Below are 57,671 nucleotides of genomic sequence, written 5' to 3' on the forward strand. Positions count from 1 at the left end.
GACGATTGAAGAATACAGTCTGCCTTGCGCAAAATGCGGATATCCCATTGTTAGTCCGTCCCTCGAATGGTGTCCGCATTTATATGTGATAGGACCGCTGGCCGAACTGGAGATGGGACCGATTGCGAGGAATATTTCTGGAGCCCGTCAAGCGGCTGAAAGAATTGTTTTAAGTGTTTAAACCAAACGAAAAGGAGTTTTGATCATGAGAGTAAACATTACACTTGCTTGTACAGAAACAGGAGACCGTAATTATATTACGACGAAAAATAAGCGCAACAACCCGGACAGAATTGAATTAATGAAATACTGCCCACGCTTGAAGAAACGTACATTGCATAGAGAGACGAAGTAATTTTATTTGAAGGCCGGTTGGCGCCAATGTTGGTGTTGCCGGCTTTTTGCGTATTGTATAACTTGAACGGGGTTTGGCGGATAAAACGTTGTTTTTGGCGGATATATTTTTTTAACGGCGGATAAAAAATTTTTACGGCGGATAAATCCCAGTTAACGGCGGATATTTTACTCACGACGGCGGATATCCAGGTTCAAAAGTCTATCATATATGTTTTTTTAAAAGGTTTTGCAGTATTTTTATAAAATTCTCCGTTTAATCCAGCATTTGTTCCTCAAAATGAGCTCTAATAATCGGATTGTGATGTAAATAGAACCCAGAAAAGTACCAGCAGCGGCGCTTTCCTCACCAGCACAAATGCTTTCTAGTGATGAAAATCCTATAAAAAACCACATTGTTCAACAATCCGACACATCTTTATTACAACATTGTGAAGTTTATCACAATGTTGATGTAGAGTACCCTCCAGCATGGTATATTCTAAGTGTAAGAAGCAATCATAAAATAATCTTTCACTAAAAGAAAGGGAGATGTAAGATGATTAACAATTGGTTAAGAGAAAACAAAATTGCAGCAGCACTATTAACAGTTATACGTGTTTATTGGGGATATTTATGGATCACAGCAGGCTGGGGGAAAATCACAGGAGGATTTGATTCAAAAGGATTCCTGGCTAATGCAGCCGCAAACCCGGTAATGGGACCAGATGGAGCACCTGTTTTTGGCTGGTATAACAGCTTCCTTCAAAGCTTTGCATTACCAAATGCCGATCTATTTAACTTCATGATTCCTTGGGGCGAATTCTTAGTAGGACTTGGATTAATTCTTGGATGCTTAACAACAGCAGCAGCATTCTTCGGCATTTTGATGAACTTCTCTTTCTTGCTTACAGGTACTGTATCTCATAACCCGACAGACATTCTAATGGGTGTATTCATTCTAGCAGCTGGCTACAACGCTGGAAGATTCGGACTTGACTATTATGTAATGCCTTTTATCCGCAAGCAATTAAATAAAGGTAAAGAAGAAGAGAGTGGAGCGAACGTAAACAGAGTTTAGATGCATACGATAAAGAGAGGCTGAATCAGAGTGTTGATTCAGCCTCTCTTTTTGTATTTTTTTTAAAAGTAATACCTTGCATTATAGAGTAATACCTATTATCATAAACCTATGATATTTTTTTAATAGAATACCTTGCATTATAGAGTATGTTTTTCTGATCAGATGGAGGACAAATAATGGAAATTAATAAAGAGGTTTTAAAAGGACATATCGATACGTTAATACTATCTCTCTTACAAAAGAGAGATATGTACGGATATGAACTCGCTAAATTGGTTCGCGAAAAAAGCGAGAATCAATTTGAACTTAAGGAGGGCACGCTTTACCTTTCCTTGAAACGACTTGAAAAAAATAAATGGATTTCCTCCTATTGGGGCGATGAACAAGGGCCAGGAGGAAGGAGAAAGTATTACACCCTGACATCAGAAGGTAAGGATGGGTTTGAACAAAAACGGCAGGAATGGGAGTTTATTAAGAAAATCATGGATTCATTTCTTAAAGGAGAGAACACCAATGAAGATGATTGAGGAATATGTCAATAAAGTATATCAGCATGTAAAAGGCAATGAAAAAGAGATCCAAGAATTCAAAGAAGAAATGAAAACACATTTAATAGAAGCTGTGCACGAATTGAAATTAGAAGGAAAAACAGAAGAGGAAGCTTTTCAAATTGCGATCGAGCGTTTTGGGGGAGAAAGTGAGCTTCGAACCGTTGTATCTGAATTATTTAAAATTCAAAAGATTTTTGCTGCGAGAGTTCTCTATGCAGGTATCGCGATTTTTCTCCTTTCAGCAGCTGTGTTTGGGTATTTTTTGCCGGTTGGAAACGAGCGGGTAGAAGAACATGGTAACATATCCTATGAAATTGGAGATATGGTTGAAGCGGATCCGGAAGTTTCTAATGAAACAAAGGCTAAAATAGATGCACTTTTAAATACTGCACCATACATCAAGCAGATGAGTGCTTATTTAACTAACGAAAGAGAGAATCCAGTTTATCAAACGGATCAAGGCAACGATTATACTTTTCCTATAGTTTACAGTAATTACGGAAGCGGGTCAGGAAACAGCTTTGTAGAAATAACAATCTTAGATTATCGCGTCATTGGAATCCTAGCCTTATTTTTTGGAGTCACTTGCTTCACCGTACTGTTTATCATCTGGCTGATCATCAATCTTTACCATAGAAAAAAATCTTACTAGGGCTTAGTTTTCGAGGAGGATATATATATGAAGCATCTAGTTGCTGTTGAGTGGAAAAGAGCCTTGACTTTCAATCGGGTCTTACTATGTTTAGCGATTATCTTAATACCTGCAGCTGTTCAATTCTTGAATGTGAAAACAGGTTATATGTTTTACCGTGCTGTTGATGTGCATACCGAAGTAATTGGTGGAGTGGTTGCTCTTTTATTTCCGCTATTTTTCATCATTCTATATGCAGGAAGCTATGCAAGCGAAGTGAAAGATCAGTTCATCACTTATATAAAACCTCGGATAAAGCTTGCTGACTATCTGCTGGCGAAAGGCATTGTGAATGGAATTTTATCCTTTATAGTGGCTTTTGCCATGGTATTTATATCGTTTGTGTTTATTGTGTATGTTGAGCCGTCTCTCGGAATGATCGTCTATGAAAATGGTACGGGGAGTTCTGTTGGTACATTTGAGATTTTCTTAGAATATGGCACTTTGACTTACGGTCTCATTTATTCTTTCTGGGTGGGCATTAATGCGGCCCTGTACAGTTCAGCTGCCTATGTGCTGACGTTATTGATGAAAAACCATTTTGTTGCGATTTCCCTGCCTTTTCTTTGGTATTTTGTCATGAATTTTGTAACAGCGATTCTGGCTCATCCCGAATTTTCGCCTGTCAGTACGGTATTTCCATTTAATATTATCCAGCAGCCGCTGTGGACGATTTTTGTTCCATTTACCATTCATTTAATGATCCTCTCTATCCTAATCTATTATGTGAGGAATCATTTTCAAGAAAAGGTTTATGAGTATGTTCACTAAATGGAAAACACCCATTTCCAATTATTGGTTTATAGCCTTTCCGATTATCATTCTTTATACGTTTAGCACACGGCATTCTATTACATTAAGAACGGAAAGCGAGAATGTTCAATATAACTTTTGGGATGTTGGTTTAACTGGGGTAAGTGATCTCTACTTAATTGTCTATTTTGTGTTTCCGTTATTCCTAATGAAAACGGGTCAGCAGCTGACTAATTCCTTTGACTATATGCATTTAATCCGATGGGGTTCTTTTAAAAAGTGGATCCTCCACAATGTAAAGGGTTTTTCCATATTTAATGTTTTCTTATTGCTAATATGGAATGCCGCTAGTTTTGCAGGAGCACTTGGTCTGCCTTTTTCCTTTCAGTGGAGTGAACTTTCTCGGCTAGATCTAGATGGCAATGACATTCTGTTTACACTAAGCAATCATTTATCACAGCCGCTATATGCCTTAATTTTGCAGTTTCTTTTATTCTTTTTAACCATGCTGACGATCCAGCTCTTTCTCACCATTTTATATGCAATAACAAAGAGCAAACGCACCATCTATTTTTCTATTGCCTTTTTATATGCGGTGGCGATCCTTTCCTTTAAGGTGTTTCCGATATCCTTCAAATGGATCCTTTTGCCGAATTATCTTAGTCTATTTCACGGTGCTGCCAGTTTTAATAGCATATGGATCTCCTTTATGATCATTATCTTGTTATTTGGCATTGGTTTATTAGCTTTGAATTATATTGGAAGAGATTTTCGAGCTGTCAGGCATATATTTATAACTTCATGGCCAATCCTTTTATTTGCAGTGATCGTGTGTACGGGAATGGTGTATCATGCTTCTTTATATTCCGATGAGACCCTGACGATATGGGACATTTGGATTCTTACTTTCTATGGAACGACAAATGATGCATTTCAAATTCTCTCTCTTAGTTTTTATGTGATTGCTTTTATGGGGTTTGTATATTTTGTACAGCTTATACTGCAAAAACAATTGACAGAGATGAGCCATTACTCGATAATTCGGCACAAATCCTTATTGAAATGGTTTAATGGCTGGTTCCTTATGATTATGTGGTATACGGGATTGTTTCTATTGTCTCTGGCTCTTCTTCTTTTCACTATTTCAGCAGGTTTTGATTATTCGTTTTCCTTGCATGTGGAATTGCAGCAGGATTTGCCAGTTTTACAGGTTGGCTATCATTACTTTGTGAATGGATTTCTACAAATCATTTTTTATGTAATACTGGTGTTTTTAATCACATGGCTGACAAAAGATGTTATGAAAAGCTTTGTTATCCTCTTGATTTCTATATTGTTCATGTTTCCGGGAATGAACCCCGGCGCCTTCATCCCAGTTGGCCTTAATAGCATGGGGCAATTACTGACAGAGGCATCAGTCTATATGATTTCTATTCAATTATTGATTGCTGTCGTTATTGAAGTGATCGTCCTGGTTTATGTATTGAAGAGAAGAGATTTTATGATATAAGGAGGATGTGACGAATTATGACCATCATTGATCTGAAAAATATAAGCAAATCCTATAAAGGATTAGTTTTATTTGAAAATACGAATCTCGCTATTGAAAAGGGGAAGATCTATGGATTAACAGGGCCTAATGGGTCAGGGAAATCGGTGTTATTTAAAATGATGTGCGGTTTTATTTTTCCGGATCAAGGGACTGTTACTATACGGGGAAAACAACTTGGAAAAGATAATCGTTTCCCTGAAGACTTTGGCATTATTATTGATCGGCCTGGTTATATAGGCAATAAAACAGGCTTTGAAAACTTAAAGTACCTAGCCATGATTAATAGAAAAATCTCTGATGAGCAAATCAAAGAGACAATGATAAAAGTAGGACTCCAGCCTGCAGCCAAACAAAAAGTTAAAGAGTATTCACTTGGCATGAAACAAAAATTAGCTATCGCCCAAGCGATTATGGAAGACCAGGAAATTCTCTTATTAGATGAACCCTTTAATGCCCTGGATGTTGATAGTGTGGAGAATATACGCGGACTATTAAAATCTTTGAAAGACAAAGGCAAAACCATTGTATTGACTAGCCATAACCAAGAAGATATAGATCTTTTAAGTGACCACATCTACAGAGTCCGGAATTTTACTCTAGAAAAAATAAAATAATGTTGACGAGATCAGAGGAGGCTGTAATCTCTTATTGCAGCCAGTATGGTTTTATCCTTTAGTAAGATTCACAGAATCAGCGTTTCTTTCCCTATTTTTCAATAAATTCTAAAATATCCTTTTATTTACTGTTCGTTTATATTAAACTAAAAGCACAATTGAATAGTAATAACTAGGGGAGTCCAATAAGCTGGGCTGAGAGGGAAACGCTATAAAGTTTCTTGACCCTTTGGACCTGATCTGGATCATGCCAGCGTAGGGAAGTTAGTGTAATACTTGCTATGTATACTTCTGCATATTCTGAAGCTGGGTCTGTTTATTTTACAATGGACCCAGCTTCTTTTTGTGCACTTCACTGAAGGATGTCTTTGCATTTCCCGAGATCAAGTCCTTAACAATATGTTAAAGGAGAGATAAAATGATCAACCCCACTGTAAACGGTAAAATGATTTCCATTATGTCCAGCTTTCCCGGCAGCAAAAAAGTGTATGTAGAAGGAACTAGGTCTGATATCCAGGTGCCAATGAGAGAAATTGAACTTAGTGCCACCACAGGATCTTTTGGAGATGAGAAGAACGAGCCCGTGCGTATTTATGATACAAGCGGGCCGTATACGGATCAGAATTATGCAGTGGATCTGACAAAAGGACTGCCGCCCATTCGCCAGAAATGGATCGATGAACGCGGCGATATTGAAAGCTATGAAGGTCGCAGGATAAAACCAGAAGATAATGGTTACCGCAATGAAGACGACCAGCGTACCCAGCACGGTGTGTTTCCCGGGCTAAAAAGAAAGCCTCTGCGGGCAAAACGAGGAAAAAATGTTACACAACTTCATTATGCAAGGAAAGGGATCATCACACCTGAAATGGAATTCATCGCCATCCGGGAAAATATGAATCCTGAATATATCCGTGAGGAAGTCGCCCGCGGACGAGCCATCATTCCAGCAAATATTAATCACCCTGAAAGTGAACCCATGATTATTGGCCGCAACTTTCATGTGAAAATCAATGCCAATATCGGCAATTCCGCTGTATCCTCGTCGATTGAAGAAGAGATTGAAAAAATGACCTGGGCAACGCGCTGGGGTGCTGATACCATTATGGATTTATCGACCGGGAAAAATATACACAAAACACGGGAGTGGATAATCCGAAATTCTGCTGTTCCTGTAGGCACTGTTCCAATCTATCAGGCACTTGAAAAAGTAAATGGGATTGCGGAAAATCTTAGTTGGAACGTATTTCGCGATACTCTGATTGAGCAAGCCGAACAAGGGGTAGATTATTTTACAATCCATGCTGGTGTGCGGCTGCATTATGTTCCATTAACAGCTAAGCGAATGACTGGGATCGTATCGCGCGGCGGTTCCATTATGGCTCAGTGGTGCTTATATCATCATCAAGAAAGTTTTTTATATACTCACTTTGAAGAAATATGTGAAATCATGAAAACCTATGATGTGGCCTTCTCATTAGGCGATGGCCTCCGTCCCGGCTCAATCGCAGATGCAAATGATGAAGCTCAATTTGCCGAGCTTGAAACATTAGGTGAGCTGACTAAAATTGCCTGGGAGCACGATGTACAGGTAATGATTGAAGGTCCTGGACATGTTCCAATGCATTTAATTAAAGAAAACATGGATAAGCAGCTTGAAATCTGTCAAGAAGCTCCATTCTATACATTAGGTCCGCTGACAACCGATATTGCACCAGGTTATGATCATATAACCTCTGCAATCGGCGCAGCCATGATCGGATGGTATGGAACAGCCATGCTCTGCTATGTGACGCCGAAGGAGCATTTAGGACTGCCAAATAAAGATGATGTCCGGGAAGGTGTGATCACCTATAAAATTGCTGCCCATGCAGCCGATTTGGCTAAAGGCCATCCTGGTGCCCAAATAAGAGATGATGCTTTATCAAAAGCGCGCTTTGAATTTCGCTGGAAGGACCAGTTTAATCTCTCCCTTGATCCAGAACGGGCACGGCAATTTCATGATGAAACCTTGCCTGCAGAAGGTGCTAAGACAGCTCACTTCTGTTCCATGTGCGGGCCAAAATTTTGCTCAATGAGAATTTCTCAGGATATCCGAAACTATGCAAAGGAAAATAGTCTTGTTACAAAAGAAGATATAGAGCAGGGAATGAAGCAAAAAGCAGAGGAATTTAAAGAAGGCGGAAGTCAAATCTACTCATAAAAATATGTAAGCCGAGGATGTTGCAAGTCTTGCCCACTTTTTATAGGAATCGGCAGCATTCTAAAGATCATAGTCAAAGAGCTCATCATCATATGAGCTCTTTTCTTATGATATACATTGATTTAGCTGCTATAATCCCTTTAATTTTTACAACTCATTCTTATTAGCGAATACGGACATTTTCAGTTTTCTGTGTGTTTGAATAGTATGTATTTTGTTATAATGTTTAGGGTTCTATCTATACGAATACCATCACTTCTTATATACTTACTATGTTCATGATTGAACAATTTTTTAGCTGTGATTCATACTGCATCTTAGAATACACCTCAATGAGAAGTGACAACCACTTGATTAAACAAACGGAGAGGTTTTATATGTTGTTTTCTAGTAGTCTGCAAAGACAACTATCGATTATTTTTGGCATTATTATGGTTTTTTTAGTCATTATTTTAAGTTTTTTAATCGGGCAGCGTTCCATTCAGGAAGTACAAACAGAAATTGGTGATTCCTTAGCAGATATGGCCTATTTGATGGGGGACAAGCTTGATCGGTATATGTGGTCAAGAAATGGTGAAGTTGAAATCATTAGTGAGCTGCAGACCATTAAAGAGCCAGAAAATCTTAAAGAAATCGACCAATTGCTGAATCAGGTAAGAGAAAGCTTTCCGGCTTTCAGCTGGATTGGATTAACCAATGAAGAAGGGGAAGTTATTTCAGCTACAGATGATATTTTAAAAGGAATAAATATTTCAGAGAGACCAGTTTATCAGGAAGCCTTGGAGAGGCCGTTTATTGGTGATGTTCATGAAGCGGTGCTGCTGGCTGATTTACTGCCAAATCCTACTGGAGAACCCATGAAATTTGTTGATATTAGTATGCCTATTACAACCGATGGTGGTGTTTTTAATGGAGTATTGGCGGCACATTTAAGCTGGGAATGGGCTAAAGAAGTAGAAATGGCCATGTTGAATACATTAAAGGGCAGTGAGGATCTTGAAATTTTCATTGTGGGTAAAAATCATGATGTGCTCCTAGGACCGAAAGAAATGCTGGGTCATACGCTGAATTTTGAAGAGTTAAAGGAAGCTGAGCAAAATCAGGCTGCTTGGACAGTAGAAAAATGGGATGATGGCAAGGATTATTTAACAGGCATTGCTTTAACGGACGGCTATAGAGACTATGAAGGTCTGGGGTGGACTGTCATTGTCAGACAGACAGTGGACGAGGCATATGCTCCAACGAAAGAGATGTTAAGCTATTTTATTGTCTGCGGCATCATCTTGGCTGTTCTTTCTTCCCTTTTAGCTTCTTTAGTGGCCAGAAGAATGGCTGCCCCTTTGAAAGAAATATCGAGCATTGCTGACAGGCTGCGCGAAGGGGAAAAGATTGATATTCCGATCTACAGAGGCATAGAAGAAATTGAATCTCTGTCTATATCTCTGCGAAAACTTATTAAAAAGTTAACGAAAACAGAAACGGATTTAGAAGAAATGGAAAATGTTGCTTCAAGGGATCATTTAACAGGACTTGCGAACCGTAATGGGCTTGAGCGGTATTTGGATCGGGTTACGCGTGAAAATACTCCATTAACGGTATTGTATCTAGACTTAGATGGATTTAAAAAAGTAAATGATACGTTAGGTCACGATGCGGGTGATCAGCTTCTGATTGAAACAGGCAGGCGTCTCAAGCAGAATATTGAGAATGGCGAGTTCGTTGCAAGACTTGGTGGAGATGAATTTGTCCTTGTTTTGAAATCTCCGGAGGATCCAGTTCAGAGAGGGATGGACGTTGGAAATCGAATCGTGTCTATGCTTGGTGATGCCTTTATTATTGATGAACATATTGTTCATGTTGGCTGCAGTGTAGGCGGAGCGGTGTATCACCCTGAAATCAATAACATCACCTCGGTCATCCGTCTAGCTGATGAAGCATTATATAAGGTGAAAAGAACAGGGAAAAATAGAGTGTATATGTCGGAAGCGCATTAAGGGAACTCTGACAATAGAAAAGGGTGATCCGAAGGCAGGATCACCCTTTTGCTTTATTTTTTGATTCGCATCATTAACATCATAATAATAATGAATGTAAATGCAGTTAAGGCCAGGAAAGGAATGGTTACAAATCCAAACCAATCAATATACTTGGCATTGCAGGGAACGCCATTTGCACATGGTTTGATTTCAGCAAAACCAGGAACCATTTGCAGCAAATAATGGTAGATGGATATGCACCAGCCGATCACAGCCATTGGCAGGGCAATTCTTTTAACGGTATGATCCTGATAAAAAGCACCAATTCCTAAAATGAAAACAAGAGGGTACATGAAAATGCGCTGGTACCAGCATAGTTCACAAGGAATAAACCCGCGGATTTCACTAAAATAAAGACTGCCAAGTGCAGCGATCATGGAAATGACCCAGGCAAGATATAGAAATAGCTGGCTCTTCTTTTGCACCTCCATTATTTTTGATCCTCTAATGCTTCATCAATCACACTTTTGATTTTTTCATAATCAAATGGATCTTCTATCATCACTTCATTGACCATAATCGTTGGGGTTAATTGTATTTCGTATTCTTGAACAAGGGAGTTATCTTTATTTACCTCTTCCATTACAGCTTCTGTTTGCATTTCTGCTTCTAAATCCTCAGCAGTGATGTTAGTTGTTTCAGCCGCGACTTCATGTATTTTATCCATCGTCAGCCAGACCGTGTCGTGATCATTTGCCGGCTGTTCTGCAAATAATTTCTTGTGAAAATCCCAATACGATTCAGGTTCAAGCTGAAGCACGGCTTCTGCAGCAGCAGATCCCAAAGTGGATTCCTGCCCATGAAATAGAACATTGATATAACCGAATTCTACTTGTCCGCTCTCAACATAATCATCCACAAGCTGCGGGTAAATGCTTTCTCCCCATGCTTTGCAGGCTGGGCACTTAAAATCACCAAACTCAACGACTTTAACGGGTGCATCCTCTTCACCTAGTCTAGGCTGTTCTTCCAAAGATGGCTGCTGTGAAAATTCAGTGCCTGGTTCATTTTCTTTTTGGTTATTGCTGCTGAGCACAACAAACACCGCAATGGAAGCAAAGACTAAAAGAGTCAAAACGATAACAAATGTATTAGATGATTTCTTATTCTGTGACATGTATGAATCTCCTTTTCTAGTTGTAGCTTTCCTATTTTATCAAATGGCTGGTAACTATTCAAAAGGTCATTGGATGGATCCCTTTTGCAGATGAGACTTTTGAGGTACAAATACGCATACTTCACCATACAGTAGTAGCAGCGTCTTATTAGGAGGGAAGGCATGGATCATGCAGGCGAAGAATTACTCATTACAGGAGCATGGCTTCTTGGACTGGGCACACTATCAGCAGCCATAGGTCAGACACATGCCACCGTCACACGGACAAAGAAGGGCAAAGAGCTTGTCCTGAAAGGAAATGGGATCGAAGCGTTGGGCAACGCATTGCAGGGGGTAGGAAGGTCAAATGATCCCAACCCGGCAAGTTCTGAATCAACTTATTATTATATCTTGGGCTGCTGGATTGAAGCTGCAGGAAATACCACAAACTCCGTCGGAATACATGTCGAATTAAATGAGTCAGAAGAAGATGGCTGGCGAATTGACACACTGGGAAGTGCAGTGCAAGGCCTCGGTGCGGCATTTGAAGCGGTGGGAGCTTACCTGGCAGCAGACACACCTGCAAGGGAATTGGATATGATGGGAAATAGTCTGGTTTCGCTGGGCTCCATCGTTGAGGCAATTGGCACTGTTTTCTTACTTCAGGAGCAAGAAGAAGCGGGTGATCACATCCTAATGATTGGGAGCTGGATACAAGTGATTGGAGCTTTTACTTTGATTAGAGCCTTTTCATTGGAGGCCAAAAATGAGGAGGATGGGGAGAGGCGTACATTTTCTTCTTATAATAGGCGAGGTCAAATTGGTTTATGGGGAAATAAGACTTTGTGATCTAGTAATTGATAAATGGAGTCGTGGAAAGGGGAGAAACATCCTTCTGGAATCTAGAAATTAGAAAACAAAGTCTCAAAAAGGGGCCAACCAACCCTCTGTAATCCACTTTGAAAAATCTAAAATAACAAAAAAGCCCATGCTATCCCAGTAAAGGGGAAAACATGAGCAGAAAAATCATATGAGCAAAAAACCTATTAAAATATCAGACATAAAATGACCCTCTCCCGCTGCCAGCCAAGCGATAATACCCCTTGAGTACTCTTTGTACTGACCTTATAGACAGACCTCCACTCCAATTAGAAATTCCAGCTGCAGTAATTTTTTCTTCAGGGAATAAAATTTGAAACTCTTGAATGCACGTAGTATTGCATAGCCAAAATTCTCGACACATCCACATTGATTACATGCCATTTTAGAATGAGAAGGAAGCATAAACGTTCGGCATACAGGACATGGTACTCCTTTTTTGAGCGTGTCATAGGAATAGGCAGGAAAACGTGAGTAAGGAGATTTTTCTAGCTTGTAAGAGTTTAATGCAGCAGCAAGTTTATGATGCTGGGCTTTAAGTTTAGTGGAATGGTTATTAATCTTTTGGAGGAATCTCTTAATCTGTGTAGGAAAAATGAGTAGTTGCTGGGGGTTGCAGCCAAATAAATGAAATTCGGGATTAACAAATACACAATAAGGTTCTATCGGTATTTTATAGCCAATCTCACGGAAGAAATGGTTGAGCAAAAGCTCACTTCTTTTGAGCTGCTGCAATGGTGATTTTATTTCCGTCCCTGTGTTGGAGTGCCACTTTTCTCCATCGATCGAAAAATCACCTTCATAATTCTTCACCTCAAATAAGTAGATTGTCTTTTCAGAGATAAGTAGCGTATCGATTTGAAGAGCTTTGGATGATTGCACATCCAGCGTTAAATCCTTATGTACAATGAAAGAGCTTGATAGCTCCGTTTCAAGCCAATGATCAAAATATTTTTCCCGGGCATATCCTTTTTCTAAATGATGCTTTTTCTTGAGATCAGGTAAATTCATTCTGCCCTCTAATGATTGCAGAATGATCAGCTCCATTGGTTTATGGCGGTAACTGCTAATAATGTTCAACTCCTAACTTATACAAATCTACTGTAATAATTCAACTATAAGATCAAAGTTTCCACTAAGAAGATTAATTTCAAAATGTATCCTCAGAAGTTGTATGATTTTGTGAACGTAAACAACTAATCTCACAAATTCTGCGATTTTTTCTTGTTTCTATGTACTAATTTACACCCGTATTTTTGTATTTCCATACCATATTTTTTAACCCAAAAGAGTTTATACTAAAACCACAAATGTGATCAACTTCACAAAGTGATTATTTTGAAAGCGGGGAATGAAGATGGAGTCGGCAGCGGAGAATTTCATGACTGTCTGGAAGGACAGGAAAGATCAGTATGATTTCCTTCATTACATTTTTAGTCAACCTGTCAGTGCAGCTGACTTGGAAGCGTGGAATGTTAGCGGTATTTCTGAAAAAGATAATTTAAACAATGATTTGCGTGACTTTATTCATACTTTATCAACAGGGAGCTATCATGACACTGCGCAAAGTGAAGGAAAGGTGTTTTTAGAGCTTTTTTTCGGGCCTGAGCATGTTTTGGCTCCGCCTTGGGAATCGGTTTACCGCTCTAAGGAAGGTTTGCTGTTTGGAGAGTCAACATTGGCAATTCGTGAGAAGCTGCGCCAATTTGGGCTTGTATTCGAAGGAGAAAATAAAGAGCCAGAGGATCATATTGCGATTGAACTCGAATTTATGAATTACTTAATGACAGTTTCGGCTGAGGCAATACAGGAACAAGATGAATTGAAACTTAAAAAAGCTATGCTTTATCAGTTTTTACTATTAGATGAACATCTCGTGCAATGGGTCAAGCCATTTACTGAAAGAATTATTGCTGCTGCAGAAAGTAAGTTATATAGGGGCTCTGCAACACTGCTGCGGGATTTTATCATACAAGAACATCAATACTTATCAGCGGTAAGGGAGGTCTTAGAGTATGAGTGAGAATTTATTAGAGAAAATTTCGAGTCAAACCATGAAGCGCAGAACCTTCTTGAAATGGTCAGGTGCTGTAGCAGCACCAGCAGTGTTAGGAGGAGCTGCTGTAGCAAATAAGCTTGTTCCTTCTACGGCAGCAGCAGAGGGATCTGCTGAGAGTGTTAAGGTAGTTCCTACATGCGGCACGTTGAATTGTGGAGGAAAATGCCTGATTAAGGCTCATGTAAAAGATGGGACAATTACAAGGTTATCAACAGATGATGATCCGCGTGATAAGAATGCAGATTCCCTTAAGTTTCCGCAAATACGTGCCTGTGTAAGAGGGCGAGGATATCGGCGCCATGTCTATCATCCAGACAGGATTAAAACACCTTTGCGCCGGACTGGAAAAAGAGGAGAAGGCAAGTTTAAAGAAATTAGCTGGGAAGAGGCTATCAAAGAGATTGCAAGTGAATCAACTAGAATAAAAGAAAAATATGGTCCTGCATCACGTTATGGCATCTATGCAACTGGTCAGGCTGGACAAATTGGGAGCGGTGATACACTTATCCAGCGGTTGCTCGCATGTGACGGCGGTTTCCTTGGCAGATATTCAAATTACAGCTCTGGACAGCATGGTGCTGCAACACCATATACATTTGGCGTAGGTTCAGCCAGCAGCAGTCTCGACACTTTAGTAGATTCAAAGCTCATTATATTAAACGGCTTTAATCCGGCAGAGACTATTTTTGGACATTTTAATATTTATTTAAGACTGGCTAAAAAGGCTGGAGCAAAGATTTATATTATTGACCCAAGGAATACAGATACTGCTGTTGGTCTTGCTGATGACTGGTTCCCGATTAAACCAACAACGGATAATGCACTTATTGCCGGTATGGCCCATGTCATGTTTAGTGAGGATCTGCAGGATCAGGCGTTCTTGGATCAATACTGTATTGGTCATGACGAAGAACATATGCCAGAAGGTGTCCCTGCTGGCGAATCCTATAAAAGCTACATTTTGGGAGTAACGGATGGTGTAGAAAAAACACCTGAGTGGGCTGCAAAAGTGACTGGTTTGCCTGCACACAAGATTAAACAGCTGGCAAGAGAGATTGCTTCAACAAAGCCGATGGCATGGATTCAGGGGAATGGAGTTAACCGTCATATGAACGGTGAACAGCTTTCCCGGGGAGGATCTTTAGTGGCTGCGCTGACAGGTAATATTGGTGTAAAAGGCGGCTGGGCTGGTCCAGGTGCAGCTGGCATTGCCAAGTATGTTGCGTTCCCTTCAATGGAAAATCCAACAGGCTTATCCATTCCATGTTTCCGCTTTACAGATGCCATTGCAGATGGAAAAAACATGGGATCTGCAGATGGAGTTAAGGGACTGGATGAAGGCCAAACATTGCCAGCCAATATCAAGATGATTTTCAACATTGCCGGTAATGCATTGATTAATCAGCATTCAGATATTAATAAAACGATCGAGCTAATTTCAGATGAATCTCTTGTCGAGTTTATTGTCACAACGGATCTTTACATGACACCTTCTGCTAAATATTCAGACATTATACTGCCAACCTGCACATTCTTCGAACAAAGTGATTTTGTTCCGCCTTGGAGCTACGGTCAGCATATTATTATGTCACAAAAGGTAATTGAGCCGCTTTTTGATTCAAAAACAGAATACGAATGGATGACAGAGCTGGCAAGAGAGCTAGGAGTCGAACAGCAATTTACAGAAGGACGTACACAGGATGCCTGGGTGAAATGGATCATTAACGAAACACGTAAAGAGCAGCCTGATTTTCCAACATATGAGCAGCTGCAGAAAACAGGCATTCACAAATATGATTTTGATCCAGTAATTGCTTTTGAAGCGCAAATCAAAGATCCAAAAAAAAATCCATTCAAAACGCCATCAGGCAAGATTGAACTGTTTTCAAAAGACTTGTGGGACATGGATAATCCAGAAGAAATCCCAGCGACACCAAAGCATGTCTTATTAGAAGAAGGAGCAGAAGCAACCGCCAATGGCAAATATCCGCTTCAGCTGATTGGATGGCACAGCAAGCGCCGTACCCACTCGTCTTATGATACAAGTGATTGGATGGAAGAGGTAGAAGGAAATATTATGTGGATGAATCCAATCGATGCAAACAAAAGAGATATTAAAGACGGTGATCTGGTAAAGGTATTTAACGATCGGGGAGCATTGAAAATGCCTGTCAAGGTAACAAGCAGAATCCTGCCGGGAGTTATGGCAATTCCGCAGGGAGGATGGTTTACACCTGATAAAGATGGTATCGATACAAGGGGATCTATTAATGTTTTAACAACACATAAAGCTACTGCCTTAGGTCATTGCAATCCGCAGCATACAAACTTGGCACAAGCAGAAAAAGCGTAAGAAAGGAGGATGCTGAAGAATGACACAACAATTAGGATTTTATATTAATCAGGCCCGCTGTGTAGGGTGTAAAGCATGCGTTGTTGCGTGTAAAGATAAAAACGATAATCCTGTCGGCATTAATTTTCGCAGAGTTTATTCATTTGAAAGTGGTTCTTTTACAGATCATAACGATGGAACGTATGATCAAAATGTTCAAGCCTACTACCTATCAGTTTCCTGCAACCATTGTGATGACCCCGCTTGTGTTAAAGGCTGTCCAACAACCGCGATGTATAAGCGTGAAGAAGATGGTGTTGTCGTTGTTGATCATGAAAAATGTGTAGGCTGCCAATATTGCTCATGGAATTGTCCATACGGAGCACCTCAATACAATGCAGAGCTTGGAAAAATGACAAAATGCAACCTCTGCATCGATCTCCTTGAAAAAGGAGAACGCCCGGCATGTGAGGCGGCCTGTATTTATCGTGCTATAGAAGTAGGACCGATTGAAGAGCTCCGCAAGAAATACGGTGAAGTCAGCGAGCTTAAAGACCTTCCAAAAGCTTCAATGACCAATCCAAATATTGTTATTAGTCCGCATAAATTTGCTAATTAAGGAGGTTTTTCCGCATGCATGAATGGGCACTGCTTATTTTCACCGTATGTCTGCAAGCAGCAATTGGCGGAACGATAGTACTGCTGTTATTTTATAAAAAACTTTCCAATCTCGGATCAGAACAAAGCCTTCAAGTGATGAAGCTGCCGCTGATCGTGATTTCTGTCCTTTCCTTTATCGGCTTAGGAGCATCCTTCGCCCATTTGGGAGCACCTGAAAATGCGTTTAATACCATTCGACATCTAGGTTCATCTTGGATGAGCAGAGAGATTTTAGTAACTGGGATGTTTATCGGTCTAATCTGTTTGACCACAGGGCTGGCTTTCGTTCAGAAGAAAGTGCATGGATGGCTGCTTATCACCGCTGCTGTTGCAGGTCTAATCGATGTCTTTTGTATGGGTGCAATCTATTATAATACCCTTGTCAGCGGCTGGAATTCGATTAATACTTATACTTCCTTTTATGGAACGGTTTTTGTTTTAGGACCAGTCCTTACAGCAGGCCTGATTGCGCCAAGTCTAAAAGGGCAATATAATGAGCTCAGCCAGCAGCTGCTGAAATATGCATTTTATATCTCGCTTGCCGGTATTGCAATACAACTAGTAGGAGTGGCATTATTTTCGTCGGCCATGCCAGATGTTAGCCAAATCGGTGCGGGCAATGCATTAAATGCATTGGAAGATTACCAAGCCACAGTGGCTATTCGCTGGATTATAGAATTTGCCGCGGTTTTGTTCATCGGTTACCTGGCACATTCCACAAAACGTATGAAATTGAACTACTTTGCTTATGGAGCACTCGCCGTCTTGATCTTTGCAGAAGGCATGAGCCGATACGTGTTTTATGTAATGGGAGCATAGGTATAGGGAAGCTGTCACTTTGGGTGGCGGCTTTTTTTGTGGTTGGTAGTCAGAAGAGGAGATTGCTGGTATTACTTAAATAGCAGTGCTGTTTACGAAACCTTATCTGCGGATTAATTTTTCTGTGCCATAAATAACAATTCAATACATTTGTTTTAAGACTTTCAAACCATGATAAATTCATAGATTTAGAACCACTCTTCTAAATATCAAATATACCAAATTAATATCAGTCCTCCCTAGTTGACTACTTACCCCCATGGGTATAATATAAAACATAAGATAACCAAAGGAGTGATAAAGATGGGGAAAAAGATCGTAATTGTCGGTGGAGTTGCTGGAGGAGCGTCTGTTGCAGCAAGAGCTAGGAGACTGGACGAGCATGCAGAGATCATCATGTTTGAAAAAGGGCCGCATGTTTCCTTTTCAAATTGTTCCCTGCCATATCATTTAAGCGGCATTGTAGAAGATAGCCAGAAGCTCGTGTTAATGAATCCTGAAATATTTAAAAAGAGATACAATATTGAAGCGAGAGTAAGTCAAGAAGTGGTGAAAATCAACCGCAAAGAAAAAACCATTTCAGTGAAGAATTTAGCAACAGGGGAATTATACGAAGAAGCTTATGATCATTTAGTTCTTTCACCAGGAGCAAAGCCAATTCGGCCAAATCTTGATGGTGTAAACAATGCCAATGTCTTTACAGTAAGAAATGTAGTGGATATTGAAAAAATGCATCGCTTTATAAAAACTGAAAATGCTCAAAAGGCAGCTGTTATAGGTGGAGGTTTCATTGGTGTAGAAGTCGCTGAAAACTTAAAATTAGCAGGTCTAGACGTTTCTTTAGTTGAGTTTGCTGATCAAGTTATGACACCTTTTGACTATGATATGGCTCAAATTCTTCATAAAGAGCTTGTGGATCATGGTGTAGAGCTTATTTTAAATGATGGCTTAGCAAAAATCAAAGATACCTTTATAGAAACAAATTCAGGGCGAAAAATAGAAGCGGACGTTGTTGTTTTGGCTATTGGAGTTAAACCAGAAACGGCTTTAGCAGAGGATGCTGATCTAGAAATTGGCGAAACAGGTGCGATTAAAGTCAACCATCACTATCAAACAAGTGACCTAAATATTTATGCTGTTGGTGATGCTATTGAGGTACATCATCGTTTATTAAACAAACCAACCAGATTGGCCCTCGCAGGTCCAGCATTAAAGCAGGCCAGAGCAGCTGCGGACCATATGTATGCTATTCCAAATAGAAATGAAGGGGTAATTGGTTCGTCTTCGATTCACCTTTTTGACATGAATGCGGCTGCAACTGGATTGAATGCAAGGACTGCAAAAGATGCCGGTATTCCACATGACTCTGTTTATGTTATTCCGGGAGATAAAGTTGGCTTGATGCCAAATAGCAACCCTATGCATTTTAAATTGGTATATGAATATCCGACCGGCAGGATTCTAGGTGCGCAGGCGATTGGGAAAGGAAATGTCGACAAGCGAATTGATGTCATCGCAGCAATTATCAAGCTTAATGGAACAATAGAGGATTTAAAAGACCTTGAATTAACCTATTCACCGATGCTCGGGACGGCAAGGGATGTCGTAAATCATGCTGCCTTAGTAGCAGAGAATCAGCTTCATGGCCTATATAAGGAAGTTAAGGTTTCGCAGGTTCGTGATTTAGTAGAAAGTAATGCCTTTATTATTGATGCCCGTGAAAAGGGAGAATATCAGGCAGGGCATTTAAAAAATGCAGTTAACATTCCACTTAGCGAATTTAGAGACAGACTGGATGAGATTCCAACAGATCAGCCAGTGTATATTCATTGCCGTTCAGGTCAGCGCAGTTACAATATGGTCATGGCATTAAATAACTTAGGCTATGAAAATATATATAATATTTCTGGGTCTTATTTAGGCATTAATATTTATGAGTATTTTAACGATCTCGTGAGCGGAAGAGAAAAGATCGTTACGCAATATAATTTCAAGTAAGAGATTTAAGACGCCTAAAAGTATCTCCATTTATCCCTTTTAGGGTACAATAGGTGAAAAAGGGGGAAGTAAGATGGAATATGATAAATCCGTTGTAAACCGTTTAAAACGTATTGAAGGTCAGCTTAAGGGCGTTTTGCAGATGATCGAACAAAACAAGGATTGCCGTGACGTCATCACCCAATTATCAGCTTCCCGCAGTGGAATTGACAGAACGATTGGCCTTATTGTCAGCATGAACTTAGAACAATGTATTCGGGAGAACCTGGAAAAAGGGGAGAGCACAGAGGATTTAGTGAAAGAAGCAGTCAATTTATTGGTGAAAAGCAGATAAAGTTCAATACCATAAGAAAAAGTATTGGACTTTTTCTTTTTATAATAATATACGTATGCGGGTATTCGTCAGAAAAGGTACCCTTACTGGAATGGTTAAATGTCATCATTTAATTATTAAAAACAAGACTTTGAGAAAATAAGCAATGTTACTGGCGGTATGAGTGCTTGGATGTAATGAGGTAACATTACACATGAGGACAGTGAAGTCATTTAGCGCTTTACTGTCTTTGTTTTATACTCATAAAAAGGGCTCCCTTGGCATTTGATTTTTATCAGTTTTCACGGATTCTTCATACTTTCAGTGTATTGTCTTTGTATAAGAGTAAACGGAGGAAATCTTATATGGCGATAACCAGTAAATTACTGTTTTTCGGAATCATTGCAATTAGCTTTTTGGCTGGCGTCATAGCTTTTTATTTTTTAAGTGAGCAGCCGAAGGAACAAAAGAAAAAAGAAATTGATGAAGTTATAACAGCACTATTGAATTTTGTTATCTTCATGATTATAGGAAAGGTGCTGATCAATTGGCGCATTTTTATTGATGATCCATTGGCAGTGTTAGCTTATCCAAGTAATTCTTCAGCGTTTTACTTGGCAGTTCTGTTCAGTATTGCACTGCTTGTTTATAAATCAAAATATAAACAGCTTCCTTTTATCGGTTTTAGTGCTGCTTTTCTGCATATTTTCTTATCAGCAACTTTTTTATATGAGTTTATTCAACTGGTGTGGAAGAATAACTCATTGAGTCTTGGAAACATGATCATAGCTGGTTTAGTTCTTGTTTTATATTTTTATCTTCGTGAGCGGTTGAAATCTGTAAATCTTGTTTGTGCGCTCCTTATTGGCTGGTCAGCAGGAATGCTTAGTTTATCTTACTTCCAGCCATTTATCACGATTTTCGGATTTATCGTAGCCAGTTGGTTTGTCCTGGTATTTTTGGTACTCGGTTTAGCAGTTATGATTATTAGAAATCTAGTCCTGAGACGTCAATAAAGCAGTTAATTGTGTTATTGCATTTTATTTTCTCAGATTATTTATGAGGATGTTAAATAGGAGTAGGAGGGCAGGTTATGAAAAATAAAATTGTTGTTGGAGTTATTTTAGCTATGCTAGCTTGGGCTATTTACGATTTCACAACTACGAACAACACAGCCAAGCAGCTTAATGAAAGTGAGAATGAGGTTGGTCTAGAAGTTGGGGATGTAGCACCTGATTTCGAACTTGCATTGTTAAATAAAGAAGAACGTGTAAAACTATCAGATTTTCGTGGGCAGCGTGTTATGGTGAATTTTTGGGCAACCTGGTGTCCGCCATGCCGGGCAGAGATGCCGGATATGGAAAAGTTTCATCAAGATCGTGATGTAGCGATATTAGCTGTAAACATGACCGACACTGAAATGAATGATGAGCAGGTTGGGAATTTTGCTAATACGTACGAATTAACATTTCCGATTTTATTAGATGAAGAAGCGGAAATGGCTGATTTGTATAATATCCAACCCCTTCCGACTACATATATGATAGATTCGAATGGCGTTATTCAATATAAAACTTTAGGGGCTATGAATTACGAATTGATGATTCAGGAGTTTGAAAAAATGGATTAAAAGGAAAAACGTGCAAAGCTTTCGCTATTGTTAGCGTAACTTTTGCACGTTTTTTTATTGTACTTCGATTCTGCTGCCCATTTTTTAGAAGAAACTCTGCTTAGAAACTTCTCTCTTTTATAAGTAATTATTTATATAATTCAATTTGCCTCAGTCTCTGTTTTAATTGCTCCCAGTTTCTTTGAGATATTAATGTTGTGTGAGATTAAAATAGTTTCCACTCCCTTTTATCGAGCAATTTGATCCAACTGATTCTTTAAATCTTCCATACGCACAAATCGATTTTCTCTAATCAACTCTTTTCCATTCACGAGAAGCAGCATGGCGGGTGCGGTAAACACTAAAAATTCCCCAGCTACTTGCTTGACCTGATCTGCGTCCACCTTTCCCGCATGAATTTGTGGATATTCATCAAGTAACTCCTGAACCTTTGGCCATACAACATGACAAACACTGCAATTTTGTCTGGATATATAGACAAATGATTTCTGATGATTATTTATGAAGTTTCTAACCATTTCTATGGAGGTCAGTTCAGTATATCCGCTCATACTCTTTCACCTTTCTTTGTAAAATTCTTTAATTAAATTCATCATATACCACACGGGGTATATTTTCAATAAAAAGGATCGCTAATGTTTCCCACTTTTCTTTACTCATCAACATAATTTTTTTCTTATTGGCAAAACTACTCCCAATTATAAGATGAAAGGATATCACATATGAATTCTTTTATTGGAAAGATAAAAGTTGTTTTTCAGGGAAATGACGATTTTTTCTGTAAAAAACAAATAATCTGCGGCGAGTCCGTTTTTGTAATAGGTTTAGACAGCTTGGTTGAATTAGATAAAACACTTGGAGAACTGAAAGAATATAAGGCAATCGAAGAGATTGAGCAGCATGGAGAGGAGGTGGCGGATATTGAAACAGCTGAAGCCTCTCTATTAGAAGGCAAACTGCTGCTTGCCAGAACAAATAAGGATCTTGCTATTAGTCTTGTACCAGCTCCTGTTTCCTTAAATCGTTCGATTGAAAGCTCTTCAAATGAAAATGTTGTGTTAGGTTCGCCCATTTCTTTCAATGAGGATATTAAACTCAATATTGGACTGGTCAGGAAGAATATGAAATCACAGCATTTAAAGGTTAAAACCTATGAAATTGGCAAACAGTATAAGAAGGAAATAGCTCTTCTCTATCATCAGGAAACGGTTCATTCTGAACTGCTGTCCAAAATCCAAGGTCAAATTACAAAATTTATGCATCAAGCAGAACTTGATTGTATACAGGATGCCTATAAGATGCTTGGATTAAAAAAGTGGAGTTTCGTTACGCAAATCAATACAACTGAAATCCCAGATGAAGCGCTGCGGGCAATCAGAAAGGGAAGAGTGGTTCTATTTATTGATAGACTATCATTAGCTCTTATCCTGCCTGGTGTATTAAGAGATATGATTTTTTTGTATAACGACCATAATTACCCATACCCGCTTATGCTCTCTGTACGGATGCTCCGAATAATGGGTATTCTTCTTGCGTTAATTATTCCTGGATTATATGTAGCATTAGTGGCAGTAAACCCCGAAGTACTAAGAATAGAGATTGCATTGTCAGTTGCACAAAGCAGGGAGGGTGTTCCCTATCCAGCGATTATTGAGATTCTTATTATGCTTCTGATCCTAGAATTAATCTTAGAGGCAAGTATCCGGCTGCCAAACAGTATTGGTCCTACAATCACAATGGTAGGGGGCATTATTTTAGGACAGGCGGTTGTAGAAGCAAAGCTGGTCAGTAACCTGCTCATCATTATTTTAGCTGCAGCTACAATTGCCAACTCGACCATAGTAGGATTTCAAAATTCCATTTCTATAAGGATCTTTAAGTATCTTATCGTTTTCCTGGCATCCCTTTATGGGATTCTTGGTCTTTTGGTAGGCTTGTTTATGATATGTACCTATTTGTCCAGTATTGAAACATTCGGCATTCCCTATTTGCATTTTAATTTAAATAAAGGAGAAAAAAGCAGTGGATAAAAGCTGGCAGATTGTAGTGATGTACATACTGACACACTTAGGACTAATATTCTTTCTATACCCTGCAAATATCATAGAGAGTTCAAGTGAAGCTCAATGGATCCCAATAGGCATAGGCGTTATCTTGCATTTTGTAATCGTCTTAATTTACTTAAAAGGATTAAGTTACTTTCAAAATAAAAATATTATTGACATCTATTCTTCTTTTGGGAAGCTATGGACCATCCTTTTATTAATACCTACAGGCTTATACTTATTAATAATCAATATCATTACGGTCAGAGCTTATTCAGAGATCATTAATATCATTTTTCTTACAAAGACTCCGCTTTGGGCTATAATGCTCCTTATTCTGTCTATTTCCTGTTATTTGTCCATGCAGAAGCTTTCAGCCATTTTTAAGACAGGCTTTCTCTTGTCTTTTCTTTTTCTCCCATTAGTTCTATTTGTTATATGTATTTCTTTTCAGAATGTAGATTGGCGCTATGCTTTTCCTATGTGGAGCAGTGACTTCTCTTTTATCAAAAAGCAATCTTATTTTAATAGTTACTTTGCTATTGGGGGAGGGTTCCTATTTTTAGGTTTTATCCAGCCTGTGCTATCTTTTCGGAAGAAACGGATCGTTATTGGCCTGGCAGCAATAGTACCTGCCTTTTTATTATCTGTTTATGTGCCAGTGTTAACATTTGGTCAGGCTACAGCTGAGACCTTTATATTTCCCTATGTTGCTGCTGTCGATGGCATCAATATATCTTGGCTCATGTTTGATCGGATCACCATGTTTTTTCTTTTATGCCTAATCACATTTATTATGTTGTTTATTGCGCTTGTTTTATGGAAAACAGTACAAATTACAAAATATTATATTCCTATTTTATCAGAGAAATGGGCAGCGATTGGCCTGGCATTCTTCATCTATTGCATCTGCCTGCGTATCCCTGATTGGAGTGACACAGAGAGATTGTTTCAGATTAATACGCCTTTACGATTTTACGTCATTTTACTTGTTCCGCTTTCCATATTTGCTTTAGGTTTTTGGAAGAAACGTAAAGAGGGTGTGAATGGGTGAAAAGATGTTTGCTTCTTATCCTATTGCTTACTTCAATGTTCATCCTAAGCGGCTGCTGGGATAATAAAGACATTAATCATCGTGTGATGCCTGTTGTACTCGGTGTGTCACAGAAGGACGAAAACTATGAAGTGTATCTGCAGATTCCGCAGCCGGCCGGGGGACAGATTGAAACGATCGTTGTGTCTGGTACTGGTAAAACTGTAAATGAGGTTGTTGACCGCATAAGTGCAAATATGGAAAGAAGTGTGGATCTTTTGCATGTCAAAGTCGTTGTTGTGGACCGAGAGCTAGCAGAAAAAGGAGTGAAGGATCTTATTTCTGGTTTTATCCGTTCAAGGGATATATCCTCCAAAGCTTTATTCGCTGTCATTGATCAGGATCTATCTGCATTTTTTGGTGCAATGACAAGTGAACCCAAAGCTGAAGGTACCATTTTATTAGATTTCTTTGAGAAAAGTGCGGGCTGGGATCCGCAAATAGCATTAACAAGAATATGGGAAGTATATCGAAGCATCTATTCTTACACAAATGATGTTGCTGTTCCTTTGATGAAGCTTGGAAAAACAACATTGGTCGAGCATACAGGTTCTGCGATGATTAAAAATGGCGTAATGATGGGCGATATCTCAGCCCACAAAACTCTATTATATAATGCCTTCAATGGAGAAAGTACACTAGGGAAAATTGAAGTCCTGGATGATGCGAGTGTCATGATCCTAGGTGAGAAAATGAAGTTTAAAAGCAGAATGGAAGAAGATAAGCCAATTTTTTCACTGTTTTTAAAACTAAAAGTAACCATATTAGAAACGATTAATGATCCTTCTGAAAACGAGATCAAAAAGGAATTAGAACAGCTGCTGACTGAAAGATATCAAAGCCTTTTTGAGGAGATGAAAGAAAGCGGGGCAGACATTCTCGGAATAGGCCAATACTATAGGCGCGAAATTCCTCGTGATCAACTAAAAGAATGGCGCAGTGTTTATTTCCCAGAACTGAAAGTAGACTTTGATATAGAGATAGATATTCAAAACACAGGGAATCTAAAAATGCCTAAAAAATAAGAAAGAACTCGAGTAAGAAAGAAGCGATATACCCAAAAACTGCATAAATCCAACCCCGTTGCACAAAATACATATGTATTTTATATACTTAAAAAGAGGGTGCAGCCAATGTTCTATCATATTAAAGAGCTTCAGTATAATGCAAAGCCAGAACGTCCGGATCCTGTTTATGCAAAGAAGCTTCAGGAAATACTCGGGGGCCAGTATGGTGAGATGAGTGTAATGGTTCAGTATTTGTTTCAGGGATGGAATTGCCGAGCAGAGAAAAAGTACCGTGATATGCTGTTGGATATTGGAACAGAAGAAATTGCCCATGTTGAAATGCTGGCTACGATGATTGCTCAGCTTCTTGATGGTGCCCCTGTTAAGGAACAGGAGGCAGCAGCCAAAGATCCTATTATCCATGCAGCAATGGGCGGAATGAATCCGCAGCATGTAATTGTCGGCGGACTTGGAGCCAAGCCTGATGATAGTACAGGCTACCCTTGGAATTCACGCTATACAATAGCCAGCGGAAATTTGCTCGCGGACTTTCGTGCCAATTTAAATGCAGAATCACAAGGGAGATTGCAGGCAGTGCGGCTTTACGAAATGACTGATGATCCTGGTGTTAGAGATATGCTCTCATTCATGATTGCCAGAGATACGATGCATCAAAATCAGTGGCTAGCTGCTATTGCGGAAATTGAGCAAAAAGAAGGTTTAGTTGTACCTGCAACATTCAACAGAGAAAATGAAAAACAAGAAGTTTCTTACTCATTTATGAATTATTCAAAAGGAACAGAAAGCGCTGCTGGCCGCTGGGCATCTGGTGCAAGTATGGATGGAAAGGGTCAATTTGAATATATTGAAAATCCAGAGGCTATGGGTCAAATCCCGAATCTTGCTCCTGCACCAGTATATGTACATGGAACACTTCCTGGATCACCGCCTCCAATGCAATAGAAAAATAAAAGACTATCGAGCTTCTGTTCGATAGTCTTTATTTTAATCGCTGGTAGGGTCTAACCCAAAAATCTCCGGATCCATTTCAACCCATCTTTGCTGTTTGGATAGCGAAATGGCATATCAAAAACCGTAGACTGTTTGAGGACACTTTTTTCATGAGAGAAGGCATCAAAGCTGCTTTTGCCATGATAGGAACCCATGCCGCTTGTTCCGACACCGCCAAAAGGCAGGTGGGGAGTGGCTAAATGATATAGCGTGTCATTAATGCAGCCGCCGCCAAATGAAATGCTTTCAAGAATATGATGTTCGATCTGTTTATCACTTGTAAATAAATAGAGCGCAAGCGGGTTTGGAAAGTTTAAAACACCAGCTATTACATCATCAATGTCCTTATATTCCATAATAGGAAGGAGCGGACCAAAAATTTCATCCTCCATAATAGAGGATTCCCAATTTACATCTGTGATGACAGTTGGTTCAATGGAGAGTTTTTCTTTATTTGTTTTCCCACCGTATGCAATTTGGCCGCTTGTCAGAAAGTCTTCAAGGCGATTAAAGTGCTTTTCACTGACGATGCGGGTATAGTCCCGATTTTCGAGCGGCTCTTTGCCATATAGATCGGCAATGGCATCTTTTAGGCACACTAAAAAGGAATCTTTTACTTTTTCATGTACATAAACATAATCTGGTGCAATGCACGTTTGACCTGCATTGATAAATTTGCCCCAGGCAATGCGCTTAGCTGCAAGCTTTAAGTCTGCATCATGGTGAACGATGGCAGGGCTTTTTCCGCCAAGCTCAAGGGTAAGAGGAGTCAGATGCTTCGAGGCAGCTTCCATCACAATCTTTCCAACAGGTACACTCCCCGTGAAGAATAAATAGTCAAAGGGCTCGTTCAACAAGGTTTGGCTGGTTTCAACGGCACCTTCCACGACTGCAATGTACTCTTCTGGAAATACAGATTCTATCATCTTCTTAATGAGAGCAGACACGGTTGGCGTAAGCTCAGATGGCTTAATAACCGCACAATTTCCAGCACTGATTGCGCCTATTAATGGAGCGATCGCCAGCTGGAACGGGTAATTCCAAGGTGCGATAATTAATGCGCTTCCATATGGCTGCGGATAAATATAGCCTTTTGTTCCTGTATGGCTTAAAGCTGTTTTCACTTTTCGAGGTTTTGCCCATTTGTGTAAATGCTTTTTTGTAAACTTAATTTCCTCTAATAGAATACCAATTTCCGTTGTATATGCTTCAAATTCTGACTTGTTTAAGTCTTTGCGAAGTGCTTCTATAATCTCTTGCTCCTGGTCTTTGATAATAGAGCGCAACTGATCCAATGCTTCTAACCGAAAAGAAATGCTTTTGGTTTGATTGCTTCGAAAATATTCTTGTTGCTTGTGCCGTAATGCCTTGTAGTTTTCCAACTATTCCGCACTCCTTCTTTTTGGAGAGTAAATTGAATATTTCATTTGCCTTTTAGCAATAGTAAGTTGTCTATATCATATCATGTAATATAAGTGAGCTCATGAATTGAGCACCTGCGATGATTCTCATTTGTGAGATTTTTGTGTACTTTCAGAGTGAACATCAGATTATGCTTGGAATAGTTAACTTCTAAGAATTGTTTATGGTAAAATTCAACTAACCATTTTTCTTTATAGAGGGGCCCATACAGTGAACAAAACAGTGTTAGACAAATTAAAAACATACATATATGGTTTTGATGTTTTGGAAATTGATGTTTTCCCGGCAGAGGGCGATCGTCATTCCTTCGACTTTATCGATCGTGAGGAAGATGAGGTGATTGCTTCAGCAAATTTTGATGAAGAAGGTCTGGCTAACTTTTCTATCTATAATGATGAAGAATCTCAAGCGGGACCACTAAACAGAGATGCACTGATTAATAAAGCGTATACCTTTATTGATGAATTTTTCCCACAGAACTTCAGTGATAGCCTCTGTTTATCTGCTCTAATTGATATGGGAGATTTCACGATGATTGTCTTTAATCAGAAAGACAAAAAGTTTGGGCTTGAGCTTCCTAATTCCGGCGTAAGCTTTTCAATTATGCCAAATGGAATCATCAGTCATGTGGAAAGAGATTATCATAAGGTAGAAGTTATTTATCCGGGCAGTTGTATTACAGCTGCAAAAGCAAAGAATATATTTTTGAAAGAGCTTCGGTTAGTGCCTGTAGTCGCTAAATATGATAAAGAAACATATGTGAACGGAGATAACCGCCATTATTTTGTTTACGAAATAGAAGATTATGTGATGGAGGTAGGAGCTGACGGAAAGCTGCAGACAATTGAAATGTTCGGAGTTGAACAACAGCAGTATGCTGGAGAGGTTCATCTGCCAAATCCTGCTGATTTATATACACTTGCGGGATTAACGGAAGATCATATGAAAATATACGAGCGTAAAACAAAAAAAGGCCGTATTGAGGTTTGGAGTGAGAAGACCAAGGAAGAGCTTGCTGTTGAGGATGCGGAACTGGCGGAAATCCAATTAGCGATTCCGAATACGGTTAAAATGCTCTTTAATCAGGATGGAGGATTGCTGCGTTTATTAAGTGAAAATAATAGCTCAAATGAAACGGCGATTACAGCAGAACAAGCACTGGAAAAAGCGAATGAAGTGATAGCTGGAGAATATACAAAAAATGCGAATACGTTTCAATTACTTCAAGGTGATCCCGAATTGCATCATTATATTAATCAAGAACATGCAGAAAAATATGCTTATCGTTTTTGTTATCACCGCTTTGAACAAGGCATTAAAGTTCAGAATGCAATGATTGCTATTGAAATTAGTGCCAAGACGGCTGCCCTGCTTAGAGTCGAAACCGATCAGGCTATATTTACAGATTTAAGCATGCTTAATATCCAGCGGTCGATTTCAGTTGAAGAAGCAGCGGAACCGTATAAAAAGGGTCTGTCCATGGAGCTGTCATGGGTAAAAGATCTGGAAAACGGCATGTATTCATTAGCTTTTGTCCCTTCTTTTCCACAAACAAAAGGTCATATCCGCTGCATCAATGCAACCAGTGGAGAACCCTGGATTATCGATACATCCTGCATGGAAGAATTTGAATAGGAAATATGAGGCTGGGACATCAGTATGTAACACGGCCATAGAACCGAATGGTTAGGAAGATCATCTTTCTAGTCATTCGGTTTTTTATTTATAATTATAAAATATCTTATTTTAACAAGAGTGAAATGGAGCGGAGGACACTCTACTCCTGCGGGCAATGAGACCCTGCAGGAGCTTTGCTTCGAGGAGGATCAGCTTCCTTCCCGCGGAAAGCGAGAGTCCGCAGCGCAGGTGGAACAGGCTTGTTCATATACTTAAGCCATGACATTGAATATTCATGTTTTAGAATTATTATTTTCGTCTTGTCCCAGCTGGTTTAAAATTCAGGAAGGCTTCGTTTCTCACCTCAGTGATTTCTAAACCATATTCAGCTCTGTTTGTTGACAATTAGCAAACATAATTTTATAATATCTATAAATAAACAAACAGATCCAAGAGGTGTCTATAAATGAAAGTAGAGGAATTGTTCTGGGGTGCAACCATAGAGGAATTGAAAAAAGGTTATACAGAGAAAGGGCAGCATTTTGTTTGCTTATTATGCGGCAGATCATCAGAAAGAGGAATTGTGTATGAACAGCAGGGCGTCTTTTATGAAGCGGAAAAATTTATGCAGCTTCATCTAAAAGAGGAGCACCAGTCTGTTTTTCATCACTTGATGGGATTAGATAAGAAGCTGACAGGTTTAACGGAACATCAAAACCGGCTGCTGCGCTTGTTTTATGAGGGAAAAAGTGATGGGGAAATTCGCGAGGAAATGGGGATTGGCAGTGCCTCGACGATACGAAATCATCGGTTTGTTCTGAAAGAAAAGGAGCGCCAGGCGAAGCTGTTTTTAACACTGATGGAGCTGCTGAAGGAACATGACCATGATGAGACGGCTTTTATCCCAATCCATCCGCAAGCCCGAATGATTGATGACCGATACAATGTGACAGAAGAAGAGAGTATAAAGATACTGAATAAGTATTTTCCCCAAGGAGTGGAAGGGAAACTGGCATCCTTTCCTCCAAAAGAAAAGCAAAGGCTCATTATCTTAAGAGCCGCAGCAGAAAGAATCAGCTCAGAGAAAAAGTATGATGAAAAAGAAATGAACACAGTATTAGCTGGCGTGTTTGATGATTATGTATTGCTGAGACGGTATTTAATAGAGTATGGATTTCTTGCACGTGAAAAAGACGGCAGTGCGTATTGGCTGAAAAAATAACCGAGAGGCAGGGTTAATAAATTGGAACGAAAAAAAGAATTAAAGCAATTATATAAGGAAACAAAAGTGGAAGCTGGTGTTTATAAAATTACGAATAAAGAAAATGGGCGTATCTTTATTGGAAGCACTCCTAATCTAAAAACCCTTAATGGAGTTAAATTTACACTAAATAATGGAACAAGTTTTCATAAAGCTCTGCAGGAGGATTGGAGCCGAATGGGAAGCGATTCGTTTCAAATAGAAGTTGCAGAAGTGTTAAAACAGCCTGAACAAGGCTATTTTGACAGCAAAAAGGAACTTGAAAAATTAGAACAAAAATGGCTGGATGAGCTTATGCCTTTTGGAGAAAATGGGTATAACTAAGATTGTTTAAAGTAAAAATGGGTCGGAAAACAGGGAAGGTGCTGTGTTGAGATCCGCAGATGCCACTTTTTTCTTATCTGAGAGAAGGAAAATGGTCAGATTGTTCCCGAATACAAGAAGATCCACTGAAGCCGAATATGAAAATGGGTCCTAAATTATTAACAAAATTAACTTGATTAACTGAAAAAAAACATGTAAGATTTAAAGATAAAATTTGAAGAGGTGACCATAGAAAAATGATCTGCTAATCCTGTTTTTAATAAATTTTCGTTTTTTGAAGAACTCTTTTAAATAGGATTAGTCTAAAATTGGATAGAAAATGATCATTCATGCTTAGTGTGACAGCACTATGCCTTTTTCTACGGTTCGACTGGATCCTATCCCATTATTGACGGATAGGATCTTTTATTTTTCGTATTTAATAAATTTTATCAACTATACAGTATGAAAGCGGGGTTTTACGATGTCTCCTGATCAAAGGAAGAAATTAACGATTTTAATGGTTAATATGTTTATTGCCATAGGAAGCTTTGGGATTGTCATTCCGATCCTCCCTCAATATCTAGAATCAATTAATCAGGGGGGAACTGCAGCTGGGCTCATGATTGCGATTTTCGCTGGTGCACAGCTGATCATGTCTCCTATTGCAGGGAAATGGACCGATCAATACGGCCGCAGGAAAATGATTATTTTTGGCTTATCTGGTTTAACCGCATCCATGTTTGTTTTTTATGCTGTTGACTCCATTTATCTACTGTATGTCTCCCGCGTAATTGGAGGAGTTGGTGCAGCTCTGATGATTCCAGCAATCTTTGCTTATGTTGCTGATATTACAACAATGGATCAGCGGGCAAAAGGAAATAGCCTTGTATCTGCAGCTATGTCCTTAGGGATTGTAATCGGTCCTGGTGTCGGCGGATTTTTAGCGGAGTATGGATTAAAGGTACCTTTCCTTGTTTCTGCCCTTGTCTCTCTTGTTGCTGTTGTTTTCTCTGTTATTGTATTAAAAGAAAGTATGTCTGAGCAGGCCGCAGCAGCTGCACAAAATGTACAGGAAGAATCAATGGCCAGTAAAATGGTTCGCTCTGTAAAAATGCCTTATTTTGTCCCGCTTATTATTACGCTTGTGATGAGCTTCGGCTTAATGGCTTATGAATCCGTATTGGGACTTTTTGTAGATAATCAATTTGGTGCCTCACCTCAGGATATTGCTCTTATGATTACAGCCACTGGTATTATTAGTGTGGTTGTTCAATTGTTTATTGTTGATCGTCTTGTTTCAAAAATTGGAGAAGGTAAAGTACTAAACATCTTTTTAGGCGTTGCAGCTTTTGGTTTCTTATTAACGTTATTTGCTTCAAGCTATGCTGTTTTCTTTGCCATCACATTATTAATCTTTTTAGCTACATCGATTCTCCGCCCGGTATTAAACACGCTTATTTCAAAATTAGCGGGCAATGAACAAGGTTTTGCGATGGGCATGAATAACTCTTATATGAGTATCGGAAATATTTTAGGGCCAACGATTGCCGGAATGCTTTATGATGTGAATATTATTTATCCATTTATTCTAGGACTTGTATTCCTTTCTGTTACAATGACGGTGACCATGATCTGGCAGAAGAAACTGAAACAAAAAAATGCTGCAGTTAAGCTTCAGCAGTCATAAATTAGGCTAATGTCACCTTGCTTTATATTCCAGTGAATGATATGATGTTGCTAACTTAAATGAACGGAGGCTTCCACTAATGCAATCAATCAGACTACGTTTTCCCACTTTGAACCAGTAACTGAATATGGTCAAAACTCTGCGCCTTGCAGGGTGAAAACGGGATTAGTCTGCCTTCATTAGAGGAAGTTACATTTGCATATAACGGCAAAGAAGAGGGGATGAATTCGTTCTCTCTTTTTTGCTGTCTTTTTTTATACCTTCAGAAAGTCTAAATGAGCGCAAAGGAAAATTCTATTCAGCTCCGACTTCAAATGAAAGTATAAATGCAGTTAAGCCTCTGGCATCACCTTTTTAGGCGTGCCAGTCGGCAATTTTAATTTATCTCTATTTCCTTTATTTTAAAAAGACTACTCCCGATTACGCTGTGCAGGCAGGAAGTTTACAATTAAAGGGAGGCATCATTTTATGAAGACAAAAGTCATATTAGCTGGAGTAAATGTAAGCAACAATCAGCAGGAAGACTTCAAAAGTTCGATGGAGGAGCTTGCCAATTTAGCTGAAGCATGCGATTTAGAGGTGGCTGGTGCTCTTACGCAAAATGTAAAGCATATTCATAAAGGCTACTATATGGGACCTGGCAAGGTGGAGGAGCTGCGAATGCTGATTGAACACGAGGATTCCGAGCTTGTCGTGTTTGATGATGAGCTCTCACCATCGCAGATCCGCAATCTTGAAGAAGAGCTAAAGTGCGAAGTAATCGACAGAACGACACTTATTTTAAATATTTTTGCAAGCAGAGCGAAAACAAGAGAGGCACAGCTGCAGGTTGAAATGGCTCGGCTTAAATATTTGCTTCCCAGGCTGATTGGCACTCGTGAAGATTTAGGTCGTCAAGGCGGCGGCTCCGGATTAAAAAATAGAGGTGCGGGTGAAACCAAGCTAGAATTAGATCGCCGAAAAATTGAAGAAAAGATCAGCAAGTTATCCACAGAACTGGAACAATTAACGCTGCAAAGAAAAACGCAAAGAAAACAGCGGAATAAAAAAGACGTGCCTGTTGCGGCTCTTGTTGGCTACACAAATGCAGGCAAATCTACGCTGATGAATGCAATGCTTGAAAAATATGGCGACAAAGATGAAAAGCTTGTGTTTGAAAAGGATATGCTCTTTGCCACACTGGAAACGGCTGTGCGCAGACTCGAGCTCGAGAATAATCGTGTCTTCTTATTAACAGATACAGTTGGATTTATTCACAAGCTTCCGCATCATCTCGTCAGGGCATTTCGATCAACACTGGAGGAAGTGACAGAAGCAGACCTGCTTATCCATGTTCTTGATGCATCAGATCCGAACCTTGAACAGCATAAATTGTTAACCGAAAAAGTATTGCATGAAATTGGGGTAAAGGGTATACCTATGATTTATGCCTACAATAAAGTCGACTTAACAGATATGGAATCCCCTTCTGTCAGCAATAGCAGAGTCTATCTGTCTGCTAAAAAGAGGCAGGGTCTAGAGGAATTAACGAATAAAATCAGCACAGAAATTCTAAACGATTATTCACAGCAAAAAATGCTTATCCCTTATACAGACGGCGAAATTGTATCATATTTCAACAACAATGCCGATGTAATATCAACAGAATATGATGAAAAAGGCACAATTCTGCATGTCATTTGTAAAAATAGTGATGCTGAGAAATACAGTCAATATGTGATTTAAGAATAACAGGGTGTAAGTTGTGGGTAAGTGGGCGTGTTTCTGGTTTATCCACAAGTTCCCCGTAAAGTATTATGTTGATAATGTGGATAAAACCCGAATTATCAACAGGCTCTTAGAGAATAACACTCTAGTGTATGGGGATAGTTCTGTTGATAAGTAAGGTTAATTGTGAATAAGATGTGGGTAAGTTCTGTTGATTGTGAATTTTGCCATGTGGGTAAATTTTCGGAATAAAAAAATCATTGTTGATAGAGATCCTGCTCCGCACCTTTATGGTTTAATGTTTAAAGAGGCAGGAACCCTGCCCGTCAGTCTTGAAAAAGAGTGACGAAGATAAGGGCCAACCCTAATCGATCGCAAGTTGACTAACTCAAAAAAGCTCTGCTCATGATAGCAGATTAAAAAACAAAACAGCCAAAATAACCACGAACTGCGAATCCAATATGGATCCGCGGTCCGTGGTTATTCGTTTTGGTCTGTTCGCTGTTTCCCCAAAATCCCATAAAACATCAGTTTAGTGATTTCTTCTGCGAACGGAAGAATTTTGTTAGAGATTTCTCCTTTTTTCATGCCTTCCTTCATAATGTGGATAAAGGCCAATATAGATTCATTTGAAATAGAAGGATCAATATATCCTTTTTGCCGTCCTTCTTCGAATAAGTGAATGAAGCCTTTCAATGACTTTTCGGCATATACCTTTTCGAGATAACTTACTCCAGAAGCATGCTCTTTCATTAGATATTGATAGAAATCTTCATGAATCTCATTGGCTTGTTCACTTTTATTAAAAATAATTTGATGAATCTTTTTAGGAAAGGGTGCATTGCCATAGATAATTTCATCAAAATGATCAGAAATTTGGTCTACATAAAAAATGATTACTTCTTGTATTAGATTATGTTTGCTTTCGAAATAATTATAGATCGTTACTTGAGAGACATTTGCTTTTTGTGCAATCTTAGATATTGATACCTTTTCGGTACCATATTCAATAAATAAGGCTAAAGCAGCCTCTAAGATATTTTGTTTCTTCAGTTCTTTACGGCGAGTAAACCCATCCATTTCTTTCACCTCTGTTTTAGTGTAATAAAAATTTTGAAATAAAACAAATAGAATAGTTCATAACTTGTTGTAAAATATTACAGTTTTATATATTATGAAATATATAGATATAAATATTTCAAAACTTTAACTTTGAATAGGTGAGGTGGAGAAACATGGCAGTTGTAGAAACAAGGAATCTGACAAAAAAATTTGGTTCATTTTCAGCATTATCTGGTGTAGATCTATCTGTGGATAAAGGAGAGGTTTATGGCTTTATCGGGCCAAATGGTGCAGGGAAATCCACGACCATCCGCATTTTGTTAGGTTTGTTAAAAGCCAGTTCTGGAGATGCGGCGATTTTTGGAATGGATGCATGGAGAGATGCCGTAGAAATCCACAAGCGATTAGCATATGTTCCGGGAGATGTAAACCTCTGGCCCAATCTAACAGGCGGAGAAGTAATTGACTTATTTTTAAAGCTTCGAGGAAGAGAAAAGAACAGTAAAAGAGATGAAATGATTGAAAGATTTCAATTAGATCCTACGAAGAAATGCCGGACATACTCAAAAGGAAACCGGCAAAAGGTAGCACTTGTTTCGGCCTTTTCAGCGGAAGCTGATCTATATATTCTAGATGAACCTACATCAGGACTGGATCCTCTGATGGAAAAGGTCTTTCAGGAGTGTGTTATGGATGTGAAAGAAGCTGGAGGAAGTGTCATCCTGTCCAGTCATATTTTATCGGAGGTAGAAAAACTTTGTGACCGAGTCGGAATTATTCGCGAGGGCACGATGATTGAAACGGGAACCTTAAAAGAACTTCGGCATTTAACTCGAACAAGTCTGCTGGTTGAAACGGCTGAAAAAATGGGTGAACTTGAAATGTTAAAAGGAGTGCATGGAAGTGAATGGAACGGAAACACTGTGCAGTTTCAAGCAGATTCCGAAGAGATCGGAAGCATTATGGAATATGTCAGCAGGTTTGGTGTGATCCGAATTGAAAGTGCCCCTCCGACTTTAGAGGATTTGTTTATGCGGCATTATGAAACTCAGCCTTCTCAGTCAAGGGGGAAATAAGGTGAAAAATCGACTGTTTCAGCATACAGGGCAGCTTGTTTTGTTCCTTTTAAAGCGGGACCGTTTTGTCATTCCGATTTGGATCATGGGAATTTTATTTTTCACCTATTCGGTTGCTGCTGTTTTTCCTGATTTGTATCAAACAGCAGAGGAGAGGCAAAGTATTGCAGCCACCATGAATAATCCTGCTATTATTGCAATGGTGGGGCCAGGCTATGGTCTGGATGATTATACACCTGGCGCCATGATGGCTCACCAAATGCTGCTATTTACATCTATTGCTGCTGCCATTATGTCCATTCTGCTTGTGACAAGACATTTACGTGCAGATGAGGAAGAAGGAAGACTAGAGCTAATCCGTTCATTTCAGGTAGGCAGATTAGCAAATAGTTCTGCTTCCTTTATTGTCCTCCTTCTTGTGAATATAGTGCTGGCTCTGATTATTGGGTTCGGATTAGCGGTTATGAAAATTGAGAGTATGGATTTAGAAGGCTCTGTGCTCTATGGAACTGCTATTGGTGCAGGAGGCTTCATGTTTGCTATGCTTACCGCCATTTTTAATCAGCTCACACAGAATGCAAGAAGTGCGTTGGGCCTTTCTTTTTCTGCACTTGGCATTTTTTATTTGATTCGTGCTATTGGAGATATTGATCTATCTGTTCTTTCATGGTTTTCACCTTTTGGTTATGTGACCGGAACAAAGGTTTTTGTAGAGAATGACTGGCTGCCACTTTGTGCAGCAGCCGGCATTGGACTAATCCTTGGAGCTGCCGCATTTTATCTGCAGTTCATTAGAGACCTGGGTACGGGTTTCTTACCTGCTAAAAAAGGGCGGGAAAAGGCGAATAAACTTTTACTCAGTTCCCTGGGTTTAACTTTTAGACTGCAGCGAACAGGTTTCATCTGCTGGATAGGAGGGATGTTCATTCTTGGGATATCATATGGAGCTGTTCTAGGAGATTTAGAGTCCTTTTTTCAAGATGTAGACTTGATGAAGAATATGCTGGTGCCTATTGAAGGCTATACATTGACAGAGCAATTTTTGCCGATGCTGCTATCCGTTATGGCGATGATTGGAACCATTCCGGTGTTGATGTCTATACTGAAATTGGCTGGGGAAGAAAAAAGTGGCAGGGCAGAAAGTATATACAGTTTGTCTATTTCCCGGAATCGCTATTTGTGGAGCTACATCATTTTGGCCCTTATTTCAGCATTTTTTATGCTGTCTGCTATGGCAATTGGACTTTGGTCTGCTGCAGCTGCTGTGATGGTAGAACCCTTTCAATTGAGCCAGGTTCTAAAAGGAGCATTCGCTTTTCTGCCCGCTTTATTTGTAATGACCAGCATTTCGATTTTATTAGTGGGAATCAGTTCAAAATATGGGGCTTTAATATGGATTTACTTGCTCTATTCTTTTGTTGTTGTGTATTTAGGAAACTTATTGCAGTTTCCTGACTGGATGAGCAAGCTCTCGCCTTACGGATATATTCCGAAAATCCCTGTAGAAAATATTAATTATTCAGCAGCGACCATGATGACCATAATCGCTGCATTGATTATGATTGCAGGTTCTTTCTTATATAGCAGACGTGATATTTCTGGCTAAGAAAGCTGGAAATCTAATACAACATATCAATACACCAGAAAGCCGTTATTTCAGTTCTTTTAAATACCAGGCGTCCATTGCCGAATGTTCTGATCCCAGTATTGGTTCAGATAATAGCTTAAATCCATATTTCTGATACAAACCACCCGCCGCCTTCAGTTCATGGCGCGTCTCAAGATAGCAGGAATGATAATGCTGAGATGCGTAGGCTAAGGCGGTTTTCATTAGCAGATTGGCATATCCTTTTCCTTGCACATTGTCTTTTAAATAAAGCTTTTGCAATTCGCATATTCTTTTTTCCGCATCAAAAACCCCGATTCCGATCCCTCCAACCACTTCATGATTAAGCTCTGCTACCCAGTACTGAGAATTATCTAGTGATTGATAATGTTCAAAAAGTGTCCCTAATTGCGGATCAAAGTAGGCTGTACCTTTTATGTTTAACCGAACGGACTCTAATGATTCTTTTATAATTGCTTCTATGACCTTATTATCCTTCTTTTCTAATTCCCTTATGATCATGTTGTTTTTCTCCTTAAATTTATTGTGCTCTCAAAGCCCAAGCTTTGCTGTTTCGCACACTCCCGCTAAACCTTCAGATAAAATTTAAAATAACTTTACTATAGATGTAAAGTGTAGTAAATAGAACCTTGTTTGAAAGTTTACAAAAAGTTACAAAAACTATACTATTATTTGTAAGAATAGTGAAAAAATAACGGGGGGTAAGGAATTGAATAATCTAATTCAAGCTTCTGCAACTGTAGATAAGGAGATCATTCTGCAAACCTTTAAAAATCTTCAGAATGAGATTTGCCAAAAGATAGAGTTATTGGATGGAAATGCGCTTTTTCATGAAGATCAATGGGATCGCCCAGGCGGAGGCGGCGGTAGAGCTAGAGTCATTGAAAATGGACATGTGTTTGAAAAGGGTGGCGTGAACTTTTCACATGTTTATGGAGAGCTTCCTGCGACCATGTCTGCAGGGCTTAAATTACCTAGTGGTCATGAATTTTTAGCGACGGGTGTGTCGATTATAATGCATCCTGCCAATCCCTTTGTACCGATTATTCATATGAATGTCCGTTATTTTGAAATGTCAAATGGGGATAAATGGTTTGGGGGCGGAATGGATCTAACGCCTATTTATGTTGACGAACAGCAGGCAGATTTTTTTCATCGGAGCATAAAGCGTGTATGTGATCAACATGATTCAAACTATTACCCGGCATTCAAAGAATGGGCCGACCGTTATTTTTATATAAAGCATCGACAAGAAACACGGGGAATCGGAGGAATTTTCTTTGATCGATTAAGAGTAGATGAGAACACCTCAATTGAAAAGCTTTTTGATTTTGTAAAAGATGTGGGAGACTCCTTTGTTCCCATTTACAGTCAGCTTGTAGAGGAAAATAAAAATAGAGTACATGGTGAAAGGGAAAAGGAATGGCAGTATGTGCGAAGAAGCAGATATGCGGAGTTCAATCTCCTTTACGACCGCGGAACAAAATTTGGCCTCGACACGAATGGGAGAATAGAATCAATCTTTATGAGCCTGCCACCTCAAGCGAAATGGCTCTACAATTATCAAGTACAGCCGGGCAGTATGGAGGCGTATACCTTGAGTATGCTGAAAAAGGAGATGGATTGGATCAAAGACAAGCAATTCATTAAGAATAGGTGATTCATATGAAGAAAATAGGATTCATTTTGATGCTTTCTCTTATTCTTGCAGGCTGCTCAAAGAATGTCGATGATCTTGTTGAAAAAGAAGAGTTTAGCAAGCAGTCAGCTGAAACATTTACCATTAATGAACAAAGCTTTGAGGTCATTCCTTTTTTTAACGAGTATACAAGTTTTACTAATAGTGAATATGTAGATGAACATGAAGCCATTAAACGTTTTTCTGATATAGTTGTAAAGCCATTAAGTGAAGAAATCTATGGAAATAGTTATGGCTTGTATAATGACCCGCAGCTAAGCACTCCAACAAATCTTCAAAAACTTCAAGATTCACTTATTGAACTGAGCGGGGAGTACCCGGCTATTAAGAGTATCATTGAGAGCGGTTTATCTGATGCAGCCTCCATGTTAAGAGGAGAGAACTATAAACTTTACATTGTTCCCTTTAATCCTGACAATGTATATGGTTCTCAGGCGACAGAAGGAGTCAGCGGTTTTACGGCGGGGGAAACGGGGGGGGATTGTGCTGTTTATTGACCCTTTCAACTATACCGAGGAGAGTTTAAAGGCAACGGTTGTTCATGAATACCATCACAGTGTTCTATTAGCGAGTGGTTTCTTTCAGGAGAATAAGCAGACATTATTAGACTGGGTTTTGATTGAAGGGAAAGCTGAGGCATTTGCTAAAACGCTATATCCTCAATATGAATCCTATTGGCTGGAACCTTTAAGTCCAGAAACAGGTGCAAAGGTTTGGGGATTTATTGAAAAGAAAAGTAAGACACCTTTTAGAGATGAAGATCTTGAAACACTTTATTTAGGCAGTGTTGAAGAGGGGTTTCCCGAATTATCAAACTACAGGGTGGGATATCAAATACTGGTGAAATTACTAGAGGAATTTCCTGACTTAACTATTGAAGAGTGGACGTATATGGATTCAGAAGAGATTGTGAAAAAGTCAAAAGCGGAGAGTTTGTTTGAGGGAGAATAACCTATCATGCATACAGTGTGGTGTACTTTCAAATATTCTCTTATAACCATTTAAGTTCAGATTCAAACTAGAAACAACGTAACGTAAAATACCAAATCATGTCCTTTTTGTTATAAGCAACCTATTAAAAAGATGACGTCATCTATGTTATCATAAGAACTAGTTTCCTAGGGTGAATTTAATAATTGTTATTAAAAATTGCTGCTAATAATGAATAGTATGCAATTAGAATACTATTTTAGGAAAACAGGTTTAGGAGGTATTTGATGAATTGGGCTTTATTTTATGATGTTGAAATGTGGACGCAAATAGGAATATCTGTAGGGATTTTCCTGCTGTTTTTAGTATTTAGAAAGTTATTTTCTAAATATATTTACTCGTTAATTCTTCGCTTGAGTAATAAGGCGCCAACCGATATGTTAAGGCATATTTTTGTGTCGTTTGAGAAGCCGCTGCAATGGTTGTTTATCATAATAGGAATTGAAATTGCCTCTAGATATTTTCCATTTCGGCCAGCGCCAGATGGTTTGTTTAACAGCTTTATTTCTGCCTCAGTAATCGTCCTAATTACTTGGGGATTATATAACTTAGCTTCAGCATCATCGATTTTCTTTTCCAAAGTAAAGAACCGGTTTAAATTAGAAATTGATGATATTTTAATTCCGTTTATGTCGAAAGCTATTCGAATCATAATTGTTGCGATCAGTATTACCATTATTGCACAGGAATTTGAATATGATGTAACAGGATTTATCGCTGGGCTTGGTCTCGGTGGTGTGGCAATTGCGTTTGCTGCAAAGGATGCAATCGGAAACCTGTTCGGCGGTTTTATCATTATTACCGAAAAGCCGTTTACAATTGGTGACTGGATCATGACACCAAGTGTGGAAGGAACCGTAGAGGACATTACTTTCCGCAGCACCAAGGTCCGAACATTTGCAGATGCGATTGTAACTGTTCCAAATAATACGTTGGCAAATGAATCGATTACAAACTGGAGTAAAATGGGAAAAAGGCAAGTGAGCTTTAATATTAAAATTTCTTATGAAACACCAAAAGCAAAACTATTAAAAGTTGTGCGGCAAATGGAAGAAGAGGTTAAAGGTCATAGTGAAGTGCACCCTGACTCAATCCTCGTCCGCTTCGATAAATATCAGGAAAACGGATATGAAATCTTCCTTTATTTCTTTACAAAATCAACCGCTTGGGCTGAGCATTTGCGCGTAAAAGAAGAGATTAATTTTAGATTAATTGAGATTCTTGAAAGTGAAGATGTGTCAATTGCATTGCCGAGCAGAAAGCTGTATGCAAGCGAGCCAGATGAGGAAAAGGGCAGTTTGCCGGCACCCCAGGAGTCATAAGTTAACAAAAAAGCTGCCGTCAAGGCAGCTTTTTGTTTCTGTTCGTAAACGAATTTATACAATTCATTCTTCACATTTAATCTCCAGAAAGGCTGGCTCTGTCTTCCCTTTTTCTATCGGGTATAATTGATATCCGCCTGTTTCAGAATCAAACCTTCTCAACACAGTCATATTCTTGATTTCCTTTAAAACGAGATCAACGGTAATCACTTCATTTTCCCTTTTGAGCAAATGTCCGCCAAAAACGGCGCCCTCCTGATCACACATGGTCCCGTGTATATGAGTTTCATATTGTTCATCCCTCTGGCAGACAATTCCCGTCCCATTCAAAAATTCAATGGGACCATTTCGGCTAATAAGATCACCGTAGCCAGCACCGATATTTGATTCGGGCCTTTCCACCAAGTATACGTAACCAGCTTTTTTAAAACTGCCAAAACAGCTGCTAATTGAAGCATATGTCATCTGATTTGCTCTGCAGACTTCTTCAATTCCTGTGATTAAATCTGTACCAGGCAGCAGCCGTGCCACAACCGTTTTTCCCTCAAAACCTTCAGCAAAATGTGCACGTACAGTATGAGTCATACTTTTCTCCCTTTCGCATATATTTCTAACTAGTATATATTAATTTTAAATTTTTTGAAAAAAAAGATATTGACATTCGTTTAAGGTTCATGTAGATTTTACCAATAAGGTTACCAAAAATTAAATATACTTGATTGTTCTCTTATCAAGAGTAGCTGAGGGACTGGCCCTGTGAAGCTCGGCAACCGTTCATTCAACAGAATGAATTGGTGCTAAATCCTGCAAAACACGTTTGTGTTTTGGAAGATAAGAGAGGAAGCGTATCTCTGTATGCTTATGCCTCTCTTTCTTTTGAAAGAGAGGCATTTTTATTTTAAAAAATTTCTTTAGGAGGAACGAACATGAAAAAATGGGCAATCATCTTATCATCAATTTTATTAACTGGATTTTTAGCAGGCTGTGGGAGTGACAGTGCCTCTGGAGATGAGGCAGAGCCGCTTAGTGAAGAAAAACTATTAATTGGAGTAACAGCTGGGCCGCATGAACAAATCGTTGAAAAGGTTAAAGAGGTTGCAGCAGAGGATGGGTTAGAGCTTGAATTAAAAGTATTTACAGATTATGTTCTGCCTAATACATCGCTTGCAGAAGGCGACTTGGATGTAAACAGTTATCAGCACGAACCTTTTTTAAATCAATTTAATGAGGATCATAATACAGATCTAGTAAAGGTAGGAAAAACGATTTTAAATCCAATGGCCGTGTATTCAGATCAATTTGGAAGTATTGAAGAACTGCCGAATGGAGCGAAGATTGGGTTGCCGAATGACCCGACAAACGGTTCACGTGCATTGTTTATCTTAGAAGAAGCTGGACTTATTAAATTGATTGATGAGAAGAGAGAAACAGCCTCTATTTATGACCTAGAAGAGAATCCGAAAGATTTTGAGTTTATTGAACTGGATGCAGCTCAAATTCCAAAGCAATTAAGTGAGCTGGACGCTGCTGCCATTAACACGAATTTCGCTTTAGAAGCCGGACTTAATCCAAAAGAAGATTCAATTCTCCTTGAGTCAACGAATTCTCCATATGTTAACTACATCGTTGTCCGTGCGGAAAATGAAAACGATCCTGTTCTTGAAAAGCTTAGAAATGCGTATCAGTCTGAAGAAGTGAAGAAATTTATTGAAGATGAATTCCAAGGATCTGTTATTCCGAGCTGGGATGAATAATGACTTTGATAGGTGGCGCTCACTTTATCCCTTGAAGGAAGCGAGTAACCACTAGCAGATTTAACGTTTAGAAACAGTCCAATAGCTGGGATGAATTGAAGGAGGCACAGCATGATCGTATTAGAGAATGTTTCGAAAACTTTTTCGGAAAAAAAAGGAAATATTGAAGCAGTTCGGAATGCCAATATTGAAGTGAAAACAGGAGAAATCCACGGAGTCATCGGCTATAGCGGTGCTGGAAAAAGTACATTAATTCGCTGTGTGAATCTGCTGGAAAACCCGACCTCGGGCAAGGTCATTATTGGAGGAGAGGATCTTACTTCCTTATCAGAACAGAATCTTCGCGAAAAAAGAAAGAAAATCGGCATGATTTTTCAAGGATTCAATTTATTAAAAACGGCAACAGTCTATGACAATATTGCCATCCCTTTAAGATTAATCGGCATTCAGAAGAGAGAAGTCGACAATCGCGTTAGAAAATATTTAGAGATTGTGGGTTTAGCAGATAAAGTGAATGCTTACCCAAGTCAGTTATCAGGAGGGCAAAAGCAGCGGGTGGCCATAGCCAGAGCGCTTGCCCAGGAGCCAGAGCTGCTGCTGAGTGATGAAGCAACAAGTGCTCTTGACCCGGAAACGACAGATTCCATTTTGGAACTGCTTTTAAAAATCAACAAAGAGCTTGGCATTACCATTCTGCTTATTACACATGAGATGAATGTCATTCAAAAAATATGTGATTATGTGTACGTGATGGAACAGGGCAGCATTATTGAGCAAGGAACAGCGATCGAATTGTTTTCAAAGCCCCAATATCCAACAACAAAAAAGTTTCTAAACACAATCGCACAGCGAAAGCTTTCATCCACGCTTATTCAGCAGTTAAAGCTATCAGGTAATGTGCTCCGGCTCACATTTTTAGGCGAAGCGACAGGAGAGCCGCTGCTGGCGCTGGTCAGTCAAAAGTTTAATGTAAAGCCCAATATACTAACAGCCAATATCATTGAACTGAAAAACGGAATTGTCGGGAATATCAGTATCCACTTGCTCGGTGAAAAGCAGGATATAGCAGCCGCTCTTACCTTTTTAGAAGAGCATGGGGTAAATATAGAGGAGTTGGAGGGATAACCAAATGGATCGATTTCAGCAATTTACAGATCAATGGCTGCCGATTATTGGCAAGGCCGTCGTAGAGACCTTTCAGATGGTTGGTGTTTCACTTTTATTTTCCATTTTAATTGGTGTGCCCCTCGGCATTCTCATTGTTCTAACAAGGCCTGGCCAAACGCTGCATAACAAATGGGTGTATGGCGGTTTAAATTTAATCATTAACATTATTCGTTCTGTGCCCTTTATTATTTTACTATTCTTTATTCTGCCTTTCACCAAATTTATCGTCGGGACAACGATCGGAGTCCAAGGGGTTATTGTTCCGCTTGTTATTTATACAGCACCGTATATTTCCAGACTCATAGAAACAGCTTTATTGGAAGTAGATAATGGTGTGCTGGAGGCCTATAAAGCAATGGGCATCAAGACACGTCAAATTATTTGGAATGTGATGCTGCGTGAAGCACGCCCTTCTCTTATCTTAGGATTAACGATTGCTACGGTCGGCTTAATTGGGGCAACTGCAATGGCTGGACTCGTCGGAGCTGGAGGTTTAGGTGACTTAGCCTATCGGTTCGGGCATCTCCGCTATGAAGTAGACGTGATGTATGCAACGGTTCTGATTCTAATAATCTTAGTGCAAAGTATTCAAACCATTGGAAACAGATTAGCTGCACGTTTGAAAAAGGATTAGTGTATTTACAAGAATGCTAGAAAGGAGGCTGCTCATTGGAAGAACTCTATTGGAAAAAGGAAAAGCGGATTGCGAGCATCATCATCAACCGTTCTCACAAAAAAAATGCATTTAATTTAAACATGTTTCAGACGCTTTCCGTTCTGCTGGATGAAATTGAACATGATAAGGAAGTAAAAGTGGTGGTACTATGCGGTGCAGATGGATCTGCCTTTAGTGCCGGTGCCGATATCAGTGAATTTTTACAGAATCGGACTTCAGCACAAAAAGCGAAGCAGTATAATACCATTGCTCTGAAGGCTGTGGAAAAGCTATATCATTTTCCAAAACCAACGATTGCGGCCATAAGAGGTTTAGCGATTGGCGGCGGACTGGAGCTGGTACTTGCGTGTGATTTCCGCTTTGCCTCACATGAAAGCCTCCTGGGCATAACGGCTGCGAAATTGGCGATTGTCTATAATCTATCGAGCACGAAAAGGCTTATTGATGCAGTGGGAGCATCAAAAGCCAAAGAAATGCTTTATACAGGAAAGCTTGTGAAAGCGCAGGAAGGCCATGAGATTGGACTTGTCAACTATGTATTGCCATACGAGGAACTATTAAAATCTGCCTATGATTACGCAAGTCAGCTTGCTGAAAAGTCTTCACTGGCTTTAAACGGAACAAAGAAAGTCATTCAAGCCGTTTTAAACGGTGATATTGAAGAAGATGAAAATATTGAACAACTTATCCTTGCCTCTTTTGAAAGTGAAGATTATCAGGAAGGCATTCAAGCGTTTCTAGAAAAACGAAAACCAAATTTTAAGTAGGATGGTGACCAGAAATGGCTGTCCCTGTAAACAGTAAGGATGCCTTGCTGCAAAATATGAATTCAAGCGATTATTTTCCTATTTCATACGAAGAGCTGGAAGCGCGAGCCCGGACCGTTATGTCAGCCGGTGCCTTTGGATATGTGCGCTCTGGCGCTGGGGGAGAGGAAACAGTAAGAAACAATCGGAGGGATTTTCAAAAACAGTCTATTGTACCAAGAGTATTAACAGATGTATCTGGCATCAATACAAGCATCACACTTTTTGGAAAACAATATGACCATCCCTTCTTGCTTGCACCAGTTGGTATGCTGAAGCTTGCACATGAAGATGCTGATTTAGCTGTCGCACAAGCAGCTGCACACTGCGGAATTCCATTTATACAAAGCACTGTTTCAAGCTATTCCATAGAGGAAGTAGCAGAAACTTCCCCTCTAAGTCCGAAGTGGTTCCAGTTGTATTGGTCGAACAATCGCAATGTTTCCTTTCATATGGCTGAACGAGCTGAAAAGGCAGGATTTGAAGCAATCGTGTTAACCGTAGATACCGTTATGCTTGGCTGGAGAGAAGAGGATTTGCGGAATCGTTTTTCACCGTTAAAGCTAGGCTATGGCAAAGGGAATTATGAAAGTGATCAGGTGTTTCTCCAGTCTCTTCCTGATGAAAGTGAAGAAAGCATTATTCAAGGAATTCTTGATAATATTCATCATCCCTCTTTAAATTGGGAGGATGTTGCCGAGCTTAAAAAAAGAACGAAGTTGCCAATTCTTTTGAAGGGAATTCTGCATCCCGAAGATGCCAGATTAGCGGTTGAGAATGGAATTGATGGCATAATTGTCTCAAATCATGGCGGAAGACAACTGGATGGTGTCGTTTCTTCAATATCGGCATTACCAGCGATCGCCAAGACAGTTAATAAACAAATTCCTGTGCTATTTGACAGCGGTATCCGGCGGGGAGCAGATGTAGTAAAAGCAATCGCGTTAGGAGCAGATGCTGTTTGCATCGGCAGACCTTTTGTATATGCGCTGGCAGCCGGCGGACAAAAGGGAGTAGAAAAGCTGCTGGAGAACTTTATCCAGGAAACAAAGGTATCAATCTCATTAGCTGGTGCTTCAAGTATTGCCGAGCTTGCTTCTGTGAAATTGGTTCATACAACTTAAGGGGAGGTAATGGTAATGACACAGGCACTAAGCGGAATGAGAGTCATTGATGCAACCCAAATTTTAGCCGGCCCCTACTGTACAATGGTTCTTGGTGATATGGGAGCAGATGTGATCAAGGTGGAAAAATCTCCAGGCGGGGACGATACGAGGCGAATGGGTCCCTACATAGACGGAGAGAGTCATATGTTTATGATGGTCAACCGCAACAAAAGGGGAATTTGCCTAAACTTGAAGGAAGAGGAAGACAAACAAGTTCTCTATGAGCTTGTGAAAACAGCAGATGTGTTTATTGAAAACTTTCGTCCTGGGGTGGCAGCAAAGCTGAAAATTGATTATGAGACATTAAAAGAGCTTAACCCAAGTATCATTTATTGTTCAATTTCTGGTTATGGTCAAACAGGTCCATACAAAAATAAAGGCGGTTTTGATATTATGGCACAAGGCTTGTCTGGCATTATGGATATGACCGGCGAAAAAGACGGAAAGCCTGTAAAAGTCGGCATTGCCATTCATGATATTGCAGCAGCGCAAACGGCTATTCAGTCGGTGCTGACGGCCTATATCCACAAGCTGAAATCAGGTCAAGGGCAATATATCGATGTTTCTCTTGTCGATTCAGCTTTAGCGTGGACTGTATGGGAGGCAGCAGCCTATTTTGGCGAAGGTCAGCTCCCGAAACGAAATGGAACAGCCCACCGTGCCGCGGCTCCATATCAAGGTTATGCTACTGGAGATGGGTTTATTTTAATCGGCGCAGCGAATCAAAAATTATGGGAAAAATTTTGCCTGTTTGTAGCGGATCAACCCCAATGGCTTCAAGACGAGCGGTATGCAACCAATTCATTACGAAATGAGCATGCCCAGCAGCTTGAAAAGGATATTGAGAATGTGCTGCGAACATATTCATCCGCTCATTGGCTTGCATTACTTGAAGAAAACGGCATTCCTTCTGGACCCATCTATTCCTATGATCAAACGATGAATGATCGGCATATCCAGGAACGCGAAATGATCCTCGAATACGAGCACCAGCAATTTGGTACCTTAAAAACACTGGGATTCCCAGCAAAATACTCACAAACTCCTGCCAAACTATCAAAACCTGCTCCAAAGCTGGGAGAACATAACGAAGAAATCCGTGCGGAACTTGGTTTATAGTGTACATGTGGAAGTGGTTTGTCATTTGGCAGGCCACTTTTTTTCGCGCTGGCAGAGAGAAAAATGGAGGGATAGGAAGGAGCGGATGTTTGATAGGAAAGAGCATATTTTTGTTAGGAAACTTGAAAAAATTGATAGGAAGTAGCAGAGGTTTGATAGGAAACTCCAAAATTTTGATAGGAAACGAAAAAATTTTGATAGGAACCCCTGAATAAGCGGTGAAAATTGAACTGTGGCGGGCGGGAACAGGTTATGATTTCACGCAAAAACGAAATCTGACCTGTTTACTAGTTGATTATTGGTTGAAAAAAGCGATTTGATAGGAAAAAACGGATGTTTGATAGGAAACTTGAAAAAATTGATAGGAAGTAGCAGAGGTTTGATAGGAAACTCCAAAATTTTGATAGGAAACTCCAAAATTTTTATAGGAAACCAATAAAAATTGATAGGAAACCAATAAATTTTGCTATTGAACTCAAAATAATCTAGTCCAATGACCCGAAAACGACTTCATTTTTTTAAAAAAGCGAAAACCAATCTATAATAGAGAAGATTTTCGGTTTAATAGTCGAGTAAGAAAAAAACTGCCAAAAAAAATTCACACTCTCATATAAACTCATCAAAAAATCAGAGGGAAACAAACTCCCCACTGATTTCCAGCTGCCATTGTGCCCTATTCATCTTCATCCTCATCTTCTCCAAATTCTGCTTCCTTCCGCTTTCTCAAACGGAATATATAATAAGAAGGAACGAGTCCGCTGATAAAAATAATCCCGCCGATGAGTGCACCATCCCATATACCATAGCCAGGCGTATTTGCTGTAAGGATTCCTACGATCAGGCTAATCAGCAAAGTAACAATGGCACTAATCTGAAGGGAGTGATTGGATTTTTTTAGATTGCTTTCACTATCAACACTAATGTTCATGGATAAATAGGCAAGTACAATCACAGTAACCATAAATACCAGCCAAAGCGGGTTATCACGCATTTGGTCTATTCCGCCTTGGAGAAATTCGTAGAAAAGAATGGCAAAAATTCCTAAAGACTGGACTGCAAAAGCGATTCTGACATTTTTTAAATTCTTCATGATTAGGCGTTCATCGGTTATTTTCTTCACTGTTAAATTCCTCCTCGCTGATCCAAAATAATTCATCTAATTGAGCGTTTACTCTGTAGCAAATTTGCAGGCACAGTTTCAGGGAAGGATTATATTTTCCTTTTTCAATCAGACTGATCGTTTGCCTTGTAATGCCCACACCGTCTGCCAGCTGCTGTTGAGTTAAGTTTGCCTTTATTCGAGCCAGTTTCACATTATTTTTCATAGCAGCCCTCCATGAAATGAAGGTAACATATAAATTACATTATGTAAAATATAAATTGCATAATAAAAAAGAACCTGAATTGAACAGGTTCTTTTTCATCATCTATATTAAGATCTTATTCTTGCTTTTCCTTCTCTGTATGCTCATCCTTTTCCAGCATGACAATCAGTCCAGGAAGCAGTACCCCCCGAATCAGGAACGTATCGAGTAAAATCCCGACTGCAACAATAAAGCCAAAGACGAAGAGCAGCTGAATGGGCTGTGTCATTAAGACAGCAAAGGTTGCGGCGAGAATAATCCCAGCAGAGGAAATAACGCCGCCGGTACTGGAGACAGCCACTTCAATCGCTTTTTTAACAGGATATTTTTTGCGTTCCTCCTGAAAACGTGACACAAGAATGATATTGTAATCAATGCCAAGTGCAACAAGAAAAACAAAGGCATATAAGGGTACACGATTGCTGATGGCGTTAATATCAAAGAAGAGGTCTGATAAAAATACCCCTAATCCTAATGCCGACAGCAGCGATACCAATATAGTTCCAATCATATAGATTGGCATTTTAATGGATTTTGTTAAGAAGATCAGCATGACAAAAATAAGAATCGTCTCAAGTGCGACAATGACAACAATATCGCGATTGTTCACACTGCGGTCATCAACAAGACTTGCAGTTTCTCCAGCAAAATAGAGATTGCCTTCGAGATTATTGGTTTTTATTATATTGTCAGATTGTTCAATTGTCTGTTCCATTGCATCAATGACTTCTTCTGAATATGGATTTTCATTATATGTGACCGAATAGGAAATCACCTTTGAATCGTCGGTTGTTTCTGAGATTGTAACACTTCTCACTAATGATTGATCTTCCAAGGCTAATCTAAGATTTTCAGCATCATCTGTAGTGATTGCCTCTTTAGCTTCGTATAAAACCGTTGCAGGAGCTATGTCTCCTTTTGCAAACTTGTCAGAGAGCAGTTCATAGCCTTGTCTTGAAGGCATATTCTCTGGAAAAGATTTAATCGTATCAAACTCATACTGGAGGTTGAATAGATTTAAGGAGGATACAACTAAGAAAATTGCAATGAGCGCTACAGCCATATCTGGTTTCTTAACAACGATTCGAGCGACTTTACTCCAAAATGAGTTTTTATTTAGATGCTCATCGCCCACTTTAGGCACCTTCGGCCAGAATGCTTTTCGTCCAAAAAGAGTAAATAATGCTGGCACTAATGTGACAGATGCAAGCATGATGATCACCATTGCGGTGGCAAATGTTGGGGCAAAATTGCGATAATCACCTGACTGTGCGAAAAATAAGACAAGCATGGCTGCGAGAACGGTTCCGCCTGAGAAGAAGACAGGCAAGCCCGTTTCACGCATCGCTGATTTCATGGAATCGAAGCGGTCTTCATATGTCTTTAATTCTTCACGATAACGAGAAAAGACGAAAAGTGAATAATCAATAACAGCAGCAAACAGTAAGATCGACATGATTGATATCGTTTGCTGGCTGAGATCGAGTCCAGATGCCCCAAGGAAACCAAGTGATTTCATTACAACCTGGTATACAAAACCAGCAGCGAGCAATGGAATAAGTGCAAGTAATGGTGAGCGATAAATCACAATTAAAAGAATTAAGATTAAGCCAACAGTAGAGAACAGCAGAACCAAGTCGGCTCTTGAAAATAAATCAACTGAATCAGATGAGATGCCTGCAGGGCCGGTAATAAACAATTTAAGATCTGTTTCTTCAGCAATAATCTCACTGATCTGATGATTCGCATATTGAATTTCTTTCGTTTCCATTGAATCCTCATAGATTAATGGAAGGGAAGCAGTTGTCTGATCTTCAGAAACAAATGATTCAGCAGCAGCTGGAGGAAGAGCGGCAAGAGGAATTAATTCCTTAATTCCTTCTATCTCTTCACCTTCTATTGCCTGAAGTGCCGATACAAGTTCTTCTGTGCTTAGTTCCCCGTTATCTCTATGAAAAACGAGTATGGCTGGAATCCCTTTTTCACTCTCAAAATATTCATTTTGCTTACTTTCTGCAATAACGGATTGTGCATCATCAGGCAAGGACGCTATATTTGAGACTTCATAATCCTTATGATTAGGCCCGAAAATCGTAAATAAGATTGTAACAGCTAACCATGCGGATAGTGTAATCCACATTCCTTTTTTCGTGGAAACCCAGTCGGTGACGGTCTGAAGAAACCCTTTCATTTTACCTTCTCCTCTCAATATGACAATAGTGTCACTTTAGTCGTAAAGAGGTCTATAAAAGACCTGCTGTACTCATTATCTTTATAAGTGACACTTCTGTCAATTATTACGTTCAAACATTCCTGATTGAAGCATGTCTTTGATTGAGCTAACCCATATCGACTGTGGAATTCCAAAATGGTTCGGAATGGCGATTGATTGGAAAATATAGCCCAAAATGAGCGTGTCAGGCAAATGAGATTTTAATATGTTCTCCTGCTTTCCAAGACTGATAAAATCCTGCAAGTGTTTATACATATCAATTTGCATTTCCATCAATCTTTGCTTGTTTTTCTTCACCACTTCTGTAGAAGACTGTACTTGTTTGCCGATTTCTATTAACCGCTGCAAATTGGAATTTTGAAACATGAACGTAATCAGGAAGTCAAACTGTCCATTAAAATCTTTGATATGACTGATCTGCTGTAGCTCTTTATGAGACTGCTCCATCTCGAAAATCATATAAGCAGTAATTAATTCATCTTTATTCTCAAAGTATTTATATATGGTTCCTCTGGCTACATTCAGAGCGTCTGCCAGATGGCTGAAAGTAAAACCTTCATACCCATTGCTTAATAGTAAGGGCTTCACTTGTCTGTAAAGTTCCTCAAGTGAAAATTTGCGTTCCCGTGCCATAAAAAAACTCACCTCAACCCTTATTATATTTCATTTAGCCTAGTTGTACTAAATGAAATATGACATTGACATTTCTAGGAAAATTCAGTCATAATATTACTTGAAAGTAATATAAAATGGAGATGTTCAATATGGCGATTCGAGGAAGGAAAAAAGGGGCGAACGGGGAGCAGACAAAGAAAATTTTATTAGAGGTGGCAGCGCAGGAGTTTGCAACTTGTGGTTACCATGAAACAAAGGTAAGTACGATTGTAAAAAAAGCGAATGTTTCACAGCCAGCCTTTTACCTTTATTTTGAGAGCAAAGAACATATCTATCAGGAGCTAGTTCACCAGTTTCAGCTAAGACTATCTGTGTTAACTTCGGAGAGCAAGATTGAACCTGGAGTTGAAATGCCATCCCTTGCTGAAAAAATATCTTATGGAATGGGCAGAATCTTGCGCTTCTTTTCAGAGAATCCGGACTTAACCAGAATTGGCTTTTATTCTTCTCAAGAAGCCATCCTCATCAAGCAAAAAATGACGGAACAGATATGTGGAAATCTTCGTGCAGAAGCAGAAAGCGGCTACTTTAAACCTCAAATGAACATAGCAATTGCAGCTGAATGTGTGATAGGTGCCATTGAGAGACTGACCTTAACAGAACTTTTAACAGGTAAAAGAAATGCTGAAGATTTGGCAAGTGAGATTGTTAACATCCTGTTGTATGGTTTGATTAATGATAAATAATACATAATAGGATCAAGTTTATAAGGGGTTGAGGGGAAATGAAGAGTGGAGATGGGCTTATAGATGAAGAATGGGTGATATTAATCCAGGCGGCAAAGGAGCTTGGTCTCACTCCAGAAGAAGTAAGAGAGTTTTTCTATGAACATGCAAAAGCTCAAGTGGATAGAGTTGCTGATTAAATTTTCATATATATCATTTTACAACGTAAAGTATTTTATCCCCATACAGTGCCTGCTAAGGTGCTTTTTTTTATTCATAAATGAACAGAACCTGAGGAATTTACCTGCTAAGCTCAGGTGAATAGTAAGGAAAGTAAAGGTTTAGCTTCTGCCCATCAGTTACCGATCAACCATTCTAATGACTAATTTTTTATTTCGTCATACTAATCCCTTTCATTTTCTTTACAAAAATGTCTGAAAACTTTTACATTCTTTTAACCAACTGAACTTGGTGCCAAGGTATTCTTGAAGAAAACCATGTGGGAGGCTTTTATTATGAAAACAGAGCTTCACTGTCATACAAATATATCAGATGGATCATATACGATTGATGATGTTTTAGCATTGGCTAATTATAACGGAGTATCTCATCTTGCTATTACCAATCACGACACAACGAAGGGGCTGGAAGAGGCAATTGAGAAGGGGCAGCAGCAGGGGATCGAGGTCATTCCGGGGATAGAAATTTCAGCATATGATTTTGAGAGAAATCGCCGTGTTCATATCCTTGGATACTTTATAACACCAGGTGATGAAGAACTTGAAAAGATTGTCCAGCCGCTCGTTGAAAGAAGGCATAGTGCTTCACAGAAAATGACCAAGAGGCTGATCGAGGCTGGTTATCAAATTACTTGGGAACGGTGCCTTGAATTGGCGCATGGCGGAACAGGGGTATATAAGCAGCATATCATGCAGGCTTTAATTGAGGGAGGATATTGTGATTCTATCTATGGTCCGCTTTATAAAAAACTGTTTAGCCGTGGTCAAAATGGAGAACAGCCTGGCATTGCTTTTATCCCAATGCAATATCTTGATGCGGTTCAAGCAGTGAAAGCAATTATCTCAGCAGGAGGAGTTCCTGTCCTTGCCCATCCAGGCCAGTATAAAAGCTTCGAACTTGTACCTGATTTGGTTGAAGCGGGTTTACAGGGAATCGAAATTTGGCATCCTTTGCACAAGCGTGAAGATGAAGAACAAGCGAAATATTTAGCGAAAACGTATGGCCTCATCGAAACTGGCGGATCCGATTTTCATGGATCGTATGATGAAAAACCAGTAGTGATTGGGAGCAGAAATCCTGGGATTGATGTTGTTAGACAGCTAAAAGAAAGAAAACAGCAAAGGGGAGTTAAGGTTTAAATAGGGTTTTTCATGAAAATAGAAAGGGGCGAATTTCAACATGCCAGTCATCTATCAGCCTATTAAAACGCCAGCAAATCGATCGATTGTTCCGCTTATTGAGGAATCATGTGAGATTATAAATTGTTTTGCCGGAGAATGGACGGCCATTGGAAGAAACAATAAATTGATAGAATCTTCTATTGGTGATTATTCATACACAATGGAAGATGTAACAATTAACTATTCTGAGATCGGGAAGTTTTGTTCCATTGCATCACATGTCTGCATAAATCCTGTTCAGCATCCAATGGATCGGGTTTCCCAGCATCACATTACCTATCGCAGATTACAGTACCAGTTAAAGGAAAACGATGATGAAGCGTTTTTTGATTGGCGCCGAAGTCATAAAGTGAAAATTGGTCATGATGTCTGGATTGGTCATGGTGCCATTATTATGAAAGGTGTGGAAATAGGCAATGGAGCAGTCGTGGGTGCGGGTGCGGTTGTGACAAAGAATGTTGAACCCTATTCCATAGTGGCTGGAGTGCCAGCCAAACCTATTCGAAAAAGGTTTTCAGATGAAATTGCCGCGAAACTGGAAAAGGTTTCTTGGTGGGATTGGCCTAGAGAAAAGCTCGAAAATCACCTGGATGACTTAAACGATGTTGAGCTGTTTATTAAAAAGCATGGGTGATGAAAAAAAGGCTTCGATTTCTTTTGAAAGGAGCAAGTCCTATGTCTGGTAAAGCCAAAGTTGTAGACAGAATGATTATGGAAATTCGAGAAGGAAAGTATAAACCGAGTGATAAACTGCCCTCAGAAAATGATTTGGCAGATCAGTATAAAGTGCCGAGGATGGTTATTCGCAAAGCATATGAACGGCTGCAGGAATTAGGCTATATTTTTTCAAAGCAAGGAAAAGGAAGCTTTGTGCAAAATCAAAGTCTGCAAATTCCTCTGATCTTAACGGGAGATGTAAGCTTTAGCGAGAAAATGCAGGGGTTGAATTATGAGTTTCGGACCAGTTTGCTGTGCTGTGAACCTATCGAGTATGATCCGCAGATTTATCATGTGCTGCAGGCGAGACAGGGGGATCTTGTTTATAAAATAAGCAGGCTGAGGATCGTAGAAAATTGCCCAATTGCCATACATACTTCTTTTTTGCCGCAGAAGGTCTTTCAGGAGATTGGTGATGAAGGGAAAAACATTACATCCATCTTTCAATATTATCGAACGCATGGTTTTAGTCAATTTGAATCTATGCGGAGTGAACTTACTGTGGAGTTCCCGGATGAATCTTCTCGTGAAGTGTTGAAGTGTCCCAGTCTTGTACCATTGCTTGTGCTTGAATCAGGCTGTAAGGATCGTGAATCAGGAAAGGTATTGGAATATTCAAAGATCCTGTATCGCAGTGACTGTTTTACATATGTGCTCTAAATAGATTTGTGGCCGCCAAACGCAATGTGTTTGGCGGTTTTTGTATATGATGTTTTTTCCTTTCATAACGGCTGCTGCCACTATCTTTTCATCTTTACAAAACACAAACAAATCTTAACGGTTCTTTTACGTTCGTTCACTTGGCAACAAGGTACATTTAATGTGCAGGACAAAGACAGTAACGGAGGCTATTGTATGAAAAGAAAAAGAAGAACGGAAATTTTGATCAATGGCTCCCATGAGCTAGTGAAGGAATTCGCTGAAGAGGTATTCGGAAATTTTGACGTAAAGATCATTCAGAAACCTGAGAATGGCTTAGTTATGCTGAAGGTAAGAGAGACTTCTAAGAAGAGCTTATATTATCCAGGAGAGGTTTTCGTAACAGAGTGTAAAGTGCAAGTAGAAGAAAGCATTGGCGTTGGAATCGTTATGGGAGATCATCCTGAGCTTGCATATAACCTAGCTGTTGTGGATGCAGCTTTTGGAGCGAATGTATCAATAACAGAAAATTGGATTCCCCGTCTTTTAGAAGAGGAGAAGAGAATAAATCAGCAAAAAGCAGCTATGCAATCTGACATATTAAAAACAAAAGTAAATTTTGAAAATATGGATGTTTCATAAGGAGTGAAACCAATGAAATTTAATATAGTTCATGATGTTCAATCTGTCTACAGGAAATTAGTAGACGCTATCTCAAGACCAGGAGAACTGGC

At 39.4% G+C, this 57,671-nt stretch carries 59 protein-coding genes and 2 riboswitches (2 of these 61 cut by a window edge); of the genes, 47 read left to right on the forward strand and 12 right to left on the reverse strand.

Annotation, left to right across the window (positions count from 1 at the left end):
• From B7E07_RS03610 to B7E07_RS03655, 10 genes are all read left to right on the forward strand, one after another.
• Positions 1-181, forward strand: the end of a protein-coding gene (locus B7E07_RS03610; RefSeq protein ID WP_080844109.1) for an FAD/NAD(P)-binding protein. The gene continues 986 nt to the left of window position 1, outside the view; 181 of the gene's 1,167 nt are visible here — the last part of the coding sequence; the start codon falls outside the window, past its left edge; it ends in the stop codon at positions 179-181.
• A 24-nt stretch (positions 182-205) separates the two neighbouring features.
• Complete coding sequence (rpmG, locus tag B7E07_RS03615; protein WP_066442686.1) at positions 206-355, forward strand: 50S ribosomal protein L33; 150 nt, start codon at positions 206-208, stop codon at positions 353-355.
• 537 nt (positions 356-892) lie between these two features.
• Complete coding sequence (locus B7E07_RS03620) at positions 893-1,414, forward strand: DoxX family protein (protein ID WP_080844110.1); 522 nt, start codon at positions 893-895, stop codon at positions 1,412-1,414.
• A gap of 179 nt (positions 1,415-1,593) precedes the next feature.
• Entirely contained in the window at positions 1,594-1,944 is a 351-nt protein-coding gene (locus tag B7E07_RS03625) for a PadR family transcriptional regulator (RefSeq protein ID WP_080844111.1), read from the forward strand.
• The gene (locus tag B7E07_RS03630) at positions 1,931-2,620 is read left to right on the forward strand and encodes a permease prefix domain 1-containing protein (RefSeq protein WP_080844112.1); all 690 of its coding nucleotides are present in this window, start codon (positions 1,931-1,933) and stop codon (positions 2,618-2,620) included. Before B7E07_RS03625 ends, B7E07_RS03630 begins: the two co-directional genes overlap by 14 nt.
• A 27-nt stretch (positions 2,621-2,647) precedes the next feature.
• The gene (locus tag B7E07_RS03635) at positions 2,648-3,430 is read left to right on the forward strand and encodes an ABC transporter permease (protein ID WP_080844113.1); all 783 of its coding nucleotides are present in this window, start codon (positions 2,648-2,650) and stop codon (positions 3,428-3,430) included.
• Positions 3,420-4,922, forward strand: coding sequence for a hypothetical protein (locus tag B7E07_RS03640; protein WP_080844114.1), 1,503 nt, complete (start codon positions 3,420-3,422; stop codon positions 4,920-4,922). The genes B7E07_RS03635 and B7E07_RS03640 overlap by 11 nt, the downstream gene beginning before the upstream one ends.
• Before the next feature lie 17 nt (positions 4,923-4,939).
• Positions 4,940-5,578, forward strand: coding sequence for an ABC transporter ATP-binding protein (locus B7E07_RS03645; RefSeq protein WP_080844115.1), 639 nt, complete (start codon positions 4,940-4,942; stop codon positions 5,576-5,578).
• 164 nt (positions 5,579-5,742) lie between these two features.
• A riboswitch (TPP riboswitch) is annotated at positions 5,743-5,857 on the forward strand.
• A gap of 139 nt (positions 5,858-5,996) precedes the next feature.
• Entirely contained in the window at positions 5,997-7,781 is a 1,785-nt protein-coding gene (gene thiC / locus B7E07_RS03650) for a phosphomethylpyrimidine synthase ThiC (RefSeq protein ID WP_080844116.1), read from the forward strand.
• Between the two features lie 377 nt (positions 7,782-8,158).
• Positions 8,159-9,775: a sensor domain-containing diguanylate cyclase gene (locus B7E07_RS03655; protein WP_080844117.1), complete on the forward strand. Its 1,617-nt coding sequence runs from the start codon at positions 8,159-8,161 to the stop codon at positions 9,773-9,775.
• 53 nt (positions 9,776-9,828) lie between these two features.
• Here the strand turns inward: B7E07_RS03655 and B7E07_RS03660 are convergent, their stop codons facing one another.
• Entirely contained in the window at positions 9,829-10,248 is a 420-nt protein-coding gene (locus B7E07_RS03660; RefSeq protein WP_080844118.1) for a disulfide oxidoreductase, read from the reverse strand.
• A complete protein-coding gene (locus B7E07_RS03665) occupies positions 10,248-10,934 on the reverse strand; it encodes a DsbA family protein (protein ID WP_080844119.1) in 687 nt (228 codons plus the stop codon). The genes B7E07_RS03660 and B7E07_RS03665 overlap by 1 nt, the downstream gene beginning before the upstream one ends.
• Before the next feature lie 162 nt (positions 10,935-11,096).
• On the opposite strand from B7E07_RS03665, the gene B7E07_RS03670 reads away from it, so the two are divergent.
• A complete protein-coding gene (locus B7E07_RS03670; protein WP_080844120.1) occupies positions 11,097-11,762 on the forward strand; it encodes a DUF6944 family repetitive protein in 666 nt (221 codons plus the stop codon).
• A gap of 276 nt (positions 11,763-12,038) precedes the next feature.
• Here the strand turns inward: B7E07_RS03670 and B7E07_RS03675 are convergent, their stop codons facing one another.
• Positions 12,039-12,803 (reverse strand): nuclease-related domain-containing protein, encoded by a 765-nt coding sequence (locus B7E07_RS03675; RefSeq protein WP_176215106.1) that lies wholly within the window; start codon positions 12,801-12,803, stop codon positions 12,039-12,041.
• Between the two features lie 340 nt (positions 12,804-13,143).
• On the opposite strand from B7E07_RS03675, the gene B7E07_RS03680 reads away from it, so the two are divergent.
• From B7E07_RS03680 to B7E07_RS03715, 8 genes are all read left to right on the forward strand, one after another.
• Entirely contained in the window at positions 13,144-13,815 is a 672-nt protein-coding gene (locus B7E07_RS03680) for a TorD/DmsD family molecular chaperone (protein ID WP_080844122.1), read from the forward strand.
• Positions 13,808-16,204: a DMSO/selenate family reductase complex A subunit gene (locus tag B7E07_RS03685; protein ID WP_080844123.1), complete on the forward strand. Its 2,397-nt coding sequence runs from the start codon at positions 13,808-13,810 to the stop codon at positions 16,202-16,204. Before B7E07_RS03680 ends, B7E07_RS03685 begins: the two co-directional genes overlap by 8 nt.
• A 19-nt stretch (positions 16,205-16,223) precedes the next feature.
• Positions 16,224-16,802, forward strand: a complete 579-nt coding sequence (locus tag B7E07_RS03690; protein WP_080844124.1) for a DMSO/selenate family reductase complex B subunit — start codon at positions 16,224-16,226, stop codon at positions 16,800-16,802.
• A gap of 14 nt (positions 16,803-16,816) precedes the next feature.
• Positions 16,817-17,662, forward strand: a complete 846-nt coding sequence (locus B7E07_RS03695; RefSeq protein WP_080844125.1) for a dimethyl sulfoxide reductase anchor subunit family protein — start codon at positions 16,817-16,819, stop codon at positions 17,660-17,662.
• Positions 17,663-17,965: 303 nt separating this feature from the next.
• Positions 17,966-19,660 (forward strand): FAD-dependent oxidoreductase, encoded by a 1,695-nt coding sequence (locus tag B7E07_RS03700; RefSeq protein ID WP_080844126.1) that lies wholly within the window; start codon positions 17,966-17,968, stop codon positions 19,658-19,660.
• Positions 19,661-19,733: 73 nt separating this feature from the next.
• Positions 19,734-19,994: a metal-sensitive transcriptional regulator gene (locus B7E07_RS03705; RefSeq protein ID WP_066442699.1), complete on the forward strand. Its 261-nt coding sequence runs from the start codon at positions 19,734-19,736 to the stop codon at positions 19,992-19,994.
• A 344-nt stretch (positions 19,995-20,338) separates the two neighbouring features.
• Positions 20,339-20,989 (forward strand): hypothetical protein, encoded by a 651-nt coding sequence (locus tag B7E07_RS23480; protein ID WP_176215107.1) that lies wholly within the window; start codon positions 20,339-20,341, stop codon positions 20,987-20,989.
• A gap of 77 nt (positions 20,990-21,066) precedes the next feature.
• Entirely contained in the window at positions 21,067-21,603 is a 537-nt protein-coding gene (locus B7E07_RS03715; protein ID WP_080844127.1) for a peroxiredoxin family protein, read from the forward strand.
• Positions 21,604-21,830: 227 nt separating this feature from the next.
• Here B7E07_RS03715 and B7E07_RS03720 read toward each other — a convergent pair whose 3' ends face one another.
• Positions 21,831-22,154 carry a thioredoxin family protein gene (locus tag B7E07_RS03720; RefSeq protein WP_080844128.1) on the reverse strand — a complete coding sequence of 108 codons (324 nt, stop codon included), beginning with the start codon at positions 22,152-22,154 and terminating at the stop codon, positions 21,831-21,833.
• A 171-nt stretch (positions 22,155-22,325) separates the two neighbouring features.
• Here B7E07_RS03720 and B7E07_RS03725 point away from each other — a divergent pair, with 171 nt between their 5' ends.
• From B7E07_RS03725 to B7E07_RS03740, 4 genes are all read left to right on the forward strand, one after another.
• A complete protein-coding gene (locus B7E07_RS03725; RefSeq protein WP_080844129.1) occupies positions 22,326-23,633 on the forward strand; it encodes a spore germination protein in 1,308 nt (435 codons plus the stop codon).
• Positions 23,626-24,702, forward strand: a complete 1,077-nt coding sequence (locus B7E07_RS03730; RefSeq protein ID WP_257391389.1) for a spore germination protein — start codon at positions 23,626-23,628, stop codon at positions 24,700-24,702. Before B7E07_RS03725 ends, B7E07_RS03730 begins: the two co-directional genes overlap by 8 nt.
• Positions 24,699-25,766, forward strand: coding sequence for a Ger(x)C family spore germination protein (locus B7E07_RS03735; RefSeq protein ID WP_257391390.1), 1,068 nt, complete (start codon positions 24,699-24,701; stop codon positions 25,764-25,766). The genes B7E07_RS03730 and B7E07_RS03735 overlap by 4 nt, the downstream gene beginning before the upstream one ends.
• Positions 25,767-25,874: 108 nt before the next feature.
• Positions 25,875-26,711, forward strand: a complete 837-nt coding sequence (locus B7E07_RS03740; RefSeq protein ID WP_080844130.1) for a manganese catalase — start codon at positions 25,875-25,877, stop codon at positions 26,709-26,711.
• A gap of 59 nt (positions 26,712-26,770) precedes the next feature.
• Here B7E07_RS03740 and B7E07_RS03745 read toward each other — a convergent pair whose 3' ends face one another.
• Positions 26,771-28,141: an aldehyde dehydrogenase gene (locus B7E07_RS03745; RefSeq protein ID WP_080844131.1), complete on the reverse strand. Its 1,371-nt coding sequence runs from the start codon at positions 28,139-28,141 to the stop codon at positions 26,771-26,773.
• Between the two features lie 250 nt (positions 28,142-28,391).
• Between B7E07_RS03745 and B7E07_RS03750 the strand changes: the two genes are divergently transcribed.
• The 5 genes from B7E07_RS03750 (at position 28,392) to hflX (ending at position 34,777) form a co-directional block, all read left to right on the forward strand.
• Entirely contained in the window at positions 28,392-29,816 is a 1,425-nt protein-coding gene (locus B7E07_RS03750; RefSeq protein WP_080844132.1) for a YcdB/YcdC domain-containing protein, read from the forward strand.
• Positions 29,817-30,264: 448 nt separating this feature from the next.
• Entirely contained in the window at positions 30,265-31,020 is a 756-nt protein-coding gene (locus B7E07_RS03755; protein ID WP_080844133.1) for a DUF2087 domain-containing protein, read from the forward strand.
• Positions 31,021-31,041: 21 nt separating this feature from the next.
• Positions 31,042-31,383 carry a GIY-YIG nuclease family protein gene (locus B7E07_RS03760; RefSeq protein ID WP_080844134.1) on the forward strand — a complete coding sequence of 114 codons (342 nt, stop codon included), beginning with the start codon at positions 31,042-31,044 and terminating at the stop codon, positions 31,381-31,383.
• A gap of 463 nt (positions 31,384-31,846) precedes the next feature.
• Positions 31,847-33,052 carry an MFS transporter gene (locus B7E07_RS03765; protein ID WP_080844135.1) on the forward strand — a complete coding sequence of 402 codons (1,206 nt, stop codon included), beginning with the start codon at positions 31,847-31,849 and terminating at the stop codon, positions 33,050-33,052.
• 468 nt (positions 33,053-33,520) lie between these two features.
• Positions 33,521-34,777, forward strand: coding sequence for a GTPase HflX (gene hflX, locus B7E07_RS03770; RefSeq protein ID WP_080844136.1), 1,257 nt, complete (start codon positions 33,521-33,523; stop codon positions 34,775-34,777).
• Positions 34,778-35,239: 462 nt separating this feature from the next.
• Here the strand turns inward: hflX and B7E07_RS03775 are convergent, their stop codons facing one another.
• Positions 35,240-35,839, reverse strand: coding sequence for a TetR/AcrR family transcriptional regulator (locus B7E07_RS03775; RefSeq protein WP_080844137.1), 600 nt, complete (start codon positions 35,837-35,839; stop codon positions 35,240-35,242).
• 155 nt (positions 35,840-35,994) lie between these two features.
• Between B7E07_RS03775 and B7E07_RS03780 the strand changes: the two genes are divergently transcribed.
• Together B7E07_RS03780 and B7E07_RS03785 are read left to right on the forward strand one after the other, a co-directional pair.
• Positions 35,995-36,897, forward strand: coding sequence for an ABC transporter ATP-binding protein (locus B7E07_RS03780; RefSeq protein WP_080844138.1), 903 nt, complete (start codon positions 35,995-35,997; stop codon positions 36,895-36,897).
• A 1-nt stretch (position 36,898) separates the two neighbouring features.
• Positions 36,899-38,503: an ABC transporter permease gene (locus tag B7E07_RS03785; protein WP_139785566.1), complete on the forward strand. Its 1,605-nt coding sequence runs from the start codon at positions 36,899-36,901 to the stop codon at positions 38,501-38,503.
• Positions 38,504-38,548: 45 nt separating this feature from the next.
• Here the strand turns inward: B7E07_RS03785 and B7E07_RS03790 are convergent, their stop codons facing one another.
• Positions 38,549-39,025: a GNAT family N-acetyltransferase gene (locus B7E07_RS03790; RefSeq protein WP_080844140.1), complete on the reverse strand. Its 477-nt coding sequence runs from the start codon at positions 39,023-39,025 to the stop codon at positions 38,549-38,551.
• Positions 39,026-39,233: 208 nt separating this feature from the next.
• On the opposite strand from B7E07_RS03790, the gene hemF reads away from it, so the two are divergent.
• From hemF to B7E07_RS03810, 4 genes are all read left to right on the forward strand, one after another.
• Complete coding sequence (gene hemF, locus B7E07_RS03795) at positions 39,234-40,184, forward strand: oxygen-dependent coproporphyrinogen oxidase (protein WP_257391391.1); 951 nt, start codon at positions 39,234-39,236, stop codon at positions 40,182-40,184.
• A gap of 5 nt (positions 40,185-40,189) precedes the next feature.
• Complete coding sequence (locus B7E07_RS03800) at positions 40,190-40,720, forward strand: hypothetical protein (RefSeq protein ID WP_080844141.1); 531 nt, start codon at positions 40,190-40,192, stop codon at positions 40,718-40,720.
• Positions 40,707-41,174 (forward strand): DUF2268 domain-containing putative Zn-dependent protease, encoded by a 468-nt coding sequence (locus B7E07_RS03805; RefSeq protein ID WP_176215108.1) that lies wholly within the window; start codon positions 40,707-40,709, stop codon positions 41,172-41,174. The genes B7E07_RS03800 and B7E07_RS03805 overlap by 14 nt, the downstream gene beginning before the upstream one ends.
• 266 nt (positions 41,175-41,440) lie before the next feature.
• Positions 41,441-42,535, forward strand: a complete 1,095-nt coding sequence (locus B7E07_RS03810) for a mechanosensitive ion channel family protein (RefSeq protein ID WP_080844143.1) — start codon at positions 41,441-41,443, stop codon at positions 42,533-42,535.
• 63 nt (positions 42,536-42,598) lie between these two features.
• On the opposite strand, the gene B7E07_RS03815 is transcribed toward B7E07_RS03810, so the two are convergent.
• A complete protein-coding gene (locus B7E07_RS03815; protein ID WP_080844144.1) occupies positions 42,599-43,120 on the reverse strand; it encodes a PPC domain-containing DNA-binding protein in 522 nt (173 codons plus the stop codon).
• 139 nt (positions 43,121-43,259) lie between these two features.
• A riboswitch (SAM riboswitch) is annotated at positions 43,260-43,373 on the forward strand.
• An 88-nt stretch (positions 43,374-43,461) separates the two neighbouring features.
• On the opposite strand from B7E07_RS03815, the gene B7E07_RS03820 reads away from it, so the two are divergent.
• The 6 genes from B7E07_RS03820 (at position 43,462) to B7E07_RS03845 (ending at position 49,223) form a co-directional block, all read left to right on the forward strand.
• Positions 43,462-44,289: a MetQ/NlpA family ABC transporter substrate-binding protein gene (locus B7E07_RS03820; protein ID WP_080844145.1), complete on the forward strand. Its 828-nt coding sequence runs from the start codon at positions 43,462-43,464 to the stop codon at positions 44,287-44,289.
• Positions 44,290-44,400: 111 nt separating this feature from the next.
• The gene (locus tag B7E07_RS03825) at positions 44,401-45,414 is read left to right on the forward strand and encodes a methionine ABC transporter ATP-binding protein (protein ID WP_080844146.1); all 1,014 of its coding nucleotides are present in this window, start codon (positions 44,401-44,403) and stop codon (positions 45,412-45,414) included.
• A 4-nt stretch (positions 45,415-45,418) separates the two neighbouring features.
• Complete coding sequence (locus tag B7E07_RS03830; RefSeq protein WP_080844147.1) at positions 45,419-46,090, forward strand: methionine ABC transporter permease; 672 nt, start codon at positions 45,419-45,421, stop codon at positions 46,088-46,090.
• Positions 46,091-46,125: 35 nt separating this feature from the next.
• Positions 46,126-46,899 carry an enoyl-CoA hydratase/isomerase family protein gene (locus tag B7E07_RS03835; protein WP_080844148.1) on the forward strand — a complete coding sequence of 258 codons (774 nt, stop codon included), beginning with the start codon at positions 46,126-46,128 and terminating at the stop codon, positions 46,897-46,899.
• Positions 46,900-46,913: 14 nt separating this feature from the next.
• Complete coding sequence (locus tag B7E07_RS03840) at positions 46,914-48,062, forward strand: alpha-hydroxy acid oxidase (protein ID WP_080844149.1); 1,149 nt, start codon at positions 46,914-46,916, stop codon at positions 48,060-48,062.
• 15 nt (positions 48,063-48,077) lie between these two features.
• Positions 48,078-49,223: a CaiB/BaiF CoA transferase family protein gene (locus B7E07_RS03845; protein WP_080844150.1), complete on the forward strand. Its 1,146-nt coding sequence runs from the start codon at positions 48,078-48,080 to the stop codon at positions 49,221-49,223.
• A gap of 673 nt (positions 49,224-49,896) precedes the next feature.
• Here B7E07_RS03845 and B7E07_RS03850 read toward each other — a convergent pair.
• The 4 genes from B7E07_RS03850 to B7E07_RS03865 form a co-directional block, all read right to left on the reverse strand.
• A complete protein-coding gene (locus B7E07_RS03850) occupies positions 49,897-50,343 on the reverse strand; it encodes a hypothetical protein (RefSeq protein WP_080844151.1) in 447 nt (148 codons plus the stop codon).
• A complete protein-coding gene (locus B7E07_RS03855) occupies positions 50,324-50,548 on the reverse strand; it encodes a helix-turn-helix transcriptional regulator (RefSeq protein WP_080844152.1) in 225 nt (74 codons plus the stop codon). Before B7E07_RS03855 ends, B7E07_RS03850 begins: the two co-directional genes overlap by 20 nt.
• A gap of 115 nt (positions 50,549-50,663) precedes the next feature.
• Positions 50,664-52,778 (reverse strand): MMPL family transporter, encoded by a 2,115-nt coding sequence (locus B7E07_RS03860; protein WP_080844153.1) that lies wholly within the window; start codon positions 52,776-52,778, stop codon positions 50,664-50,666.
• A gap of 99 nt (positions 52,779-52,877) precedes the next feature.
• Positions 52,878-53,453 (reverse strand): TetR/AcrR family transcriptional regulator, encoded by a 576-nt coding sequence (locus tag B7E07_RS03865; protein WP_080844154.1) that lies wholly within the window; start codon positions 53,451-53,453, stop codon positions 52,878-52,880.
• Positions 53,454-53,584: 131 nt separating this feature from the next.
• Here B7E07_RS03865 and B7E07_RS03870 point away from each other — a divergent pair, with 131 nt between their 5' ends.
• The 7 genes from B7E07_RS03870 to phnH all read left to right on the forward strand — a co-directional run.
• On the forward strand, positions 53,585-54,181 hold the full coding sequence (locus tag B7E07_RS03870) for a TetR/AcrR family transcriptional regulator (protein WP_080844155.1): 597 nt from the start codon (positions 53,585-53,587) through the stop codon (positions 54,179-54,181).
• Between the two features lie 38 nt (positions 54,182-54,219).
• Entirely contained in the window at positions 54,220-54,360 is a 141-nt protein-coding gene (locus B7E07_RS03875) for an anti-repressor SinI family protein (protein ID WP_080844156.1), read from the forward strand.
• Positions 54,361-54,675: 315 nt separating this feature from the next.
• Complete coding sequence (locus B7E07_RS03880; RefSeq protein ID WP_080844157.1) at positions 54,676-55,539, forward strand: PHP domain-containing protein; 864 nt, start codon at positions 54,676-54,678, stop codon at positions 55,537-55,539.
• Positions 55,540-55,579: 40 nt separating this feature from the next.
• On the forward strand, positions 55,580-56,215 hold the full coding sequence (locus B7E07_RS03885; protein ID WP_080844158.1) for a DapH/DapD/GlmU-related protein: 636 nt from the start codon (positions 55,580-55,582) through the stop codon (positions 56,213-56,215).
• A 41-nt stretch (positions 56,216-56,256) separates the two neighbouring features.
• Complete coding sequence (locus B7E07_RS03890) at positions 56,257-56,958, forward strand: GntR family transcriptional regulator (protein WP_080844159.1); 702 nt, start codon at positions 56,257-56,259, stop codon at positions 56,956-56,958.
• Between the two features lie 195 nt (positions 56,959-57,153).
• Positions 57,154-57,579, forward strand: a complete 426-nt coding sequence (phnG, locus tag B7E07_RS03895) for a phosphonate C-P lyase system protein PhnG (protein WP_080844160.1) — start codon at positions 57,154-57,156, stop codon at positions 57,577-57,579.
• 12 nt (positions 57,580-57,591) lie between these two features.
• Positions 57,592-57,671, forward strand: the 5' end (the start) of a protein-coding gene (gene phnH, locus B7E07_RS03900; protein WP_080844161.1) for a phosphonate C-P lyase system protein PhnH. Its footprint extends 526 nt past the window's final position; only the first 80 of its 606 coding nucleotides appear in the window; its start codon is at positions 57,592-57,594; its stop codon lies beyond the right edge, outside the window.

The organism is Cytobacillus gottheilii (assembly GCF_900166665.1).
Taxonomy (GTDB): Bacteria; Bacillota; Bacilli; order Bacillales; family Cytobacillaceae; genus Cytobacillus; species Cytobacillus gottheilii_A.

What these genes read in the sequence shown, in the direction of transcription:
- B7E07_RS03820 (WP_080844145.1), top strand. Translation starts at nt 43,462, where the DNA reads ATGAAAAAATGGGCAATCATCTTATCATCAATTTTATTAACTGGATTT.
- B7E07_RS03815 (WP_080844144.1), bottom strand. Translation starts at nt 43,120, where the DNA reads ATGACTCATACTGTACGTGCACATTTTGCTGAAGGTTTTGAGGGAAAA.
- hflX (WP_080844136.1), top strand. Translation starts at nt 33,521, where the DNA reads ATGAAGACAAAAGTCATATTAGCTGGAGTAAATGTAAGCAACAATCAG.
- rpmG (WP_066442686.1), top strand. Translation starts at nt 206, where the DNA reads ATGAGAGTAAACATTACACTTGCTTGTACAGAAACAGGAGACCGTAAT.
- B7E07_RS03635 (WP_080844113.1), top strand. Translation starts at nt 2,648, where the DNA reads ATGAAGCATCTAGTTGCTGTTGAGTGGAAAAGAGCCTTGACTTTCAAT.
- B7E07_RS03740 (WP_080844130.1), top strand. Translation starts at nt 25,875, where the DNA reads ATGTTCTATCATATTAAAGAGCTTCAGTATAATGCAAAGCCAGAACGT.
- B7E07_RS03810 (WP_080844143.1), top strand. Translation starts at nt 41,441, where the DNA reads ATGAATTGGGCTTTATTTTATGATGTTGAAATGTGGACGCAAATAGGA.
- B7E07_RS03705 (WP_066442699.1), top strand. Translation starts at nt 19,734, where the DNA reads ATGGAATATGATAAATCCGTTGTAAACCGTTTAAAACGTATTGAAGGT.
- B7E07_RS03670 (WP_080844120.1), top strand. Translation starts at nt 11,097, where the DNA reads ATGGATCATGCAGGCGAAGAATTACTCATTACAGGAGCATGGCTTCTT.
- B7E07_RS03655 (WP_080844117.1), top strand. Translation starts at nt 8,159, where the DNA reads ATGTTGTTTTCTAGTAGTCTGCAAAGACAACTATCGATTATTTTTGGC.
- B7E07_RS23480 (WP_176215107.1), top strand. Translation starts at nt 20,339, where the DNA reads ATGGCGATAACCAGTAAATTACTGTTTTTCGGAATCATTGCAATTAGC.
- B7E07_RS03870 (WP_080844155.1), top strand. Translation starts at nt 53,585, where the DNA reads ATGGCGATTCGAGGAAGGAAAAAAGGGGCGAACGGGGAGCAGACAAAG.
- B7E07_RS03765 (WP_080844135.1), top strand. Translation starts at nt 31,847, where the DNA reads ATGTCTCCTGATCAAAGGAAGAAATTAACGATTTTAATGGTTAATATG.
- B7E07_RS03685 (WP_080844123.1), top strand. Translation starts at nt 13,808, where the DNA reads ATGAGTGAGAATTTATTAGAGAAAATTTCGAGTCAAACCATGAAGCGC.
- B7E07_RS03880 (WP_080844157.1), top strand. Translation starts at nt 54,676, where the DNA reads ATGAAAACAGAGCTTCACTGTCATACAAATATATCAGATGGATCATAT.
- B7E07_RS03845 (WP_080844150.1), top strand. Translation starts at nt 48,078, where the DNA reads ATGACACAGGCACTAAGCGGAATGAGAGTCATTGATGCAACCCAAATT.
- B7E07_RS03840 (WP_080844149.1), top strand. Translation starts at nt 46,914, where the DNA reads ATGGCTGTCCCTGTAAACAGTAAGGATGCCTTGCTGCAAAATATGAAT.
- B7E07_RS03725 (WP_080844129.1), top strand. Translation starts at nt 22,326, where the DNA reads ATGAATTCTTTTATTGGAAAGATAAAAGTTGTTTTTCAGGGAAATGAC.
- B7E07_RS03625 (WP_080844111.1), top strand. Translation starts at nt 1,594, where the DNA reads ATGGAAATTAATAAAGAGGTTTTAAAAGGACATATCGATACGTTAATA.
- B7E07_RS03690 (WP_080844124.1), top strand. Translation starts at nt 16,224, where the DNA reads ATGACACAACAATTAGGATTTTATATTAATCAGGCCCGCTGTGTAGGG.
- B7E07_RS03860 (WP_080844153.1), bottom strand. Translation starts at nt 52,778, where the DNA reads ATGAAAGGGTTTCTTCAGACCGTCACCGACTGGGTTTCCACGAAAAAA.
- thiC (WP_080844116.1), top strand. Translation starts at nt 5,997, where the DNA reads ATGATCAACCCCACTGTAAACGGTAAAATGATTTCCATTATGTCCAGC.
- B7E07_RS03640 (WP_080844114.1), top strand. Translation starts at nt 3,420, where the DNA reads ATGTTCACTAAATGGAAAACACCCATTTCCAATTATTGGTTTATAGCC.
- B7E07_RS03825 (WP_080844146.1), top strand. Translation starts at nt 44,401, where the DNA reads ATGATCGTATTAGAGAATGTTTCGAAAACTTTTTCGGAAAAAAAAGGA.
- B7E07_RS03800 (WP_080844141.1), top strand. Translation starts at nt 40,190, where the DNA reads ATGAAGAAAATAGGATTCATTTTGATGCTTTCTCTTATTCTTGCAGGC.
- B7E07_RS03885 (WP_080844158.1), top strand. Translation starts at nt 55,580, where the DNA reads ATGCCAGTCATCTATCAGCCTATTAAAACGCCAGCAAATCGATCGATT.
- B7E07_RS03830 (WP_080844147.1), top strand. Translation starts at nt 45,419, where the DNA reads ATGGATCGATTTCAGCAATTTACAGATCAATGGCTGCCGATTATTGGC.
- B7E07_RS03675 (WP_176215106.1), bottom strand. Translation starts at nt 12,803, where the DNA reads ATGAATTTACCTGATCTCAAGAAAAAGCATCATTTAGAAAAAGGATAT.
- B7E07_RS03775 (WP_080844137.1), bottom strand. Translation starts at nt 35,839, where the DNA reads ATGGATGGGTTTACTCGCCGTAAAGAACTGAAGAAACAAAATATCTTA.
- phnG (WP_080844160.1), top strand. Translation starts at nt 57,154, where the DNA reads ATGAAAAGAAAAAGAAGAACGGAAATTTTGATCAATGGCTCCCATGAG.
- B7E07_RS03695 (WP_080844125.1), top strand. Translation starts at nt 16,817, where the DNA reads ATGCATGAATGGGCACTGCTTATTTTCACCGTATGTCTGCAAGCAGCA.
- B7E07_RS03665 (WP_080844119.1), bottom strand. Translation starts at nt 10,934, where the DNA reads ATGTCACAGAATAAGAAATCATCTAATACATTTGTTATCGTTTTGACT.
- B7E07_RS03790 (WP_080844140.1), bottom strand. Translation starts at nt 39,025, where the DNA reads ATGATCATAAGGGAATTAGAAAAGAAGGATAATAAGGTCATAGAAGCA.
- B7E07_RS03755 (WP_080844133.1), top strand. Translation starts at nt 30,265, where the DNA reads ATGAAAGTAGAGGAATTGTTCTGGGGTGCAACCATAGAGGAATTGAAA.
- B7E07_RS03680 (WP_080844122.1), top strand. Translation starts at nt 13,144, where the DNA reads ATGAAGATGGAGTCGGCAGCGGAGAATTTCATGACTGTCTGGAAGGAC.
- B7E07_RS03620 (WP_080844110.1), top strand. Translation starts at nt 893, where the DNA reads ATGATTAACAATTGGTTAAGAGAAAACAAAATTGCAGCAGCACTATTA.
- B7E07_RS03780 (WP_080844138.1), top strand. Translation starts at nt 35,995, where the DNA reads ATGGCAGTTGTAGAAACAAGGAATCTGACAAAAAAATTTGGTTCATTT.
- B7E07_RS03720 (WP_080844128.1), bottom strand. Translation starts at nt 22,154, where the DNA reads ATGAGCGGATATACTGAACTGACCTCCATAGAAATGGTTAGAAACTTC.
- B7E07_RS03875 (WP_080844156.1), top strand. Translation starts at nt 54,220, where the DNA reads ATGAAGAGTGGAGATGGGCTTATAGATGAAGAATGGGTGATATTAATC.
- B7E07_RS03890 (WP_080844159.1), top strand. Translation starts at nt 56,257, where the DNA reads ATGTCTGGTAAAGCCAAAGTTGTAGACAGAATGATTATGGAAATTCGA.
- B7E07_RS03630 (WP_080844112.1), top strand. Translation starts at nt 1,931, where the DNA reads ATGAAGATGATTGAGGAATATGTCAATAAAGTATATCAGCATGTAAAA.
- B7E07_RS03700 (WP_080844126.1), top strand. Translation starts at nt 17,966, where the DNA reads ATGGGGAAAAAGATCGTAATTGTCGGTGGAGTTGCTGGAGGAGCGTCT.
- B7E07_RS03855 (WP_080844152.1), bottom strand. Translation starts at nt 50,548, where the DNA reads ATGAAAAATAATGTGAAACTGGCTCGAATAAAGGCAAACTTAACTCAA.
- B7E07_RS03660 (WP_080844118.1), bottom strand. Translation starts at nt 10,248, where the DNA reads ATGGAGGTGCAAAAGAAGAGCCAGCTATTTCTATATCTTGCCTGGGTC.
- B7E07_RS03865 (WP_080844154.1), bottom strand. Translation starts at nt 53,453, where the DNA reads ATGGCACGGGAACGCAAATTTTCACTTGAGGAACTTTACAGACAAGTG.
- B7E07_RS03645 (WP_080844115.1), top strand. Translation starts at nt 4,940, where the DNA reads ATGACCATCATTGATCTGAAAAATATAAGCAAATCCTATAAAGGATTA.
- B7E07_RS03715 (WP_080844127.1), top strand. Translation starts at nt 21,067, where the DNA reads ATGAAAAATAAAATTGTTGTTGGAGTTATTTTAGCTATGCTAGCTTGG.